Raw genomic sequence first — 56,177 nt, 5'->3', positions numbered from 1 at the left:
GACGCCCGCGACATCACCTACGCCCAACTCAAGGATGAGGTCAGCAAGGCTGCCAACGCCCTGACCGCCCTGGGCCTGGTCGCCGGCGACCGCGTCGCCATCTACATGCCGATGGTGCCCGAGGCCATCGTGGCGATGCTGGCCTGCGCCCGGCTCGGTGTCATGCACTCGGTCGTGTTCGCCGGGTTCTCCGCCACCGCCCTGGCGGCCCGCGTCGAGGACGCCCAGGCCAAGCTGGTCATCACCACCGACGGGCAGTACCGCCGCGGCCAGGCCGCCTCGCTCAAGTCCGCCGTCGACGAAGCCGTCACCGGCCAGCCGAGTGTCGAGCACGTCCTGGTGGTCAAGCGCACCGGCATCGACGTCGACTGGACCGAGGGCCGCGACGTCTGGTGGCACGAGATCGTCGACTCCCAGTCCACCGACCACACCCCCGAGGCGTTCGACGCCGAGCAGCCGCTGTTCCTGCTGTACACCTCCGGCACCACCGGCAAGCCCAAGGGCATCGTGCACACCAGCGGCGGCTACCTGACGCAGGCGTCCTACAGCCACCACAACGTCTTCGACATCAAGGCCGACGACGTCTACTGGTGCACCGCCGACATCGGCTGGGTCACCGGGCACACCTACATCGTCTACGGCCCGCTGTCCAACGGCGTCACGCAGGTGGTGTACGAGGGCACGCCGACCTCACCCAACGAACACCGGCACTTCGACATCATCGAAAAGTACGGCGTCACCATCTATTACACGGCGCCGACGCTGATCCGCACGTTCATGAAGCTGGGCCACCAGATCCCCGCGGCACACGACCTGTCGAGCCTGCGGGTGCTCGGCTCGGTCGGCGAGCCCATCAACCCCGAGGCCTGGCGCTGGTACCGCGAACACATCGGCGCGGGCACCACGCCCATCGTGGACACCTGGTGGCAGACCGAGACCGGCGCCATCATGATCTCCCCGCTGCCCGGCGTCACCGCCGCCAAGCCCGGCTCGGCCATGACCCCACTGCCCGGCATCAGCGCCAAGATCGTCGACGACGACGGCAACGAACTGGTCCCCGGCGCAGACGAGGAAGAACACGTCACCGGCTACCTCGTGCTCGACAAGCCGTGGCCGTCGATGCTGCGTGGCATCTGGGGCGACGACGAACGCTTCAAGGACACCTACTGGTCCCGCTTCGCCGAGCAGGGCTGGTACTTCGCCGGTGACGGCGCCCGCTACGACGCCGACGGCAACATCTGGGTCCTGGGCCGTATCGACGACGTCATGAACATCTCCGGGCACCGCATCTCCACCGCCGAGGTCGAGTCCGCACTCGTCGGGCACTCCGGCGTGGCCGAGGCCGCCGTCGTCGGCGCCACCGACGCCACCACCGGGCAGGCCATCTGCGCGTTCGTCATCCTCAAGGCCTCCGCACACGGCGGCTCGGAGAACATCGTCGAAGAACTGCGGGCCCAGGTCGCGACCGAGATCTCCCCCATCGCCAAGCCGCGCGAGATCCACATCGTGCCCGAGCTGCCCAAGACGCGCAGCGGCAAGATCATGCGCCGCCTGCTGCGCGACGTCGCCGAGGGCCGCGATCTCGGGGACACCTCCACCCTCGTCGACCCCAGCGTCTTCGAGGCCATCCGCGCCAGCAAGTAGGGCGCCAGCAGGGCCAGGCCGGCTCAGGCGATGGGCACGTAGCCCGCGCCGGGCCGGCTCTTGGCGTCGAGGTCGGCGATCACCGCGTTGATCGACACCGTCACGGCCGGGGTGTGCAGCGGCACGTACTTGACGACGCACGTCGGCAGGTCGTCACTGAAGGCGCCGTGGATCATGCCGACCAGTTTGTTGTTGACGGTGACGGGCGCGCCCGAGTCGCCGGGCTGGCCGCACACCTGGTCCACGATGGTGCCCGGGTCCTGCCCGGGGCCCCATGTGACACCACATGTGTAGCCCGTGGTGCGGCCCAGCTTGCACGCCACCTGACCGAAGGCCGGGTCCGGGCCGATGCCGTCGATCTGGAAGCCGTTGACGTTGTTGAGCGGCTGCACCTTGGCCGGGTCGAACTCGATGACGGCGTAGTCCAGCGGCTGGCTACCGGCCACCATGACGCCCAGGGTGCCCCGGTTCTCTGCGCCCTCGGCCGCCACCTCGTGGCCGGGGCCGCCGCAGTGCGCCGACGTGAAGCCAACCAGCTTGCCGCGATTGTCGTGACCGATCGTGGTCAGGGTGCAGAACGTGTCGCCGTCCACGACGATGCCCGAGCCACCGCCCAGCGGCACCGGTGCATCCGCGTGGGCCGGCACCCCGACCGATGTGCCAAGCAGAGCAATGGCCATCCCACACATCGAAGCAAACCCGGGTGCCAAACGCATCGGGGCAGTGTATCGCTGGGCCGGATCGTTAAGCGGCGCCCCACGTGGCAACATATGCCAGGACTACACCGACGCCGGGAGGACGTGTTCGTGAGCAATGGCGATCGCAAGAATGGCCCCGTTCCAGCCACGGTGACCTCGATCCCGCTGGTGGATCCGCATGCACCCAAGGCCGATCCGTCGATCGGCGATCTGGTCAAGGAAGCCACCGCGCAGATGTCGACGCTGGTGCGCGCCGAGGTCGAGCTGGCGCGCGCCGAGATCACCGCCGACGTCAAGAAGGGCCTGACCGGCAGCGTCCTGTTCATCGCCGCCCTCGTCGTGCTCTTCTACTCGACGTTCTTTTTCTTCTTCTTCCTCGGCTCGCTGCTGGAGCTGTGGCTGCCGAGCTGGGCGTCGTACCTCATCGTCTTCGCGCTGATGGTGCTGACGACGGGTGCGCTCGCCTTCCTGGGCTTCCTCAAGGTCCGCAAGATCCGCGGCCCGCGGGACACCATCGCCACGGTCAAGGAGGCCAAGGTGGCGCTGACGCCGGGCCACGACAAGCCGTCGAGCCAAGCCTCCATTCGCACGGCTTCTAGCGACACCTCAGGCTGGTAGTGCCGCCACCTGATCCGTCGGTCGTCCGGATCGACGGTCCGTGGCGACACCTCCAGGTGCACGCGAACGGGATCCGCTTCCACGTCGTCGAAGCCGAGGGCTCCGAGCCCGCGGACCGGAACGCGGACGGCTCCTCGAATGCCGAGCGCCCGCTGGTGATCCTGCTGCACGGGTTCGCCTCGTTCTGGTACTCGTGGCGGCATCAGTTGCGCGACCTGCGGGGCGCCCGCATCGTCGCGGTCGACCTGCGCGGCTACGGCGGCAGCGACAAACCACCGACCGGATACGACGGCTGGACGCTGGCCGGCGACACCGCGGGCCTGGTGCGCGCGCTGGGACACCACTCGGCCGTACTGGTGGGACACGCCGACGGCGGCCTCGTCTGCTGGGCGACGGCAATGCTGCATCCGCGGGTGGTGCGGGGCATCGCGCTGGTCAGTTCACCGCATCCCGTGGCGCTGCGGTCGTCGACGCTGACCGACAAGGGCCAGCGCGCGGCCCTGCTGCCGGCGATGCTGCGCAACCAGGTGCCGTGGTGGCCCGAGCATGTCCTGACCCGGCGGGGTGGTGCGGCCGTCGAGCAGCTGGTCCGCAGCCGCGCCGGCGCCGCCTGGCCGGCGACGGCCGACTTCGCCCAGACCGCCGCGCACCTGCGCACCGCGATCCAGATTCCGTCGGCCGCGCATTCGGCGCTCGAGTACCAGCGGTGGGCGGCGCGCAGTCAGCTCCGCGGTGAGGGCCGGCGCTTCATGCGCGCGATGAAACAGCGCACCGCGGTCCCGGTCCTGCACCTGCACGGCACCGCCGACCCGTACGTGCTCGACGACCCGGTCCGCCGGACGCAGCGTTACGCCCCGCAGACCCGCTTCGTATCCATCCCCGGCGCAGGACATTTCGCGCACGAGGAACAGCCGTCGACCGTCACCTCGGAGCTGTCGACGTTCCTGCACCAGCTACCCGGCTGAGATGCACTTCCCGGTCGGCACCGCTTCGGAGTTGTCGACCTTGGCCATCTGCTTGGCCACCTCGTCGGCCGTGAGGACGAAGCCGGTGTCGGCGTCGTCGACCGCGGCGCCGAACACGACACCGAGCACCTTGCCGCTGCCGTCGATCAGCGGTCCACCCGAATTGCCTTGGCGGACATTGCCTCTGATGGTGTAGACCTCACGCGTGACGGTCGTCGAGTGGTAGATGTCCGGACCGTTGAGCTTGATGACCTCGCGGATGCGCGCCGGCGTCGCGGCGAACTCGCCGCCGCCCGGATAGCCCATCACCACCGCGCCGGTACCGGTCGGGGCCTCCTGCATGTCGAACTTCAGGGGCGCCGCGGGCAGGTCGGGCGCGTCGAGGATCGAGATGTCGGCCTCGGGGTCGTATGACACGACCTTGGCGTCGTAGCTCTTGTCGTCGACCTGGACGGTGACGCTGTTGGACCCCGCCACCACGTGGGCGTTGGACATGACCCGGCCGGGCGCCACCACAAAGCCGGTGCCCTCGAGGACCTTCTGGCAGCTCTGCGCGACACCGCGGATCTTCACGACGCTGCCCTTGGCCGCGGCCACCGCCGGATCGGCGACGAGCGCGGGATCGGGCGCCGAGACGCTGACGATCGGGGTGCGGCCGAACGGCTGCAGCACCGACGGCAGACCCGAGGTGTTCAGCAGCGCCGAGAGCCGCGTGGGCACGCGCTTGAGCCAGGCCGGCGCGAGATCGTTGACCTCGGACAGCACGCGCGAACCGTTCACCGCCGCAGCCAGGTTCGGCTGGTCGGACGACGTCAGCGGGGTGGCCAGCAGCCAGGCGGCGACCAGCACCGCGACCAGTTGCAGGGCCATGCCGACGACCGAGTCGAAGCCGCGCACCACCTCGTTGCGCATCGCGCCACGGACGGCGCGACCCAGCACGACACCGGCGATCTCGCCCACCACGACGAGGCCGAGGATCAGGAACAGGGCGATGAAGAGCTTGCTGCGGGCGCCGTCGACGTGCGCCACCACGTGCGGTGCCAGCAGTACACCGGCCACCGCGCCGAGCACCACACCGAGAAAAGACAGCAGCGAGCCCAGCGCCCCGGACCGCCAGCCCGAGACGGCGGCGACGAAGGCGACGGACAGCACGGCCAGATCCAGCCATTGTGAAGGTGTCATGGTTGATCCACACGGTAGCCGCTGGACTCGCCCAGCAGCGCCATTGCCGCGTCCAGTTCCTCGACGACGTCGGTGTTCCAGGGCTTGGCCCAGCCTGCGACGTCGAGCATCGCGGAGATCACCTGAGCGGTGAAGCCCCACACCAGCATCTGGTTGAGCAGAAAGGCCGGGCCCGCGAACCGCCGCGTGTTCTCTTTGCGGTACACCATCAAGCGGTTCTCCGGATTGACGAAGGCGCGCACCGGAACCCGCGCGACGATCGCCGTCTCGGCCGGGTCGACGGCGCGGACGTGGCCCGGATCGGGCGAGTACGCGAGCACCGGGACCACGTGAAAACCCGAGGGCGGGATGAACATTCGGTCCAGCTCCGCCAGTATGTGCAGCCGGGAGGGGTCGATGCCGGTCTCCTCGTTCGCCTCCCGCAGGGCGGTGCCGATGGGGCCGTCGTCGCCCGGATCGGATGCGCCGCCGGGGAACGCCGCCTGCCCGGCGTGGTGGCGCAACGTCGACGCGCGGACGGTGACCAGCAGGTCGGCATCGGGCGGCAGGGCACCGGCCGGAGCGTCGGGTGCACCCGAGAACAACACCAGGACGGCGGCGTCGCGTTTGGTGCCGGCGAGTGTCGCGGTGGCACCGGCGGCGGTGATGGCCGCCAGCACGCTCTTCGGTACCCGGCGCCGGTAGGCCTGCGGCAGGTCCTGTGCGTTGTCGACCAGGGGTCGCAGCCAGGCCGGGGCGGCCTGCGGGTTGAGCACGGTCACCCCGACACTCCTAACTGTGGGTTCACTGCACTGGCGATCTCATCGGCGCTGGTGAACGGCCGGGGCAGGACCTGGGCAACGCTACCGTCCGCGCGCAGCAGCACGGTCGCAGGCATGACGTTGGGCACGCGCAGCGCGGCCGCGATCAGGCGCCGGCCGTCCTGCAGCATCGGCAGCTTGACGCCGAGGTCGGCCAGCCGCAGCAGCCCGGCGGTCTCGTTCTCGTCCTGGTGCACCGTCACCACGGTCACGCGGGCGCCCATGCGGCGCTGGTACTCCGCGAGCGCGGGCAGTTCGTCGGCGCAGGGGCCGCACCAGTAGGCCCACAGGTTCAGTACGACGGCCCGGCCGGCGAGGGCCTTCGCGACGTCGACGGGGGTGCCGTCGGCCGCACAGTCGACCGTGATGCCCTGCAGGGCTTGCGGTCCCGGCCCGCCCTGCGGCGCCGGGCAGGGCGGCAGGGCGGCCGTGGCCCGGGGCGCGGCCAGCGCCGCCGGGGTGTCGGCGTCGCGATGCACCCGGGCCGGGCCGGCCGGCATGCCGGATGACCCTGAACCCGACGGCTGCTCATCGAGTTGCCGCCACAGCGCCACTCCCAACACGACGAACACGGCCAGCACCACGACGGTCCAGCGGGCAGACCGACTCACTCGGTGATCCCGGCCAGCGCCAGCAGGTGTTCGGTTTCGGGTCCTCTGACCAGCGCCGCGGCGGTTGCCAGATCCGTCGGCCCCAGGCCGTAGGACGGGCAGTCGCGGGCCAGCACGCACACGCCGCAGGCCGGGGTCCGGGAATGGCAGACGCGGCGGCCGTGGAAGATCACGCGGTGCGACAGCAGGGTCCACTCCTTGCGCGGGATCAGCTCCCCGACGGCGTGTTCCACCTTGACCGGGTCCTCCTCGGCCGTCCAGCGCCAGCGTCGCACCAGCCGGCCGAAGTGGGTGTCCACCGTGATGCCCGGGATGTCGAAGGCGTTGCCGAGGATGACGTTGGCGGTCTTGCGCCCCACGCCGGGCAGCGTGACCAGCTCGTCCAGGGTGTTCGGCACCTCGCCGTCGAAGCGGGTGACCAGCGCCTGGCCCAGCCCGATGATCGACGTCGCCTTGTTGCGGTAGAAGCCGGTGGGCCGGATCAGCTCCTCGAGTTCGGTGCGGTTGGCCTGCGCATAGTCCAGCGCCGTCGGGTATTTGGCGAACAGCGCCGGCGTCGTGAGGTTCACCCTCTTATCCGTGCACTGCGCCGACAGGATGGTGGCCACCGCCAACTCGAGCGGGGTGGTGAAATCCAGCTCGCAGTAGACGTGCGGGAACGCCTGCGCCAGTTCACGATTCATTCGCCGAGCGCGACGCACCAGACCCAGGTGGGTTTCGTTGTCGAATTTTGCGGTGGATCGTCGCGCAGGCACGCCGGTAAGCGTACTGAGAGAAGTCGGTAAGGATACTTTGACCGGCGTCGTTTCGTGATCACCCTGAGACATTCGGCGTGTTTACTTCTGCGTGTGTCCTGGTTGCTCGTGGTGTGCATTCCTGGGTTGCTCATGCTGGCAACCTTCGGTTTGAGCCGCCTGGAAGCCATGCTCGATACGTCGAAGGAGACGTACACCGCGGCCGATGTCAAAGCCTTCGTCGACAAGGTCAAGACGGCGTGGTCGCAGCAGAGCGCAGCCGCGGGCACATTGCCGCACCGATCGGCGCCCCGATTCGAGGAACCCCGTGCGCTGGCGGCCCCGTCGCCGACGCGCGACAACCCGCTCGGAGCCTTCGGTGAACCCGAATTACCCAGCCGCGCGTATGCCCACTATGCGAGCAATCCGCAATTTCGCGAGACTCGCCATGCAAATCGTGTGTAGCGTGGCTGGTTGCGAAACGGCTTACCACTAGACTGACTTTGTTAACCAGTTCACTGGCTAGCTTGCGCGCGTTTTTTATCACTCACCAGCCTTAGGGAGCAACGTGGACGAGATCCTGGCGAGGGCCGGAATCTTCCAGGGTGTCGAGCCCACCGCGGTATCCGCACTGACCAAACAGCTGCAGCCTGTCGACTTTCCTCGCGGACACACCGTGTTCGCCGAAGGCGAGCCCGGCGACCGCCTCTACATCATCATCTCCGGCAAGGTGAAGATCGGCCGCCGGTCGCCGGACGGCCGGGAGAACCTGCTGACGATCATGGGTCCGTCGGACATGTTCGGTGAGCTGTCGATCTTCGACCCGGGCCCCCGGACGTCGAGCGCCATCACCATCACCGAGGTGCGCGCGGTCTCGATGGACCGTGAAGCGCTGCGGGCGTGGATCGCGGACCGCCCGGAGATCGCCGAGCAGCTGCTGCGCGTGCTCGCCCGCCGGTTGCGCCGCACCAACAACAACCTGGCCGACCTGATCTTCACCGACGTGCCCGGTCGCGTGGCCAAGCAGCTGCTGCAGCTGGCCCAGCGGTTCGGCACGCAGGAGGGCGGCGCCCTGCGCGTCACCCACGATCTGACGCAGGAAGAGATCGCCCAGCTGGTCGGCGCCTCCCGCGAAACCGTGAACAAGGCACTCGCCGACTTCGCGCACCGCGGCTGGATCCGCCTCGAGGGCAAGAGCGTTCTGATCTCCGACTCGGAGCGTCTGGCCCGCCGAGCTCGCTAGTTCTCACACACAGATGCCCCCGCACGCCGCGCGTGTCGGGGGCATCTCGCTTTCGGTGAGCCTAGGCCGTCCGCAGGTAATCCAGCTGGGCCTGGACGGATTTCTCGGCGGCATCCCACAGCTTCTGGTCGACGTCGGTGTAGACGTGCTCGACCACCTGCCGCGCCGACGCCTCGTCACCGAGCACCTTCAGAGCGCCGCGCACCTGGTCCAGCCGTTCCTCCCGGTGCGCGAGGTACATGGCGGCCACTTCCGACAGATCCGGCAGATCGGGACCGTGCCCCGGCAGGACGGTCCGTCCGCCCAGCCCCTGCAGTCGCCGCAGTGATTCCAGGTAGTCGCGCAGGCTGCCGTCCTCGTTGTCGATGACGGTGGTGCCGCGCCCCAGCACGGTGTCGGCGGTCAGGACTGGACCCTTCCCGTCGCTGCGCTCGCCCCTGACATCGTCGACCAGGAACGACAGTGAATCCGCGGTGTGGCCGGGCGTCGCCATGACCGTGATCCGCAGGCCCGCGGCGTCGATCACCTCACCATCGGTGAGCGGTCCGCCGAGCCCGCGCAGGAAACCGCTGCCGACCGAGCGCACCACTGCCCCGGTCAGGCCGACCAGCTTGTCGATGCCGCCGGTGTGGTCGTCGTGCTTGTGACTGATCAGCACCAGCGGGATCTTGCCCAGTGCCGCGATCCGCTCGAGGTGCGCATCGTCGTCGGGCCCCGGGTCGACGACGACCATCTCGTCACTACCGCGCCCGCGCAGCACCCAGGTGTTGGTGCCGTCGAGCGTCATGATCCCCGGGTTGTCGCACAGCAGTACCGAGGCCGATTCGGTCACCGGCCTCAGCACGCCATACGCGGGGTGCGTCATGCAACCTCGACGATCAACTCCACCTCGACCGGCGCATTCAGTGGCAACTCCGAGACGCCGACCGCCGAGCGGGCGTGCGCGCCGGCCGGGCCGAACACCTCGCCCAGCAATTCGGACGCACCGTTGATCACCGCGGGCTGGCCGTTGAAGCCCGGCGCCGAGGCGACGAAGCCGACGACCTTGACGATGCGCACCACCGAGTCGATGCCGACCAGCGCGTGCACGGCGGCCAGCGCGTTGAGGCCGCAGGCCCGGGCCAGGGCCTTGCCGTCTTCGGCACTGACCTCGCCGCCGACCTTGCCCTCGGCCAGCAGACTGCCGGCCTGCATCGGCAGCTGGCCCGAGGTGTAGACGAGGTTTCCGGTCCGGACCGCGGGCACGTAAGCAGCAAGGGGCGCAACGACTTCCGGCAGCTCGATGCCCAGCTCGGCGAGCCGGTCGGAGACGCTCACTTCGGCCGCTTCAGGTACGCGACGTGCTGCTCACCGCTGGGGTTGGCCAACACCGACACCAGCTCCCACCCGTCCTGGCCCCACTGGTCCAGGATCTGCTTGGTGGCGTGGATCAGCAACGGGACGGTGGCGTACTCCCACCGGGTCGGTTCGCTCATGTCGCCGAGCTTATCGGCCGAGGGGTACCGCATGGTTAACATGCTGGGGTGACCTCCGAATCGACGGGCCGAACCCATACCGGTTGGCCCGCGCGCCTGGATCAGGCGCGCCTCCATTTCGTCACCGGCAAGGGCGGTACCGGCAAAACCACCGTCGCCGCCGCGCTGGCGCTGGCGCTGGCCGCCGGCGGCCGCAGCGTCCTGCTGGTCGAGGTCGAGGGGCGGCAGGGCATCGCCCAGCTTTTCGACGTGCCACCGCTGCCGTACGGGGAGCAGAAGATCGCCACCGCCGAGGGCGGCGGGCTGGTCAACGCGCTGGCCATCGACACCGAGGCCGCGTTCCTGGAATACCTGGACATGTTCTACAACCTCGGCATCGCCGGCCGCGCCATGAAGCGCATCGGTGCGGTCGAGTTCGCCACCACGATCGCACCCGGCCTGCGTGACGTGCTGCTCACCGGCAAGATCAAAGAGGTCGTGGTCCGCAACGGCAAGACCGCCAAGGAGCTCAAGGGGCAGCGCCCCTACGACGCCGTCGTGGTCGACGCCCCGCCGACGGGCCGCATCTCGCGCTTCCTCGACGTCACCAAGGCCGTCTCCGATCTCGCCAAGGGCGGGCCCGTGCACTCCCAGGCCGACGGCGTCGTGAAACTGCTGCACTCGGAGCTCACCGCCATCCACCTGGTCACGCTGCTGGAGGCGCTGCCGGTGCAGGAGACGCTGGAGGCCATCGAGGAGTTGCGGGAGCTCGACCTCCCGATCGGCAGCGTCATCGTCAACCGCAACATCCCGGCGTACCTGTCGCAGGATGATCTGGCGAAGGCCGCCGAGGGCGTCATCGACGCCGACGCGGTCCGCGCCGGGTTGGCCGACGCCGGAATCACGTTGTCCGACACCGACTTCGCCGGACTCCTCACCGAAACCATCCAGCACGCGACGCGCATGATGGCGCGCGCCGAGAGCGCCGAGGCGCTGGACGCCCTCGAAGTGCCCCGCCTCGAACTGCCCGCCCTGCCCGACGGGGTCGACCTGGGCAGCCTGTACGAACTCGCCGAAGCACTCGAGCAGCAAGGGGTTGGCACCAAATGAGCGGCAAACCCTTGAAGCTGGACATGCACACGATCCTGTCGGACACCGCGAACCGCGTCGTGGTGTGCTGCGGCGCAGGCGGCGTCGGCAAGACCACGACGGCCGCCGCGATGGCCCTGCGGGCCGCCGAGTACGGCCGCACCGTCGTGGTGCTGACCATCGACCCCGCCAAGCGCCTGGCGCAGGCCCTCGGCATCAAGGACCTCGGCAACACCCCGCAGCGGGTGCCGCTGGCTCCTGAGGTACCGGGCGAGCTCTACGCGATGATGCTGGACATGCGCCGCACCTTCGACGAGATGGTGGTGCAGTACTCCGGCGAGGACCGCGCCGACGCGATCTTGGAGAACCAGTTCTACCAAACCGTCGCGACGTCGCTCTCCGGCACGCAGGAGTACATGGCGATGGAGAAGCTCGGCCAGCTGCTGGCCGAGGACAAGTGGGATCTGGTCGTCGTCGACACCCCGCCGTCGCGCAACGCGCTGGACTTCCTGGACGCCCCGAAGCGGCTGGGCAACTTCATGGACAGCCGCCTGTGGCGGCTGCTGCTGGGGCCCGGGCGCGGCATCGGCCGCCTGGTCACCGGGGCCATGGGCCTGGCGATGAAGGCGCTGTCCACCGTGCTGGGTTCGCAGATGCTCTCCGACGCCGCCGGTTTCGTGCAGTCCCTGGACGCGACGTTCGGCGGGTTCCGCGAGAAGGCCGACCGCACCTACGAACTGCTCAAGCGCCCCGGCACCCGGTTCGTCGTGGTCTCGGCCGCCGAGCCCGACGCGCTGCGCGAGGCGTCGTTCTTCGTCGATCGGTTGTCGCAGGAGCAGATGCCGCTGGCCGGCCTGATCCTCAACCGCACCCATCCGATGCTGTGCGACCTGACCGCCGACGCGGCGGACGAGGCCGCGGCCAAGCTGGAGCAGTCCGGTCAGGACGCCGATGCGCTGGCCGCTGCGACGCTGCGGATCCACGCGAATCGCACCGTCATCTCCAAACGTGAGGTGCGGCTGCTGTCGCGGTTCACCGGGGCCAACCCGCATGTGGCGCTGGTGGGCGTGCCGTCATTGCCGTTCGAGGTGTCAGACCTCGAGGCGCTGCGGGCCATCGCTGATCAGATCACGGGCGACATCGTCAAGGCGTAAGCCCGGCCCGAACAACGGAAGTCCGCAGAGAACTGCGGACTTCTGTTGTGCCAGAAGGAAATCAGACCGCGTTGCGGTGCTTGCGCTGGGTCGCGAAGAACTCGGCCCAGGACACCACCTCGGGGTGCTGCTTGAGAAGGGCGCGGCGCTGACGCTCGGTCATGCCGCCCCACACGCCGAACTCGACGCGGTTGTCGAGGGCGTCGGCGCCGCACTCGACGATCACCGGGCAATGCCGGCAGATGACTGCGGCCTTGCGCTGCGCGGCGCCCCGGACGAACAGCTCGTCGGGGTCGGCCTGCCGGCATCGGGCCTGCGAAACCCAGGCGATCCTGGCTTCGGCTTCAGGTTGGACCACACCCTGCATCGCGCCGTTTCCGGCCTTGGGAGCGATTGTCGCGCGAACTACTGGCTGTGTACCTGTCACCAGCGATCCCTTCGTCACACCGTCTCCCGACGGCCGAGTCCTCCCGAGTAGATCACTGATGCGATCTACGCCACATTGCGGCTAGTAGTGTTACCTAGATCGCATTGTGTGTTCAAGTTAGGTGGTCAGGGGCCTATTGCGCAATGGTTCTGGGGCCGCTTTTTTGGGACGTGTGTCCAAACGTTAATTTTTGCCCGTGTCGCAGCCCCCTAGATGCCCTGAGGACGTGGTAATCGACCAGCACTCAGCTGCTGGCCACCACGGTCGCTAGGCTGTACCCCATGTCCGAGCGACCGCAGAACCGTCCGCCGACCGCGGTCACCGTCATCAAGATGACGTGGTGCGTTCTGCTCGCCAGCGTCGTGCTCGCCGCGATGATGTTCCCGCTCATCGGGGGTGTCGGACTGATGTCCAACCGGGCATCCGACGTCGTGGCCAACGGTTCGGCCCAGTTGGTCGAAGGTGATGCGCCCGCCGTGTCCACGATGGTCGACGCCAAGGGCAACCCCATCGCGTGGCTGTATTCGCAGCGCCGCTTCGAGGTGCCGAGCGATCAGATCGCCAACACGATGAAGCTGGCCATCGTCTCGATCGAGGACAAACGGTTTGCCGAGCACAACGGGGTTGACTGGAAGGGCACCCTGACGGGCCTGTCTGGCTACATGTCGGGTTCGGCCGATACGCGCGGTGGATCCACCATCGAGCAGCAGTACGTGAAGAACTACCAGCTGCTCGTGGTCGCGCAGAGCGACGCCGAGCGACGGGCCGCCATCGAGACCACCCCGGCGCGCAAGCTGCGCGAGATCCGCATGGCGCTGACCCTGGACAAGACGTTCACGAAGTCCGAGATCCTGACGCGCTACCTGAACCTGGTGTCCTTCGGTAACGGCGCGTTCGGCATCCAGGACGCCGCGCAGACGTACTTCGGCATCAACGCCAACCAGCTGAACTGGCAGCAGGCGGCGCTGCTCGCCGGCATGGTGCAGTCGACCAGCGGACTGGATCCGTACGTCAACCCCGACGGCGCCCTGGCACGTCGAAACCTGGTGCTGGACACCATGATCCAGAACGTGCCCCAGGAAGCCGAGGCCCTGCGCGCCGCCAAGGCCGAGCCGCTCGGCATCCTGCCGCAGCCCAACCAGCTGCCCCGCGGCTGCATCGCCGCCGGCGACCGCGCCTTCTTCTGCGACTACGTGCTCGACTACCTGTCGAAGGCCGGCATCAGCAAGGACCAGGTGGCCAAGGGCGGCTACCTGATCCGCACGACCATCGACCCGGACATCCAGAACTCGGTCAAGTCGTCGATCGACGGCATCGCGTCCCCGTCCATCGACGGCATCGCCAGCGTCATGAGCGTCATCCGTCCCGGCAAGGACAACCACCAGGTGGTGGCGATGGCCAGCAACCGGACCTACGGCCTGAACACCGCGGCCGGGGAAACCATGCAGCCACAACCATTTTCATTGGTGGGTGACGGCGCCGGCTCCATCTTCAAGCTGTTCACCACGGCGGCCGCCATGGACATGGGCATGGGCATCAACGCGCAGCTCGACGTGCCCGGCCGGTTCGAGGCCAAGGGCCTCGGCAGCGGTGGCGCCAAGGGCTGCCCCAAGGACAAGTGGTGCGTCGAGAACGACGGCCGCTACCGGGGCAGCATGAACATCACCGACGCGCTGGCGTCGTCGCCCAACACCGGCTTCGCCAAGCTGATCTCACAGATCGGCGTCCCGCGGACCGTCGACATGGCGGTCAAGCTGGGACTGCGGTCCTACGCGGCGCCGGGCACCGCCCGCCCGTACGACCCGAACAGCAACGAGAGCCTGGCCGACTTCATCAAGCGGCAGAACATCGGCTCGTTCACCCTTGGGCCGTTCGAGGTCAACGCCCTCGAACTGTCGAACGTCGCGGCCACGCTGGCGTCGGGCGGCACCTGGTGCCCGCCCAACCCGGTGGACAAGGTGTTCGACCGGCACGGCAACGAGGTCTCGGTGACCACCCAGACCTGTGAGCAGGCGGTGCCCGAGGGCCTTGCCAACACGCTGGCCAACGCGATGAACAAGGACGCCGTCAGCGGTACCGGCGCGGGCGCCGCGCAGTCGGTCGGCTGGACGTTCCCGATGTCCGGAAAGACGGGCACCACCGAGGCCCACCGGTCGTCGGCGTTCCTCGGCTTCACCAGTGCCTACGCCGCCGCCAACTACATCTACGACGACTCCACCACGCCGTCGGACCTGTGTTCCTACCCGCTGCGCCAGTGCGGCCGCGGTGACCTCTACGGCGGCCACGAGCCGGCCCGCACGTGGTTCACCGCGATGAAGCAGTTCACGCCGCCCAACGTGGTGATGCCGCCGACCGACCCGCGCTACGTCGACGGTGGGCCGGGCTCCAAGGTGCCGAGCGTCGCGGGCATGGACCTCGACCTGGCGCAGAACCGCATCAAGGAAGCCGGCTTCCAGTTGTCCGCGCAGCCGTCGTGGGTCAACAGCACCGCGCCATCGGGTCAGGTCGTCGGCACCTCGCCGTCGGGTCAGACCATCCCCGGCTCGATCATCACGATCCAGGTCAGCAACGGCATCGCGCCGCCGCCTCCGCCACCACCGCCAGTGGGGATTCCGGGCATCGACGGCCTGCCGCCGGTGCAGATCGGGTCGACGGTCGTGGAGATTCCGGGCCTGCCGCCCATCACCGTGCCGGTCCTCGGTCCCCCGCCCCCATAGGCCGGGCCGAAACCTCAGAACGACCTAAGCCAACCCTGTGGGCTTTCTAACGATGACCAGCGACAACGGGCCAATCCCCGCGCTGAGCAAGTAGGCTGCCTGCATGTCTGCCATCGCCCGCAACGCAGCCGTCACCGTCGCCGGAACCCTGGCCGCGGGCCTCGCCTACGCCTCGCTCATCGAGCGCAACGCGTTCGTGGTCCGCGAGGTCACCATGCCGGTGCTGACACCCGGATCGTCGCCGCTGCGGGTGCTGCATCTGAGTGATCTGCACATGATGCCGGCGCAGCGCCGCAAGCAGGCATGGCTGCGCGAGCTGGCCCGCTGGGAGCCCGATCTGGTGGTCAACACCGGTGACAACCTCTCGCACCCGAAGTCGGTGCCGGCGGTGGTGCAGGCGATGGGCGATCTGCTGGCGGTGCCCGGGGTGTTCGTGTTCGGCAGCAACGACTACTTCGCGCCGAAGCCGAAGAACCCCGCCAACTACCTGTTCAGCAAGCACAAGCGGATCACCGGGCGGCCGCTGCCGTGGCAGGACCTGCGCGCGGCGTTCACCGAGCGCGGCTGGCTGGACATGACGCACACCCGCCGTGAGATCGAGGTCAACGGGCAGCTCATCGCCGTCGCCGGCGTCGACGATCCGCACCTGAACCGCGACCGCTACGACACCATCGCCGGCCGGCCCAACCCGGCCGCCAACCTGTCGCTGGGCGTCACCCATGCGCCGTACACCCGCGTGCTGGACCGCTTCGCCGAGGACGGCTACCAGCTGGTGCTGGCCGGCCACACGCACGGCGGGCAGCTGTGCGTGCCGTTCTACGGCGCGCTGGTGACCAACTGCGACATCGACACCTCCCGGGTAAAGGGCCCGTCCCGCTGGGGCGCCCACACGCAGCTGCACGTGTCGGCCGGCATGGGCACCTCGCCGTACACGCCGGTGCGCTTCTGCTGCCGGCCCGAGGTGACGCTGCTGACCCTGGTGGCCGCCCCGACAGGCGGCGGGCACGCCGGTATCGGCGCCGACATGACGCAGCCGGCCGTCTCGGCGCGGTGACCGCGCCGGTGGCGGCGCGCGGCGTCGACCGCGGCTGGGTCGACAACGCCGTCCGCCTCATCGAGGCCGACGCCCGGCGCAGCGCCGACACCCATCTCCTGCGTTATCCGCTGCCCGCCGCGTGGAGCGCGAGCGTCGACGTCCAGCTGTATCTCAAGGACGAGAGCACGCACATCACCGGCAGCCTCAAGCACCGGCTGGCCCGGTCGCTGTTCCTGTACGGGTTGTGCAACGGCTGGATCGGCCCGCGCACGACGGTCATCGAGGCGTCGTCCGGATCCACCGCGGTGTCCGAGGCGTATTTCGCGGCGCTGCTGGGGCTGGAGTTCATCGCGGTGATGCCGTCGTCGACGAGCGCGGCCAAGATCGAGCTCATCGAAAACCAGGGTGGCCGTTGCCATTTCGTCGAACAGTCGTCACAGGTGTACGACGAGGCGGAGCGTCTGGCGCGCGAGACGGGCGGCCACTACCTCGACCAGTTCACCAACGCCGAGCGCGCCACCGACTGGCGGGGCAACAACAACATCGCGGAGTCGATCTTCTCGCAGCTGCGTGAAGAGGCCCACCCGATCCCGGAGTGGATCGTGGTCGGGGCGGGCACCGGCGGTACGAGCGCCACGATCGGGCGGTTCCTGCGCTACCGGCGCCATGCCACGCGGCTGTGCGTGGTGGACCCGGAGAACTCGGCGTTCTATCCGTCGTGGGCCACGGGCGACCGAGAAGTGTTCACCGGGGCGTCGTCGCGTATCGAGGGCATCGGCCGGCCGCGGGTGGAGCCGTCGTTCCTGCCGGGCGTCGTGGACGCCATGGTGTGCGTGCCGGACGCGGCGTCGGTGGCCGCCGCGCGGCACGTGAGCAAGGTGCTGGGACGACGGGTGGGTCCGTCAACGGGGACGAACATCTGGGGCGCGTTCGGACTCCTGGCCGAGATGGTGGCGCAGGGCCGTAGCGGTTCGGTGGTGACGCTCCTGGCCGACAGCGGCGACCGCTACGCCGACACCTACTTCGACGACGCGTGGGTCAACAGTCGCGGGCTCGAGTCCGCCGACGCCGTGGCGGCACTGACGGAGTTCGAGCGCTCCGGCCGCTGGGCGTGATCCTGACGGCCCAGCCAGGCCGCCCGGTAGTCAGAAGTCGCGAACAGCCACAGCGCCGCGAGACCGAAGAATCCGCAGTAGAGCAAAGCTCCCAAGCCGGTCATGTTCGTTCCTCGCTTTCTGGCGTTCGGTTGCCGTTCATCAGAGTTACCCGTTTTAACGCACGTTGCGCAAAAATCCATCCCTCGAATGGACGTGATCTTCGCCGCTGACCCCGCCCACCAGCGGCTATCTCACCTGGCGAGGGCCGTTTGGCTTCTGAGGGCACCCGTGCGATAGGCTGTCGAAGCTTCACGCGGGGTGTGGCGCAGCTTGGTAGCGCGCTTCGTTCGGGACGAAGAGGTCGTGGGTTCGAATCCCGCCACCCCGACAAGTGAGCAAGGCCCTGACCAGGGAAATCTGGTCGGGGCCTTCTTCGTTTCTGGGGTCGGTGAGCCCCCACCTGCGACGTGATCACTCTCACCAGCCCCACATTGGGACATCAATGTCCCATTTTCGGCCAATCGTGCTATTTTTGACGCATGGCTGAGTTGAAATCGTTCGACACTGGCGTGCGGTCGCGCACCCGGAAGGCGATTCTCGATGCCGCCACCGCCGTCCTGGCGACCAACCCCGCGGCGTCCTTGACCGACATCGCCACCGCCGCGAACGTCGGCCGCAGCACTCTGCACCGGTACTTCCCCGAGCGCTCCGAGCTGATCCGCGCCGTCGCGCTGTACGTGCACGAGATGTGCAACACCGCCATCGACAAGGCCGAGCCGGCCTGTGGTCCCCCACTCGCCGCGCTGCGCCGGGTGGTCGAATCCCAGCTGGACCTCGGACCCATCGTGCCCTTCGTCTACAACGAGCCGACCATCGTGGCCGATCCGGAGTTGTCCGCGATCCTCGATACCGGCGACGAGGCGATAGCCGAAGTGCTGGCGCGGGTTTCGGCACGACCGCAGACCAGCCCACCGGAGTGGCCGCGCCTGGTTTTCTGGGCCCTGCTCGACGCCGGATATGAGGCACTGCGCCGGAACATCGCGCCGCGGGTCGAGATCGTCGACGCCATCATGGCCAGCCTGACGGCCGGCACCATCACCCCGGATCAGTCCTGATCCACCTGAATTTGTTTCACCGCAACGTATTTCATGCTGACTTCGGCTTGGACAGCCGCCGCATGAACAGTTAAGGAGCTCTCATGTCCACCAGTCTCGTCACCAAAGAGGTGACGAACCGGACCCCACAACGTCATTGGTGGGCGCTGGCAGTGCTGATGCTGCCCGTGCTGCTCGTCTCCATCGACAACACGGTGCTGGCCTTCGCGCTGCCCCGCATCGCCGAGGACTTCCGCCCGTCGGCCGCCACCCAGTTGTGGCTCGTCGACATCTATTCGCTCGTGCTGGCAACGCTTTTGGTGACCATGGGCAGCCTCGGTGACCGGTTCGGCCGGCGCCGGCTGTTGCTCATCGGCGCCGTCGGGTTCGCCGTCATCTCGGCTGCCGCGGCGTTCGCGCCCAGCGCCGGCTTCCTGGTCGCCGCGCGTGCCGCACTCGCCGTGTTCGGCGCCATGCTGATGCCGTCGACGCTGTCGCTGATCCGCAACATCTTCACCGAGGCCACATCGCGCCGCCTCGCGATCGCCATCTGGGCGTCGTGCTTCGCGGCCGGCTCGGCCCTCGGCCCGATCGTCGGCGGCCTGCTGCTGCAGCACTTCCACTGGGGCGCGGTCTTCATGATCGCCGTGCCGATCCTGCTGCCGCTGCTCGTGTTGGCGCCCAAGCTGGTGCCGGAATCGCGGGACCCGAACCCGGGCCCGGTCGACGCGCTGAGCGTGCTGCTGTCACTGGTGGCCATGCTGCCGATCGTGTGGGCGATCAAGACCTCCGCACACGACGGCATCTCGGCGGTGACGCTGGCGGCCGTCGCCCTGGGCGTCGCTGCGGGCGTCTGGTTCGTGCGTCGGCAGAACAGCAGTGCCACACCGATTCTCGACATGCGGTTGTTCCGGAACGGCCCGTTCACGGCGTCGATCCTGGCCAACTTCCTGTCGATGGTGGGCCTCATCGGGTTCCTGTTCTTCGTGTCGCAGCACCTGCAGCTGGTACTCGGACTGGCCCCGCTGACCGCCGCGCTGGTCATGTTGCCGGGAGCGGCGGCCTCGACCATCGCGGGCATCGCCGTGGTGCGGCTGACCAAGCGGTTCGCGCCGCAGACGCTGATGGTCACCGGTCTGCTGCTGGTGGCCGCCGGCTTCCTGCTCATCGTGCTGTTCCGTCACGACCTGACGATGGTCGGCGTCATCGCGTCGTTCACCGTGCTGGAGCTGGGTGTCGGTGTGTCGCAGACGATCTCGAACGACACCATCGTGGCGTCGGTGCCGTCGGAGAAGGCCGGCGCGGCGTCCGCGGTGTCAGAGACCGCCTACGAGCTGGGCGCGGTGATCGGCACTGCCGGACTGGGCACCATGTTCACCGCGTTCTACCGCGCGAACGTCGAACTGCCGGGCGCCCTGTCGCCCGCCCAGTCGGCCGACGCCGGCGAGAGCATCGGCGGCGCCATCTCGGTGGCTCGGACCCTGCCGACCGAGCTCGGCAACCACCTGATGGAGTCGGCGCGCGTCGCCTTCGATTCGGGGATCGGCGCCACTGCGGCGACAGCCGCGACGCTGGTTCTGATCGCCGCGGCAATCGTGGCCGCCGCCTTCCGCGGCCGGCAGTAGACGCTGAATGCACTGTGGCCCCATCGCCTTTCGGCGGTGGGGCCACAGTCGCGTAGTGAGTTACTTGCTACCGGAATCGCCCTTGGACGCCTTGGGCGCCTTCGGGGCCTTCGGTGCCTTGGTGGCACCCTTGATGGCGCCTGCGATCGACTTCGCGACCTTGGACACGGGGTTCTGCGCCTTCTTGGTCTTGGGCGCGGTGTCCTTGGGCGTCGTCACGGTGTCGGCATCCGTGGTGGCACCCTTGGTGTCCGTCGCCTTGGTGTCGGCATCCTTGGTCGCACCCTTGGCGTCGGCGTCCTTCGCGTCGGCGGCCTTGGTGTCAGCGGCCTTGGTGTCAGCGGCCTTGGTATCGGCAGCCTTGGTATCCGCGGCCTTGACGTCGGCGTCCTTCGCCGCGTCGGTCGCCGGGGCGGTCTCGGTCGAAGTTGCCGCCGCCGCCTTCTTCGTCGTCGTCGCCGTGTCAGCCGCTCCCGCGGCGGAGGACTCCGTGGCCGTCTTCGAGGTCTCGGCTGCCGGCGCCGCCGCCAGGGCGGCAGTTGTCGTTGCGGCAACGGGGACGGTGACGCCGCCCGGTGCGTTCGGGTTGACGTTCAGCGCCGTGATGATCCGGTTGACGATGTACGGGACGGTGCCGGTCTCAAAATCGGTGACATTCTTCTGAATGTTCTGCACGAGGCTCACCACATTGTTGAGCACGCCGTTGTAGATGGTGCCCGGATTGAGGGTCAGCACCGACTGCAGAATGCCCGTCACGCTCTTGACCACCTGCTGCACCACCGGCGTGGTTCCGAGGCACGAGCCGCAGCCGATGCCGACGGTCGAGATGGCCAGGCCGGCGACCAGAGCGGTGACCGAATCCAGCACCGCGGGCACCATGGCCTCCGCCACGGCCAACGGTTGCTGCAGGATGTTCTGCACCGGCCCGTTGATGCCCGTGATCAACTGCAGACCGCCGGGAAGCAGCCCGCCCACCAGCGAGTCGATGGCGCCGTTGACGTTGAGCGTGCCGAGGTTCCCCAGCACGTTGGCGAGGGTTCCCGGCAACGCGCCACCGAGGGTGAACGTCGCGCCGGTGATGTTGCCGATCAACTGCATGCCCTGCTGCACGCCGTAGTTCGCATCGAGCACCACCTGGCGCACCAGCGGGTTCACGCTGGTCTCCACCATGTAGCTGGTTTGCCCGACGGTCTCGGCGAGCGCGTTGTAGATGTTGCCCAGCGCCACGATCGGGTTGACCAATGCCGTCAGATGCACATCGGAAACCTGCACGTGCGAAACCGCAGGCAAGTGAGTTTCGGTCTGCGGCACCACCGGCGCCACAGCAATCACGCTCGCTCCTGCGAGGGCAATGCCCGCAGTGACATACGGCTTCATTGTGAGCTGCATTTGAGTCCTCCCAGTTATCGCGACACCCGTGTGGCGCAGAAATTTACCCCTAGTAGATAGGCATTTTTAACGAACCTACACATTTCCCAGCTAACCAAAATCGACCCGTCAGGAAATTGTCAATTCCGTTAGATTGCTGCCCTGACGAGCAAGTTAGCTGCGCTACCGAAACAGCAAATTGGTCGGGGTGAACCGCCCAAATCGCGACTCGGGCTGTTCATCGCATGACGAGACCCACGTCACACCACGGATTGAGTGGCTTACAAAACACACTGCAAATGGAAAGCGTCGAAAAATTGCAGTTTCAGCAAATTACGCTACGCATAACTTGCGCGCGCGTCAGTCGTAGCCGCGGACGGCGCACGCGGAGCGCACTCCACCGGCCGCGCGTCCACATGGTGAGACGGTGCGTCGGGCCGGACGCGACTGCGGAATTCACGCCGTCGCAGTTTGCCGACGCCGGGCGATCCCGCCGGCCACGGACGTCGCCACGACGGTCAGCAGCGCGCCGAGAATCAGCGCCGACGGCTCGCCCGGACTCAGCAGCTGCTGTTGCGTGCCCAGCGTGGCGGCGGCCACCGGCACGCCCAATTGCGCAGCCGCCAGCACCCCGAGCGACAGCGGCTGGCCGAGGAGCCGGCCGCTGAGGTGCGCGAGCACCGCTCCCACGCCCAGTGCCACACCCAACCCGATCAAGACCGGATGCTCACCCAGCTCCCGTACCTGCAAAGAGGCGCCGAGCCAGACGAAGAACAACGGCGCGAAGAACCCCTCGGTGATGCCGAACAGCTGGCGCGCCAGTCGACGTGGCTCGCCGATCGCCGAAAGGCAAAGGCCCAGCGCAAAACCCGCGAGCATGATCGACACGTGCGTCGACTTCGCCAGCGTCGCCAACCCGAACAGCACGATCAGGCTGATCCGCAGCTCGAGCGCCAGGTGCCGACTGTGCGAGTACTTGTGCATCCGCTTGAGCCACCCACGCTTGGCCTCATACCGCAGGAAGAAGTACAGGAGGACCGTGCATGCGGCGATCGCCAGGACTCCGACCGCCGCGCGCGGGGCGCCCGCCGGATTGATGACCAACGGCAACAGGACGATCGACGCGGCGTCGGCAATCGCGATCTGGGCGGTGACCGACAGCACCGGCGGTCCCGTCAGCCCCAGCGACTGGATGACCGGCAGCGCGAGCGCCGCCGAGGACGACGCCATGAGGACTGCGTACAACGGGGCGTGGCCCGTGCCGAACAGTTGCGTGACGACCACGCCCAACACCGCGGCGAACGCGCCCACCACGACCGCCCGCAAGAGCGCTCTGGGCAGGTCGCCCCGTAATGATCTGTCGCGCACCGGCACATGGGTCCCGACGATGAACATCACCAGTGCAAAGCCGATGTCCGCCAGCAGCATGAACGTCGGGTTGTCCGCGTCGACGATGCCGAAACCGGTGCGCCCCACGACGATTCCGGCAGCGAGTTCGCCGACGATCAAGGGCACCCGCAGCTTCGGCACCGCCGCCAGCAAGGGCCCCACGAGGCCGATGACGGCCACCAACGCGAGGGCATGAAATCCGAAGTCGCCCGCCATCGCCACACCCTAAACGCGGAGGCTCCGGTCGGCGCGTGACGCAGCCAACTCTCAGCAGACTGTTGCGCACCGATAGTTTCCGATATATCGTTAATGCATCGGAGGCGCATCGAGCGCCTCCCGCCGAAAGAGAGAACACATCTATGGAAACCCCATTCACCCCACCCGGCCGCCCGTTCGACGGCGGCCCCTTCAATCGCCCCTCCCACGGAGGTGGCTTCGGCTTCACCCCCGGCGACCGCGCACCGTTCATCGGCCCCGCCGACCGGCGCGCTCGGCATGACGAACGCCGCGCAGCCCGTCGCGAGATGCGCGAACAGTTCCGCGACCACGTGCGGGATCACCGCGGCGAAGGCGGCTTCGGCTTCGGGCCGGGCTTCGGCCCTGGTTTCGGTTTCGGACCTGGCTTCGGCCCCGGCTTCGGCGCCGGCCCGTTCGGACCGGGCGGCCCCCGCGGGCGCCGTCACGGTGGCCGCGGACGTGCCAGTGGTCGCAGCCGGCGCGGCGATGTCCGGGCCGCGATCCTCAAGCTGCTCACCGAGCGGCCGATGCACGGCTACGAGATGACGCAGGAGATCGCCGCGCGCAGCGACGGTCTGTGGAAGCCCAGCCCGGGCTCGATCTACCCGACCCTGCAACTGCTGGAGGACGAGGGTCTGATCAAGCCCGCCGAAAGTCATGGCAGCAAAAAGACTTTCGAGCTGACCGAGGACGGCCGCACCGCCGCCGACGCCATCGAGACCGCCCCGTGGGAAGAGATCGCCGAAGGCGCCGACCCGGCCGCCTTGAACCTGCGCAACGCGCTCGGGCAGTTGTTCGGCGCCGTCGCACAGTCGGTGCACTCGGCGAATGCCGAACAGCAGCAACGCATCCTGGACATCGTGAACAACGCCCGCCGCGAGATCTACCAGATTCTCGGCGAGTCCGACTAGCGTTAGCCTGGCTGCATGACGACGTACGCGCTCGGTCGGTACCAGGTCCACCGGATCGGATTCGGGGCCATGCAGCTGCCCGGGCCCGGCGTTTTCGGCCCACCACGTGACCACGACCAGGCGCTCGCCGTATTGCGACGCGCGGTCGAACTCGGCGTCAACCACATCGACACCGCGCAGTTCTACGGCCCGGACGTGGCCAACCAGCTGATCCGCGAGGCCCTGCATCCCTATCCGCAGGGCCTCGCGCTGGTCAGCAAGGTCGGTGCCCGCCGCGACGAGACCGGCGGCTGGCTGCCGGCACAGCAGCCCGATGAACTGCGGGCCGCGATCGAGCAGAACCTGGAAACCCTCGGCACCGACCGGCTCGCGGCGGTGAACCTGCGGGTGATGGGCGCCGACGGCGATCCCAGTGCGCCCGGCGATGTCGACCGGGACCTGTTCGACCGCCAGCTCACGGCCATGATCGCCGCCCGCGACGAGGGCCTGATCGACGGCATCGGCCTCAGCAGCATCTCCCTCGAGCATCTCGAGATCGCGCTGCAGCGCACCGACATCGCGTGCGTGCAGAACGCCTACAACCTCCTCGATCGAGCCTCGCAGCCGGTGCTGGACGCCTGCACCGCACGCGGCATCGCGTTCGTCCCGTTCTTCCCGCTGGGATCGGCGTTCAATCCGGAGAACCCGGTGCTCGGCCACCCCGAAATCCGCAAGACGGCAAGCAAACTCGGCCGGACGCCCGCGCAGGTCGCGTTGGCCTGGACCCTGGCCGCGGCACCCAACATGCTGCTCATCCCCGGCACGTCGTCGGTCGCGCATCTCGAGGAGAACCTCGCGGTGGCCGACATCGAGGTACCCGCCACGTTGACCGAGGCCCTCGGATGAGCGCCGACATCGATCGCATGCCGCGCGGCGGCCCGCAGGCGTCATGCCTCGATCGCGCGCTGCAGACCGATCAGCCCGAATACCTCGACCGCGACGACATCGATCCCGCGATCAAGCGCAGCGTGGTGCGCGCGCTGGAGCTCACCGGCAACTGGTTCGGTCTCCACGAACGCTTCGCCTACATCGTCATGGACGAAGTCGCCGAGGTTCCCGATCCGCGCATCCTCGAGCTGGGGGCCGGCCATGGGGGTCTGTCGAAGAAGGTGCTGGAGATGCATCCCACGGCAACCCTCACGGTCACCGACCTCGAGCCGGACTCGGTCGCGGCCATCACCGCCGGTGACCTGGGTTCCGATCCGCGGGTGACGGTGCGCGCCATGGACGCGACGGCCATCGACGCGGCCGACAGTGCTTATGCCCTGGCTGTTTTCGCGTTGTCGTTCCACCATCTACCGCCGTCTGCCGCCGTCCGGGTGCTCGCCGAGGGCACCCGGGTGGCGGACAAGTTGCTCATCATCGACCTGCCCCGGCCACCGTCGCCATTGCACCTGATGCGGCTGGCGGCCATGCTGCCGCTGGCCCCGTTCGTGCCGTTCGTGCACGACGGCGTCATCAGCTCGCTGCGGGCCTACAGTCCGTCCGCACTGCGGGCATTGGCCGACGCAGCAGGCGTCGACATCGAACTGCGCAGCGGCCTGTACTCGCCGCAAATTGCCGTCGCCACCCGGCGGCCGCCCGCGTAGGTTGGACGCATGACCGACTCGTCGAACGAAGTGATGGATTGGGACAGCGTCTACCGGCAGGAGGGCGGTTTCGACGGTCCGCCGCCGTGGAACATCGGCGAGCCGCAGCCTGAACTGGCTGCGCTGATCGACGCCGGTCAGGTCACCGGTGACGTCCTCGACGCGGGCTGTGGCCACGCGGAGCTGGCCCTCGCGCTGGCCGCCGCGGGTCACAACGTGGTGGGCATCGAACTCTCCCCCACCGCGGTTGCCGCCGCGAAACAGGCTGCCGCGGAACGGAATCTGACCAACGCGACATTCGTCGAAGACGACATCACCTCGTTCACCGGATTCGACGGACGATTCGACACCATCATGGACTCGACGTTGTTCCACTCGATTCCGGTCGAGGCCCGCGACGCCTACCAGCAGGCGGTGTTCCGCGCTGCCGCGCCGGGCGCCAAGTACTACATCCTGGTGTTCGCCAAGGGCGCGTTCCCGGCCGAGGCCGAGATGAAGCCCAACGAGGTCACCGAGGACGAGCTGCGTGAAGCCGTCGGCAAGTACTGGGCCATCGACGAAATCCGGCCGGCCTTCATCCACGCCGGTATGGTCGCGCCGCCATCGGTGCCGGGGCAGCCGCCGCTCGAGATGCCGCCGCACGCGCTCGACGAGAAGGGCCGGCTGAAGATGCCGGCGTTCCTGCTCACGGCACACAAGGCCTGACGGTCAGGTCGACGCGGCAGTCAGCGCACCGGCGAAGGACTCCAGTTCGTCGCCGGTGACGTCGACATGCGGCGAGACCCGCAGCACCGGGATCTTCATCTCGAAGGGCGCCCGCTCGATACCGGCCACGGTCGTGACGACATGGTGCTCGGTAATCAGCTTGGTGCGCACCGAGTTCGGGTCGGCGCCGCGCGTCGGCTCCAGCGTGGTGATGGCCGTCGGCTCGTCGACGTCCTCGACCACGCGCCACCCGGGCAGTCCGGCCAGCGCGGTGCGGGTCAGACGGCCCACCTCGGCCAGTCGGGCCCGGACCAGCTCGGGCCCGGCCACCAGATGCTCTTCGAGGGCCTTCGAAAAGGCCACGCGGGCAGCCACATTGGCCTCACCGAGGTCGAGCCGTTTCAGCACCGGTAGCGGTGTCCCCCATTCCGGCAGCGGGATGCGCGGCCGAAGCCGGTGCGACACAGATGAACTGATCGCCAGCACGCCGACGCCGCGCGGCCCGGCCAGCCATTTGCGCGACGACGCGTAGATGACGTCGGGAGCCACCGCGCAGTCCAGATGGCCCAGCGCCTGTGCGGCGTCCACCGCCACCGGCACCCCGATCGCATGGCACGCCGCGACGAACTCCGACAGCGGCTGGGCCACCCCGCGGTGACTGCCGAGTGCCGTCAGATGGGCCAGCGCGGGCGGGTCACCCTGCATCAGCGCGACCGCCACTTCGACGTCGAGCCGCCCCTGGCCGTCGACCGGCAGCTCCCGGACGGTGAATCCGTTGGCTTCCATCACCACCAGATTGGGGCCGTATTCGCCTGGCAGGCAGGCGATGGTCTTGTCGCCGTCCCAACTGCTGAGCAGGAGGTTGAGCGCGTTGTTGGAACCCGTGGTGAACACCACGTCGCCGGCGGCCATCCCGGTCAGCGCGGCCACGGCCGCCCGTCCGCCCTCCAACACGGGTTCCGCGGATTCTGCGGCGACATAGCCGCCGACCTGAGCTTCCAGCCGGGCATGCTGGGCCGCGGCGTCGATGACGGCGAAGCTCTGCCGCGAGCAAGCGGCGTTGTCGAGATGCAGGCCCGCCGGTGTGGGCCGGGCTGCGCGCCACAGGCGCGCGACGGCGGAATCGGCCCCGGTCACGTCCGCAGGTCCGGCTTGACCGCCAGCGACAGCCCGAAATCCCCGGCGGGGTCGGTCCACCAGTCGGTCTGCCGGAGTCCGGCGGCCGCCAACTCGGCCGCGACGCCCTCGGGGCGGAACTTGCACGACACCTCGGTCAACATCTCCTCACCCGCCTCGAACTCCACCGACAGATCCAGCTCGCGTATCTGAACCTGTTGCGCGGCAACAGACCTCAGCCACATCTCGATACGCTCGTGCTCGGTGTTCCATCGTGCCACATGTTCGAAGCGGTCGAGATCGAAATCCGCATCCAGCTCCCGGTTCACCACCGCCAGGACGTTGCGGTTGAACCGCGCGGTGACCCCGGCGCTGTCGTCGTAGGCGGCCACCAACCGGGCGGTGTCCTTCACCAGGTCGGTGCCGAGCAGCAGCGTGTCGCCCGGCCGCATCGCCGCGGCCAGGCTCTCGAGGAACTCCGCCCGCGGGCCGGCCGTCAGGTTGCCGATCGTCGACCCGAGGAACACGATGAGCCGACGGCCCACCACGGGCAGTTCGCCCAGATGCTGCTCGAAATCACCTCGCACGCCGCTGATCTCGACACCCTCGTACTCGTCGGACAACTGCGTGAGCGCGGCGCTGAGTACGTTCTCGTCGACGTCGAACGCCACGAACCGGCGCAGCGCCGCGGCGTCCCGGAACGCGTCGAGCAAGATGCGCGTCTTCTCCGACGTGCCGCTGCCGAGCTCGACGAGGGTGTCCGCGCCGGAGGCCGCCACGATGGCGGCCGCCGCCTCATGCAGGATGTGCGCCTCGGTGCGTGTCGGGTAGTACTCGGGCAGGCGGGTGATCTGATCGAACAGGTCACTGCCGACGGCATCGTAGAACCACTTGGGCGGCAACGATTTCGGCGACTGCGACAGGCCATCCCGGACATCACGCCGCAATGCACGGGGCGCCCAGTCGGCGGCGAGATGGTTGGTCAGCAGCGGTGCCGTCTTGCTCGGTGTCATCGTGGGTCCTCTTCCTCAGGTCAACGGCGTCATCGCGACGCCGGCGGCCGTCACCTCGACGAGGTGACGGTCTGGGATGTCCTGCCAGTCGGGGTGGTCGTCGTAGGGCTCGCTGGCCAGCACGACCCCGTCGGGCCGGCGCAGTATCGACACCGTCTCGCCCCACACGGTGGCCAGCATCCGGGAACCGTTGGCCGCCAGGATGTTCAGCCGCGCCGACGGATCGGACTCCCCGACCCGGCGCACGGTGTCGCCCAGGCTGTCCAGTCCCTCGGCGAAGATGTGCGCGGCCAGGATCGCGCTGTCGACCGTCGATTCCGCGGTTCGCGACACCGGCAGCACCGCCCGGTCGACGATGCCGTTGTGCGACAACAGCCACTCGCCGTCGGTGAACGGCGCCGATGCCGACGGCTCGATGGGCATTCCGACGGTGGCCGAGCGGACGGCGGCCACCACACACGCACTGCGCAGCGCCGGCGCCACCGATGCCAGCGACGCATCGCCCCACAACGGCGCGGCGCTGCGCCAGCGCCGCGGTGTCGCGCCGTCGAAGAAGCCGACACCCCAGCCGTCGGCATTGAGCAACCCGTGCTTCTGCCGTCGGGGTGAATAGGACTGCACCAGAAGCCCGTTCGCCGGTTCCAGGATCAGTGACGACACCGAGACGGGGTTGCCGAGCCAGCCCAGATGACGACACATCAGCCGCGCACCTCGTCAACCGACCAGGCCAGCCGCACGCCGGAGAAGATCTGACGACGGATCGGGTGGTCCCAGTTGCGGAAGCTGGGCCGCAGGATGTCGCCGGCCACGGCCCAGGAACCGCCGCGCAGCACCCGGTAGTCACCGCTGCCGGTGCCCTCGAAGAACGGCTGCGAATAGCGGTCGTAGATCATCGGCGTGAAACCCGGCCACGGGCGCAGCGGTGACGTGGTCCACTCCCAGACATCGCCGAGCAGCTGCTCGGCACCGTAGGCCGAGGCGCCCTCCGGGTAGGCCCCCGCGGGCGCGGGACGCAGCGCGTCGCCGCCGAGATTGGCGAGGTGCGCATCGGGTTCGGCGGCGCCCCAAGGGAATCGGCGCCGTTGTCCGGTCGTGGGATCCCACGCGCAGGCCTTCTCCCACTCCACCTCGGTGGGTAGCCGCGCCCCGGCCCAGGCGGCGTAGGCCTCGGCTTCGTAGAAGCTGACGTGCTGCACGGGCTCGTCGGGCGGCAGCTCCTCGACATGCCCGAACCGGACCCGCGTGGTGCCGTCGGCGTTCCAGAACTGTGGCGCCACCAGACCCGCCTGCTGCCGATGCGCCCAGCCGGCCGCCGACCACCACCGGGGCTGCCGGTAGCCACCGTCGGCGATGAACTCGCGCCATTCGGCGTTGGTGACCGGCACCCGGCCGATCCGGAACGACGGCACGTCGACGACGTGCGCCGGGCCCTCGTTGTCGAGCGCGAAAGGTTCGTCGGCCGCGTCGACACCGAGTACGAACGGTCCGCCGGGTACCAGCACCGAGGTGCCGGCGACCCCGTGACGCCCCCGCGGCAGGACGGCGCCCGGCCCCAACAATGGCGGGCCGCTGCGCAGGTTCAGGGCCTGCAGCATGGTCTCGTCGTGCTGGTTCTCGTGGCTGATCACCAGGGCGAACGGGAACTGGGCAGCGGCCTCGTCCGGCGCCCGGTCAAGGGCGTCAAAGGCTTTCGACCGGATGGTGCGGCAGAAGGCGCGCGCATCGGTCGGCGGCAATAGCGGCAACGACACCCGGCTGGCGCGCGAATGCACGAACGCGTCATACAGACCGTCCACGTCGGGCGGCAGCAGGCCGGGACGGTTCAGGTCGCCGCCGCGCAGCAGCCACAGTTCTTCCTGCTGACCGATGTGCGCGAGGTCCCACACCAGCGGACTCATCAGCGGGTCGTACTGACGCAGCAGTTCGGCGTCGTCGAACTCGACAAGGGCCAGAGTCCGGTCCCGGGCCCTGGTCAGCCCTCGGGCCAACAGCTCGCGCGTACTCACACCCCACCTTTCAGCCGGTCATCACATGCCAACCCGGTGATGGCCGAATCGATTCCGTGAGCGACGACCCGGTCCGCGAAGTCATCGGCCGCGCTGCGCCCTTGCCGTACCTGCCGCAGCAGCCGGTCCATCGAGTCCGCCACATCGGCCGGCGCGGCCTCGGCGGCCGCTTCCACACATCGCACCGCGGCCGCCTGCAGCCGCGGATCGGCCAGGCCCACCCGCGCCGCCTGATCCCATGCGGTGGCAACCGATTCCGTTGCCTCCCAAGCGATCTGCGACAGCCGAGCGTCGTCCAGCAGCGTCACCAGGGTGAACACGACAGCCGGCCACAGGTCGTCGGACACGGCGTCTAGGTAGCGGATCTCCAGCCAGCGCCGCGGCCGGACCGGCGGGAACAGCGTCGTCAGGTGGTAGTCGAGGTCGGCCTCGGTCGGCCGGCGCCCACCGAGCAGCGTGCGCCCGTCCGCCCAGTCGGCGAACGGCACCCATTCGGTGACCGGCTCAGCCTCCGGCGTGTGCACGAGCATCACCGGCGCCTTGAGGGCGTAGCGCGCCCAGTCGTTGGCCGGATCGTCGCCGCTGGCACCGAGAACGGGCCCGCAGCGGGCGGTGTCCAGCTGGCCCCAGATGCGCTGCCGCGTGCTCTGCCATCCGGTGAATTCGCCGCCCAGCATCGGCGAACTCGCCGACACCGCGGTCATGGTGGGGCCGAGCGCGTGGGCAAGCCGGACGCGGTCGGCCCAGCCCTCGCGCGGGCCGGCGTCGACATTGATCTGCAGCGAGGCGGTCGACGTCATCATCGCGGCCCCCGCGGCACCCGTCCCGCCGGCCGCGAAGAACGCCTCCATGGCCCGGTACCGGCCGCCGGGGTTCACCCGGGCCTGTGGCCGGAGCGGGTCCACGCCGACCTGCAGCAGGCCCAGACCACGGCGCCGCAACGACTCCCGGAGCACGGCCTGATCGGCCTGCATCGCCGCGATGGCGGCCCCGGCGCCGTCCATCGGCGGACCCGACAGTTCGATGGCGCCGCCGGGCTCCATGGTGATCGTGCTGCCACCGGGTAGCTGCGGAACGGCCTCGACGGCCTGCGTGAGCTCATCCCAGCCGGGACGCCGCGTCAGGTCGGACAGGTCGAAGCAGTGCGCCTCCAGTTCGAGGCCGACGCGGCCCACCGGTCCGTCCCGCAGGCACCCGCCGCCGGCCAACAGCGCGGCGCTGTACGCGCTCGACAACTCGGGGTATTCGGCGTGCGGACGACACATGGCGGTAGCGGTGCCCATCTGAACATCCCCTTCCGGGACCGGGGGCCTGGCCCCGCATCCGTTGGTTGGTGTTCCCGGACCAAGTCTGCGTTACACAGTCAGACGCGTCCCGAGCATTACCTGTTCGTCCGACGATGCCATGAGGCACCGACAAAAATCTGCGCAATATATGTGCGATGCCTGACTCACCCCGGACATGGTCATTGCCCCAACGCGTTCTGCATGGCTCCGGCCAGCACGTTGACCGCGAGGCCGGCGTTGCCGGATTGGCAGACTTTCGCCTGCAGCAGAACGTTCTCCCGCAGCCGGGTCTGCGCGAAACAGCGGCGATCGGTGCCCGCTTCCTGCTTGACCCACGCCTCGTCCGCCGGGCCGGCCTGCGCGCCCGCGAAGCTCCACACCTCGGTCCGGCCGTCCTCGAGGTGCATCGCGGTGGTCTGGCCCGAGCAGCCGGCGGTCCGGTCGACGACCCGGTGGAACGCCCGTGACGCGGCCTCGGCGGTCGCGAATACACCCACCACCTGCTTGGCCGCGTGGCTGTCATCGGTGGCCGCCGTCTGCGCCACGGCGCCGTTGAACGACGCCAGGTCCGGGTCGCCGTACACCTCGGGCAGTCCGATGTCGGCCCAGTTGTTGCACGCCGGGAGATCGACGAAGAAGCCCTGGAACGGCGCGGTGAAGGTGGACTCCCAGCCCATCGGTGCGCCGACCACATTGCCCACGGATCCCTTGCCCAGTACGGCGTACGACACCACACCCGGATCCGAAGGCCTGGCGGCAGCGGCCGGCGCCAGGGCCAGGGCCGCGGTGACGCAGGCTGTGAACCAGATCGGGCGCGCAGTCATGGCTTCGATGATGCCAGTTGCGGCCCTCTTGTCAGCCGGTCAACCGGGCGGTGGCCCCGGCATCGACCGGCAGGACCGTGCCGGTGATGTGGGTGCTGTCCGGGTGTGCCAGGAACATGACCGCGCGCGTGATCTCCGCGGGCTTCAGGAAGGGCACCGGCTGCAGGTGCAACGACGCGAACACCGATTCCACGTCGGCGAGCGTCGGCTGATCCAGATCGGGGCGCATGGCGCCGAACAACGCGTCGTTGAAGGTCATCGGGGTTTCGACGTTGCCGGGCGCCACCGCGTTGACGGTGATTCCGTGTCCGGCCAGGTCGTGCGCGGCGACCTTGGTCAATCCGATGACGCCCCACTTCGAGGCGGCATACGCGGCCTGCGCGAAATTTCCGCTGCGGCCCAGCATCGAGGACACCGTGACGATCCGGCCGAATCCGCGCGCGATCATCCCCGGCGCCACCGCGGCGATCGTGTTGAACGTGCCGGTGAGGTTGGACCCGATCACTTCATCCCACTGTGCCGACGGGACGTCGGGCAGCATCGCGATCGCACTGACGCCGGCATTGGTGACGGCGATGTCCAGGCGCCCCAACTCCGATTCGACGCGAGCGACGAACTGCTCCAGCGCACCACGGTCGGCCGTCGAGAGTTTCGCTGTGATACAACGTCTTCCGGTTGCCTCGACCAGCTCGGCGGTGGTGGCCAGATCCGCTTCGGTCGCCAACGGATAGGCGATCTGGTCGTTGTTCTCGCAGCGGTCGCAGATGGCGATATCCGCACCCGCCTCGGCAAGTGCCACCGCGTGCGATCGGCCCATTCCCCTTGCCCCGCCGGTGATCAGCGCAACGAGGCCGTCAAAGTCACCCATAAAGCTCCTATCTCAGTTCGGTTTGCCGGTGACCACGCAGTGGGTCCGGGTGTAGATGGTGGGCATGCACAGATTGCAGTGTGTGCAGCCTGATTTCGTGGTGTTGTCGGCCTGGATGCGGCCCAGCAGGTCCGGTTCGGCCAGCAGGGCCCGGCCCATCGCCACGAACTCGAACCCTTCGGCCATGGCCAAATCCATGGTGTCGCGGTTGGTGATGCCGCCCAGCAGGATCAGCGGCATCGACAGTTCGGCCCGGAACTGGCGGGCCTGCTCGAGCAGGAACGCCTCCCGGTACGGGTATTCGCGGAAGAACTTGTGTCCGCTCATCCGGATGCCCCACCGCAGCGGCGGTTTGAAGTTCGCGGCGAACTCTTTGACCGGGGCATCCCCGCGGAACAGGTACATCGGGTTCACGAGCGAGCTGCCCGCGGTCAACTCCAGGGCATCGAGGTTGCCGTCTTCTTGCAGCCACTTCGCGGTCTGCAGCGACTCCTCGAGCGGGATGCCGCCGCGCACGCCGTCGGTCATGGTGAGTTTGGCGATCACCGCGATCTGATTCCCCACGGCCTCGCGTACGGCGGCCACGGTGCCGCGGGCCACCTTGGCCCGGTTGGCCAGCGAGCCGCCGAACTCGTCGCGGCGCTTATTGATCAACGGGCTCAAAAAGGAGCTGGCGAAGTAGTTGTGGCCCAAATGGACTTCCACGGCGTCGAACCCGGCTTCGATCGCGAGTGTGGCGGCGTTCGCGTGCGCGGCCATCACCGCGTCGATGTCGGCGCGGGTGGCTTTCTTGGCGAAGCGCATCGACAGCGGGTTGAAGAACCGCACCGGGGCCAGCGCTGTGGCTTTGTTGGTGCGGGGGTTGGCGACCGGGCCGGCGTGCCCGATCTGCGCGCTGATCGCCGCCCCCTCGCCGTGCACCGCATCAGTGAGTCTGCGCAGCCCGGGCACGGCCTCGGGACGCATCCACAACTGCCACCCATCGGTACGCCCACCCGGGGACACCGCGCAATAGGCGACCGTGGTCATCCCCACCCCACCGGCGGCCGGCAGCCGGTGATACCGGATCAGATCATCGGTGACCAGCGCATCCGGGGTCGCCGCCTCGAACGTCGCGGCCTTGATCACCCGATTCCGCAACGTGATCGGACCGAGCTTGGCCGGCTGGAATGGGTCGGGTGTCATGCTTTCGGTAATCCTCTCGGCAAATCTCGATGCGACAACATCTTTCACGGCTTCGCTCCGTGCTGCGTGGCGGTTCCCGGTGGAATCTGGAACGGGTCGGCGGCTTGCCCCGACAGGTTGGAGAGTGCGCCCATCAGGAAATCCGGTGGATCGACGATCTCGGACAAGCGCGGCATGTTGGGGTCGAGTCGCGATGTGGTGAGCAGGTTTTCGCCGAGCCGCCGGAGGGTGAGGTCGAACGTCGAGTAGACGTTGAGATAGTCGCCGCGAACGGCGTTGCGCAGGTACTTCTGGGCGAACGGGAACGTGGGCAGGATTTCCAGATCGTGGATGAAGTCGTCGGCGTTGTCGTTGAGGGCTTTGATGAGTGGGTAGGTGTCCCTGAGGTCGGCGGCGAGGTCTACTTTTGTCTGCGACACAACGCGTTCGGCGGTCGAGGCGAGTCTGCGCAGTGCCTCGAACGCCGCGACGATGTTGGTGCGATTTCGGTTCAGCACGTCGAGTGCGGCGGGCAGCGTCTGCAGCGTCCGCCCCAGTGCGTCGGCGCCCCGCGCCAATGCGGCCGCCGTGCGGTCGATACCTTCCGCCACCGAGATGATGGTGGACGTCTGCGCATCGAGGAACCTGGTCAGTTCGGCCAGCTTCGCCACCAATCCGGGGAACGTCGCCGCGTGTCCAACCACTGCGGCATACGCCGCGTCTGTAATGTCCTGCAGGGAGCCGAGATTGCCGTTGTTAACGATGACGCCGAGCGCGCCCAGGACCTCTTCGGTGGTGGGAAAGTGACCCGTCCGACCGAGTCGGATGTGGGCGCCATCCGCCAGTCTGGCGGGCGCCGGCCGGTCAGTCGGACGTATCAGTTCGACGTGCTGGGAACCCAGCAGCGACGTTTGTCCCACTGCCGCCGAGACGTTCGCGGGTAGTTCCACCTGGCGGTCCAGCGAAAGACGAACGGCCGCATACACCGTGCTGCCGGCCCGTTGCATGACGGCGACCCCGGAGACGCTTCCCACGGTGACGTCCCCGACCTTGACCGGCGAATTCTGCGGTAGGCCGACGACGTTGTCCAGCTCGACGGTCACCTCGAACGACCCGGGGCCGTGCCCGGCCGTGCCCGGCAACGCAAGCGAATTCAGACCGTCGAACTGACAGCCCGATACGACAACGGCAAGGCAGGCCAGGATCGCGACGCCGCGCAACCCAAGGCGTCGGTCACCCATTCTCCGAGCACCGCCCCTTCGATGGATCGGGCGCTCCGCCGATGGGAATGATGATGTCGCTGCCGGCCGGGCCGCTGAGCTTGATCTTGCTGGAGCAGAAGAAGATGTTGAAGAACGCACCATATGCGCCAAGTGAATTGAGCCGCAGGTAGCTGTCGGCGAGAGGCTCGATGGCGGCGTTGACTTCGGCCTTGCGCTCGTAGACCCGCTGCGCGAAGGGACGCACATTTTCGATGACACCCTGGACCGGTCGCCGCGAACGGTCGAGCATCTGGGTCAATTCGTCCGATGATGCGGCGAGCGGCGCGATGGCGCCGGCAAGGGTGTCGCGGTCCTGCGCCAGACCCGTCAGCAGGTTCTGCAGCGTGTCGACACTGGTGCTGAACTGCCGGCTCTTCGAATCCACGGTGCCGAGAACGGTGTCGAGGTTGCCGACGACATCACCGATGAGCTGATCACGCCCGGAGACGTTCTGCGTGAAGTTGCCTGTCGTCGAAAGCAGTTGCGACACAGTACCACCCTGGCCCTGCAGCAGATCGATGACGGCGGCGGTAATGGCGTTGATCTTTTCTCCGTCGAGGCCCTTGAGCACGGGGCGCAGTCCGCCGAGGAGCGCGTCGAGGTCGACCGCGGGCTGGGTATTGCTCAGCGGGATGGTCGCCCCGGCCGCCAGCACATGCAATTCCCCTGCGGCAAAGGCCAATTCGAGATAACGGTCGCCCGTCAGGTTCAGGTAGCGGATGACGGCCCTGGTCGACGTGTACAGGCGGTAGCGCGAATCAACGCTGAACAGGACGTCGACGGTGTTGTCGGGGCGCAGCGACACCCGGTCGACCTTGCCCACCGGCAACCCGGCCATCCGCACGTCCTGCCCGGCTTTCAGGCGTGAGGCATCGGCGAATTGGGCGTGATACCGCTCGCCCGCCCCGAACCGGAACTGGCCGAACACCACCACGAGCGCGGCGGCGACCAACAGCATCACCACGGTGAACGCAGTCGCCTTCGCCCCGGCAGTCATCGCAACTCCTTAATTAGTGATCCAGTGGTACACTAATTACCGGGATCGCGTCAATGACATCGCCGAGGATCGGGTGCTGTGATGATGGACCCGTGAGCAGTCAGTCAGGTCCGGGTCGGCCGCGGGACGCGAGTATCGACGACCGCGTACTCACCGCGACCCGGGAGCTCCTGTCGGAGGTCGGGTTTCAGGAATTGAGCATGCGGCTCGTCGCGCAGCGCTCCGGCGTCACGCGCGCCAGCCTGGCGCGACGCTGGCCGTCGAAGGCCGCGTTGGTCATCGACGCAGTGATGGGCGTGGCACCCGACCTGACGCCGTTTGATGGAACCGATGTCTACGGCTGGATAGATTTCGTCGTCCGGGGCAGCCGTGCCCTGTTCAACCGCCCCGATATGAAGGCTGCGGCACCCGACCTGACCCAGGCTCTGGTCGAAGACAAACAGCTGGGGCGATCGCTGTGGAATCGGTTCACGGGACCGGCGGTCGAACTGTTCGCCGACGACGTCGGAGCACAGACCGCCGAGGAGCGGCGCAGTGCGGAACTGGACGCGCGCGCCGTCCTGATCATGGCGGCGGGTGCCGCCATGTACGTGTCGACCATCGCCGCCGACGACGACTCCACCGAGCTCGAGGAACGGATCGTCGAACTGCTGACCACGGGCTATCGAGCAGTGGCCGCGAACCGCCTGGCGCCCGACGGACAGGCCTAGCGCAGACGACAGGCCGCACCCTGAGCGGGCGCGGCCTGTCGTGTGATGCGGGACTGGTTGGGTCAGCGACCCGGCTGGGTGGGGCCAGGCTGGCCCGGCGCTTGCGGTCCGGAACCACCGGGGCCCTGACCACCGGGGCCACCTGGGCCCTGCCAGCCGGGACCGTTGGGTCCCTGCCAGCCCGGACCACCCGGGAACATCGGGTGCCACATGCCGCCGCCGCGCGGTCCGTGACCCTCGCGGAACTCGGCGGTGTCCTGCCCGCGGTGGTGCTTGTGCCAGCCGTGGTGACCGCCGCCGGAATGCGCGCCGAGGACGAAGCCCGAGAAGAAGATCGTCGTGACGATGAAGACGATGCCCGCGACGATGCCGACCCAGGCCAGCACCTTGTTCAGCGTGCTGGGCTTGCGCTCGGCGGGCGGCGCAGCCACTGCGGTGGCCGTTGCTACGGGCGGGAACGAGTCCGTCGGGGTGTCCGGCGTCTCTGGCGTTTGGTTAGGGGTTTCCTCACTCATGTCATCGATGATCCGTCCATCAACCACTGCGGTGGCTAGGTTGCGCATAAGAATCAGCTATGAGGCGCGCGGCGCGGTAGCGTGGCCTGTGTAGCGGAGCATCGGCCGGGCTTTGGGGGCCGGCCGACGCTCCGATATCAGAACGCGGCAGAAAAGGTGAGATGTCCAGAACCACCCTGCGCGCCGCGGTCCTCGCGTGCGGCACCGCGTTGCTCCTGACCCTCACCCCGGCGTGCGCGAAGCAGACCGCCGTGCTGACGGGCCCGGCTCCGACGGCGTCGCCCACGGCTGCCTCCCACACCCAAGCGCCGGCACCGACGACCAAGAGCAAGTCCGGGCTGCCCGTCTGCCAGCTGTCGTCGCTGCCACCCGAGACCACCACCACGGTCGACCTGATCCACCGCGGCGGGCCGTTCCCCTATTCACGCGACGGCATCGTGTTCGGCAACTTCGAGCGCCGGCTGCCGAACCAGCAGCGCGGCTACTACCACGAGTACACGGTGCCCACGCCGGGCGCGAAGACGCGCGGCACCCGACGGGTCATCACCGGCGGCGAGCCGCCGACCAACCCACCGGAGTTCTACTACACCGGCGACCACTACGAGACGTTCTGCCAGATCGGAGGAGCGTGAAGACGTTCACCGTGCGGGGTACGCGGATCCATTCCCGCGCAGACCTTTTCACCGAGCTGGGGCACGCCGTCAACGGCAGCGGCGGCTACTTCGGCAGCAATCTGGACGCGCTGGCCGACTGCCTCGGCGGCGGCTTCGGCACGCCGGACGACGAGCCGTTCCGCTTCGTGCTGACCGACAGTTCAAAAGCCAAGAAGGCGTTGGATTCTCACACCTGGAGCGGACTGCTCGAGGTGTTCGACAGCGCCGGCGTCGACCTGGTGCTGCGCTGACAACAGCGCCTAGGGCTTGACCGGATTCACCGCGAACTGGATGACGCGGTAGGGCGCGGTATCGCGCGGCGTGGTGTTCCACTGGCTGACCAGGATGCGCAGTTCATCGAGCGTCGAGCCCGGCGAGATGTAGCCGCCGTACGGCTGTGCCAGCTGATTGTCTTGCGGCTCAGGCAGTTCGTCGGCCTGCTCGGGCCAGCCGCCGGCCACGACGACCGTCGTCACCGGCGCGGTGCCGAGTTCCGTCGGCGTGTTCGCGACGCGGACCTCCATGTTGCCGGTGCTGCTGTTGAAGTACGACAGCACGGTCTTGCCGTCGACCTGCTTCATGCTCATCTCGCCGATCAGGTCGCGCCACAACGGAGTTGGCGGTTTGCCCCAGCCCGCTGCGGCAGACCAGCCCTGCCAGCTGGATCGGTCCGTGAACGCCTGCGGCGTGGCCCGGTAGAGGTAGGCCGGGCTGCTGCGGTCGAAGTTGTTGGCGACCAGGTAGACCCAGCCGCGCGGTGAGTCCGCGGTGGGCACCGGGTCGTAGTAGCCCGTGATCTGACTCTGCGCTCCCCCGGCATAGCCGGCCGGTCGCACCGAACCCGGCACGGTCGGCCATGCGCCGCGCGCCGGGTCGGCCTTGACCAGTCGCGAACTCGCCGGTCTGAGGTCGCGCGTGGTGGTGATCAGCAGGTAGTTCTCCCGGTTGATGTTCACCACACCGGCCGGAAGTTGCGAGGTGCCAGGAACTTTGGCGTCGGCGAGCAGCGGCTTGTCGATGCCCATGACGCCGCGGTACCGCAGGCCGTCCGGTGAGTTGATGGAGTCGGTCTCGACATGCAGTGCGACGGGCGCATACCAGCCGCCGAATCCGACGCCCTGCCCCGCGAAGCTGTCGCCACAGATCTGCAGGATGCCGCTCGGGAACTCCATGAATTCACAGAGATCCGTCGCACCGATGCCGTAATCGGCTGTCGGCGTGCCGGTTCCGGCCACCGGACCGATGCGTGTCACCTGCCCGACGGCCAGCGGTTTGAGCACCGGAGTCGGTACCGGCGCAGGCGGATCCGCCTGCGCCGCCGGCACCCCCATGCCGAACCCGAGCACCAGCGCCCCGACCGACGCTGCCCCCGCCCGCAAGATCAGCGCGTGGCGAGCAGCTCGGCGATCTGAACAGTGTTGAGCGCCGCGCCCTTTCGCAGGTTGTCGCCCGAGACGAACAGTGCGAGGCCACGACCGTCGGGCACGCCCGGGTCCTGGCGGATGCGGCCGACCAGCGAGTCGTCGGCGCCGGCGGCGGCCAGCGGCGTCGGCACGTCGACCAGCGAGACGCCGGCCGCGTCGGCCAGCAGCTCACGGGCCCGCTCAACCGAGAGCGGCTGCGCGAATTCGGCATTGATCGACAGCGAGTGTCCGGTGAAGACCGGCACGCGCACGCAGGTGCCACTCACAGCCAGCTCCGGGATACCGAGAATCTTGCGGCTCTCGTTGCGCAGCTTCTGGTCCTCGTCGGTCTCGCCCGAGCCGTCGTCGACGAGCGAGCCGGCCAGCGGGATGACGTTGAAGGCAATGGGCGCAACGTATTTCACCGGTGCCGGGTATTCCAGCGCCGAGCCGTCGTGCACCAGCTGCTCGGCACCGCCGATGACGGCGCGGGCCTGGGATGCCAGTTCGTCGACGCCGGCGAGCCCGGATCCGGATACGGCCTGGTAGCTCGACACGATGAGGCGGGTCAGGCCGGCCTCGTCGTGCAGAGGCTTGAGCACCGGCATGGCGGCCATCGTGGTGCAGTTCGGGTTGGCGATGATGCCCTTGGCGAGCTGCTTGCCGCGGACGTCGCGTTCGAAGTTGACCTCCGAAACCACCAGCGGCACATCGGGATCCTTGCGCCACGCCGACGAGTTGTCGATCACCGTCACGCCGGCGGCGGCAAAGCGCGGGGCCTGCACGCGCGACATGGTCGCGCCGGCGGAGAACAGGGCGATGTCCAGACCCGACGGGTCGGCGGTCTCGCTGTTCTCGACCTCGATCTCCTGGCCGCGGAACGTCAGCTTCTTGCCCTCGGACCGCGCCGAGGCGAAGAACCGCACCGAGGTCGCCGGAAAGTCGCGCTCTTCGAGAAGCTTGCGCATGACCTGGCCGACCTGACCGGTCGCACCCACCACACCGATGTTCACCATGACTAGCGCCCCGTTCCGCCGTACACCACGGCGGCCTCTTCGCTGGCGAAGCCGAAGGCCTCGTGCAGCGCCGAGACGGCGGTGTCCAGCTCGGTGTCCTTGACCAGCACCGAGATTCGAATCTCGGAGGTCGAGATCAGGTCGATGTTGACGCCGACCTCGGCCAGCGTCTCGCAGAACTTGGCGGTGACGCCGGGGTGGCTGCGCATACCGGCGCCGACCAGCGACACCTTGCCAATGTGATCGTCGTACAGGACCTGCGAGAAACCGATCTCGTCCTTGAGTGACGTCAGCTTCTCGACGGCGCCCGGGCCGTTCTCGCGCGAACAGGTGAAGGTGATGTCGGTCTTGCCGTCCTCCACCTTCGAGATGTTCTGCAGCACCATGTCGATGTTGACATCGGCGTCGGCGACCGCGCGGAACACCTTGGCGGCATAGCCCGGTACGTCGGGCACGCCGACGACGGTGACCTTCGCCTCGCTGCGGTCGTGCGCGACTCCGGTGAGGATGGCGTCTTCCATGGGGATGTCCTCGATCGATCCTTTGACGATGGTGCCGGTCTTGTTGGAGTACGAGGACCGGACGTGAATCGGAACGTTGTAGCGACGGGCGTATTCCACGCAGCGCAGCATCAACACTTTGGCTCCGCAGGCCGCCATCTCCAGCATCTCCTCGAAGGAGACGGTGTCCAGATGACGGGCATTGGGGACGATGCGCGGATCAGCGGTGAAGATGCCGTCCACGTCGGTGTAAATCTCGCAGACGTCGGCGTTCAGCGCGGCGGCCAGCGCCACGGCGGTGGTGTCCGAACCACCACGGCCCAGCGTGGTGACGTCCTTGCTGTCCTGGCTGACCCCCTGGAAGCCGGCGACCAGCACGATCAGGCCCTCGTCGAGGGCGTCGCGCAGACGGCCCGGGGTGACGTCGATGATCTTGGCGTTGCCGTGCGTGCCGGTGGTGATCACGCCGGCCTGCGAGCCGGTGAACGACCGGGCCTGCGCGCCGAGGGACTCGATGGCCATGGCGACCAGCGCGTTCGAGATGCGCTCACCCGCGGTGAGCAGCATGTCCATCTCCCGGGCCGGTGGCGCCGGGGAGACCTGGCGGGCCAGATCCAGCAGATCATCGGTGGTGTCGCCCATGGCAGAGACCACGACGACGACGTCATTGCCGGCCTTCTTGGTTTCGACGATTCGCTCGGCGACTCGACGGATTCGCTCGGCGTCCGACACCGAGGATCCGCCGTACTTCTGGACGACGAGCGCCACTGTTCGCGTTTCCTTCTCTGAATTGGCAGCAAGCATTCGCATCAATGCTGCTCCAAGGATAAGGGAGGGGTGAACCCGATTTTGTTGCCCGGTCACCTGCCGGACCTGCAAGGCGGGAGACGTTCGTCACTCCCGCCCGATCAGAAGATGTCGGTGAGCTTCCGCTGTGCCGGGCAGGCGTCGGTCAGCGCCTTCATCTGTTCGGTGATCTGCGCGTTGATCGCCGACAGCTGGTAGGCCTCGGTCGGCGCGGGGGCGCCGGGCGCCCGGCCCTGGGCGGCGATCCGGTAGGCGTCCAGCGCCGAGGCGAACTGCGAGGCCAGCGTCGCCAATTGCACGGCGTTGGCGGCAACCTTGTCGCCGGTGACCTTCTGCGCCCGCTCGGCCATACCGTCGGCCCAGGCCCGGTAGGCCGTCTCCTCGGCGATGGTCGGGACGCCATTGTTGTTCTTGTCGATCTTCGACTCGATCTGCACGGCCTGCGCCTTGTTGTAGTCGAGCATGTCGCGCACCGGTTTGCACTCCGGCGTCGGCCCACGGAACTCGGTCTGCCACACCACGAGGCCGATGACGACGGCGAGCGCGACCGCGATGCCGATCTTCCAGCTGCGGTCCAGGCTCAACAACCATCTCGTCAACACGGTCGAACTGTATCGGCACAGCTGGCACCACGCCCATTACACCTGGCCAGGACGTTGTCACCCGACAGCCCGACCTCGTTTTGGCGATCTACCGGACCGGAGTAAACTCGCCAGTGATGTATAGCGCGCGGGTGCTCCTCCTCGGACGCCGCGACGGGGTCTGATCCGACCGGCCTCCCGTCGCGGGGGTTTGAGATGCGCCGGTCCTGACCTTCTTCTAGGTCCCATCAAGACAGACCGGAGCAAAAAACCGTGACCACCTACTCTCCCGATTCTTCTGCCGACTCCTTCTCGTCGGTACGCGCCATCACCACCCCGTCCGGCCCACGCCGTGAGGGCCAGCCGTCCTGGAACACCCAGCGCAATTCCGCGATGCCGGTCAACCGGTACCGCAGCTTCGCCGACGAGGTCGAGAAGATCTCCCTGCCCGACCGCACGTGGCCCGACAAGGTCGCCACGGTGGCGCCCGGCTGGTGTGCGGTCGACCTGCGCGACGGCAACCAGGCCCTGATCGATCCGATGAGCCCGGAGCGCAAGCGCCGGATGTTCGACCTGCTGGTCCGCATGGGCTACAAGGAGATCGAGGTCGGCTTCCCGTCGGCCAGCCAGACCGACTTCGACTTCGTCCGCGAGATCATCGAGCAGGGCGCGATCCCCGACGACGTCACCATCCAGGTGCTGACGCAGTGCCGGCCGGAGCTGATCGAGCGCACCTTCGAGGCCTGCAACGGCGCGCCGCGCGTGATCGTGCACTTCTACAACTCGACGTCGATCCTGCAGCGCCGCGTGGTGTTCCGCGCCGACCGCGAGGCCGTCAAAAAGATCGCCACCGACGGCGCGAAGCTGTGCGTCGAAGAGGCCAAGAAGTACCCCGGCACGCTGTGGCGCTTCGAGTACTCTCCCGAGTCCTACACCGGCACCGAGCTGGAGTACGCCGTCGAGGTGTGCAACGCGGTCGCCGAGGTCGTACAGCCCACGCCGGACTGGCCGCTGATCGTGAACCTGCCGGCGACCGTCGAGATGGCGACGCCGAACGTCTACGCCGACTCGATCGAGTGGATGAACCGGCACCTGACGCCGCGCGACTCGATCATCCTGAGCCTGCACCCGCACAACGACCGCGGCGAGGGCGTCGCAGCCGCCGAGCTGGGCTACCTGGCCGGCGCCGACCGCATCGAGGGCTGCCTGTTCGGCAACGGTGAGCGCACCGGCAACGTCTGCCTGGTGACGCTGGGCCTGAACCTGTTCAGCCGCGGTGTCGACCCGCAGATCGACTTCTCCAACATCGACGAGATCCGTCGCACCGTCGAGTACTGCAACCAGCTGCCCGTCGCCGAGCGCCACCCCTACGGCGGCGACCTGGTCTACACGGCGTTCTCCGGCAGCCACCAGGACGCCATCAACAAGGGCCTGGACCAGATGAAGGTCGACGCAGATGCCGCCGACGCCGACGTCGACGACATCCTGTGGCAGGTGCCGTACCTGCCCATCGATCCGAAGGACGTCGGCCGCACGTACGAGGCCGTCATCCGCGTGAACTCGCAGTCCGGCAAGGGCGGCGTCGCCTACATCATGAAGGCCGATCACGGCTTGGTGCTGCCGCGCCGACTGCAGATGGAGTTCAGCCAGGCCATCCAGAAGATCACCGACGGTGAAGGCGGCGAGGTCTCCCCGAAGGAGATGTGGGACGTCTTCAATGAGGAGTACCTGGCGCCCATCACCCCGCTGGAGCGCATGCGGCAGCGCGTCGACGCGTCCGAAGAGGACGGCGGCACCGACACCATCACCGCCATCGTGAAGATCGACGGCGAGGAGCGCGAGATCGTCGGCGCCGGCAACGGCCCGCTGGCGGCCTTCACCGACGCACTGGGTGCCGTCGGCTTCCACGTCAACGTCCTGGACTACTCCGAGCACGCCATGTCGGCCGGTGAAGAGGCGCAGGCCGCGGCCTACGTCGAGGCGTCGATCGGCGGCAAGACGGTGTGGGGCGTCGGCATCGCGCCGTCGATCACCACGGCGTCGCTGCGGGCCGTCGTCTCGGCGGTGAACCGGGCCGCGCGCGGCTAGCCGCAGCCCGTCAGCTCGGCGCGCCGGGTTCGCCGGACACCCGGAGCACCCGGGCGCACCAGCTGACGGCCTGTTCCGCAAAGTCTTGTGCGGTAACGGTTTTGGTCTCGTCGAGCAGCCGTTCGTTGACCAGCGTGGCGACGCCGCCGACACAGAACAGCGCCGCGTCGAAGCTCTCTCGATCGGCGTCGCGGTCGGGCTGCAGCAACTCCAGGATGGCGGCAGCCACCCGGTGTTGCGCCATCCGGATGTGCTCGGAGACCGATTCGATGTGCCGGGCGTCGGTCAGGAAGATCCGAACGGCCAGCGGGTCGCTCTCGGCATGCTCGATGAACCCGGCCAGACCCAGCGTCAGTCGCGTCTGGACCGTCGCCGACTCGGGCGCACTGCCCCCGGCCAGCATCGCGGCGAAAGGCCCCTCCAACACGTCGTCGATGACGGCGCCGATCAGCGCACCGAGGCCGGCAAACTGCTCGTAGAAGTAGCGGTCCGTGAGCTTGGCGCGGGCCGAGACCGCCCGGACGCTCAGTGCCGACAGCCCACCTTCACGCCACAACGACTCGGCCGCGTCCAGTAGCAACCGCCGTCGATCGGCCCGTCGCTCCTCCGCTGACCTGCCGGAGTACCTGCGCTGCGGCGCGGCGCCTGAACCGGTGCCCGATCCGTCGTCAGCCATCTGGCGCAACCTCCCCCTCCGACTGCCACATGATGTCAAAATCCGAAGAAGAAGACGGACTCCCGTTTGAAACGCGGTCTTCTGGCAATATTACCGACGAGTAAGGTTCAGGGTTCATCTACATAGTGGGGTGGAACATGGCAGCACAGCTCGCCGAGCAGGTCACCGTGGTGGCCGCGGCCGGAACCGAAGGCGGAGGCGCTGCCCTCGACCAGGTTCTCGGGATGTCCATCGCAACCGGCATCATCACGGCCGGTCTGTTGTGGATCGGCTATCTGCACCGGCAACGCCGCATCACCTGGCTGAAAGACCTGGCCGACAAGGTCGGCAACAAGATGAACCGGCCCGGCTGGGTGGCGCTGCCCTCGCTGCTGTTCACCTCGACCATCATCTGCGCGATGTTCGGCTTCATCTGGGACGTCAGCCTGCACATCGGCAAGGGCCGCGACGCCGGCCCGCTGGCCAACCCGGCCCACTACTTCATCCTCGTCGGTCTGTTCCTGCTGTTCATCGCGGGCTCGCTGTCGATCATCCTGCCGTACGACAAGCCCGGCCCGGCCGCCATCAAGATCACCAAAACCTGGTACGCGCCGGTCGGCGGCGTGCTGATGGCCGGTTGCGGTCTGTACGCGCTCATCGGTTTTCCGCTCGACGACATCTGGCACCGCATCTTCGGCCAGGACGTCACGCTCTGGGGCCCAACACATTTGATGCTCATCGGCGGCGCCGGACTTTCCCTGGTCGCCACGCTGCTGCTCGAGCGCGAGGGCGATATCGCGATGGGCGCCGACGCCCCGGCCGCCCGCAGCAAGGTGCTGCCGTACCTGGCCTTCGGCGGTCTGGTGATCGGCCTGTCGGTGTTCCCGGTCGAATACGACTTCGGCGTCGAACAGTTCCGGCTGGTGCTGCACCCCATGCTGATCGCCGCCGCCGCGGCCATGTCGCTGGTGGCAACCCGGCTGACGCTCGGACGGTTCGCCACCTTCGGCGCCATCGCATTCTCCTGGTTCATCCGGGGCCTCGTCATCCTGGCGGTCGGGCCGATTCTCGGCTCTCCGTACAGCTGGTTCGCGCTCTACCTCGGCTCGGCCGTCGTCGTGGAACTGATCGGGCTGACGCCCCTCGCCAACCGCCCGATCCTGTTCGGTGCGGTGGCCGGCCTGGGCGTGGGCACTGTCGGCATGTGGCTGGAATCGTTCTGGATCGACGCCATGTACCGCACCCCGTGGCCGAGCAGCATGTGGGGTGAGGCGCTGACGATGTCGACGCCCGTCGCCATCGGTATGGGCATGTGCGGCGCGTTGCTTGCTCTGGTACTCACCGGCCAGCGCCTGCCCGCACGTCCCGTCGGCATCGGCATCGTGACCGCGACGGTCCTGGTCATCGGCGTGGCCGTGGCCAACGGCCTCAACGTCACCGTGCCGGAGCACGCCCGCGCACAGATCACCCTCACCGATGCACCGAGCCCGGCCGGTGAGCGCCTCGTGAACGCCGACATCCAGATCACGCCGACCAACCTCGTCAGCGACGACCCGGAGTGGGTGACGCTGATGGCGTGGCAGGGCAAGCTCGCCAATGAGCGCGGCCTGGTCGTCGACCACCTGCAGCAGGTGGGTCCGGGCCACTACCGGTCCACCCGGCCGATCCCGGTCTGGGGCACGTGGAAGACGGTGCTGCGCGTGCAGGATGGCCGGACGATGGCCGCGGTCCCGGTGTATCTGCCGGCCGACCCCGGTATCGGTGCCGAGGAAACGCCCGCGATCTCGACGACCCGCGACTTCATGGAGGAGATCAAGGTCCTGCAGCGGGAACGCAACCTCGACGTGCCGTCGTGGCTGTACCCCGCGGCGTCGCTGATCGTGCTGGTCTGCTCGCTGATCCTGATCGCCCTGCTGAGTTGGGGTGCGGGACGGATCAATTCGCGCGAACAGTTCAGCGCCACCGAGACCAGGGAACCCGTCGGACAGCCGTGACCTATCTTGCCGATCACTCGCTATTGTTGGCACTGCCGGCGTTCGCTCCCGCTTTCGTCGTGGCCGGGGTCGTGGCCTGGGTGGCCATGAAAGACCGGCGCGCCGGCTCCGACGGTGACGAAACCGATTCGGAGACAACAGGTTCAACCGATGAGGACGGTTCCGCGTGACCTTTGTGAAGACCTTCGCCGTGGCCGGCGCTGTTGCCGTGGCACTCGCGGGCTGCGGTGGCAACGACAAGTCGACCGGCAACTCACCGAGTTCCACCGCAAGTGCCACACCGCAGTTCAGCAACCAGCAGGCCCCGCCGGCGCGCGTCTACATCGACGTGACCATCGCCGGCGGCACCGCCACGCCACTCAACCAGCAGGTGCAGGCCAAACTCGGCGAGCCGATCATCCTGCGGGTCAACAGTGACGCCGCCGACCAGCTGCATGTGCACTCGAGTCCCGAGCACACCTTCGACATCAAGCCGGCGAAGGATCAGCAGTTCCAGTTCACGGTGAGCGTGCCGGGCAAGGTCGATGTCGAGCTGCACCACCTGGACAAGACGGTCGCCACGATCACGGTGCAGTGACCTCTTCGGTCCTCGCGCACGGGCTGGGCGGATCGACTGATCTGCCCATCCCCGTGACGTACGCCCTGATCGGCGCGGCATGGGCGTTGACCTTCACCTTCGCGGTGGTGGCACTGGCGTGGCGCAAGCCGCGGTTCGATCCGCAGACGCCGGGACGCCCGTTGCCGCGCTGGGTGACGACGGCCGTCGACGCGCCCGCCACGCGCTGGACGGTCGGGCTGCTGGCTCTGGCGTTCGCGGTGTGGGTCGCGGTGGCGTCCATCGTCGCGCCTGCCGAATCCGGCAACCCGCTGCCGGGCGTGTTCTACGTACTGCTGTGGGTCGGAATCGTCGCGCTGTCAGTGCTTTTGGGCCCAGTGTGGCGGGTGTTGTCGCCGGTGCGGACCATCGCCCGACTGCTGCGGCTGAGCCGGGACGCGTATCCCGCGCGGCTCGGCTATTGGCCGGCGGCGGCCGGGCTCTTCGCGTTCGTCTGGCTCGAGCTGGCCAGCCCTGACCCGGGTTCGGTTGGCGCCGTGCGTATCTGGCTGCTGGTCTATCTCTGTGTGACGCTGACCGGGGCGGTCGTGTGCGGCACCCGGTGGTGCTCGCATGCCGACCCGTTCGAGGTGTACAGCGTGGTGGCGTCACGGTGTGCGCCGGTGCGGCGCAACGCCGATGGGCAGATCGCCATCGGCAATCCGTTCAATCACCTACCCACACTGCCGGTCCGGCCGGCCACGGTGACGGTGCTCGCGGTGCTGCTGGGCTCGACGGCCTTCGACAGTTTCTCGGCGACGCCGACATGGCGGGGGTTCGTCGAAGCGCACGCGCACGGCGGCTGGCAGGTCACCGCGATGAAAACCCTTGGGCTGGCGGTGTTTGTCACGACGGTCGCGCTGTCGTTCAGCCTCGCTGCCCGCGCCACCGGCGGCGTGGACCGCGCGCGGCGCCGGGAGCTGCCCGGTTTGATGGCGCACTCCCTCATCCCGATCGTCATCGGCTACGTGTTCGCGCATTACCTGACCTATCTCGTCGAGAAGGGTCAGCAGACCGTCTTCCAGCTCCTGGGCCTGCACGATGCGCAGGTGTATTACGTGCTGTCCATGCACCCGTCGGTGCTGGCCACGACGAAGGTGTTGTTCGTGGTGGCGGGGCACATCGCGGGCGTCGTCGCCGCACACGACTGCGCGCTGCGCGTACTGCCCAAGCGCCATCAGCTCACCGGGCAGCTCGCGATGATGCTGGTGATGGTCGGCTACACGTTCACGGGGCTGTACCTGCTCTTCGGCGGTTGACGCCTGAAACCTTGACATCGCCGGGGCGCGGCACAAAACTGAGGACACACGTCATCAGATGGAGGTGGCATGACAGCCACAGTGCCCGCGGAACCCACGCTCAAGCAGTTGCACGGCCGCGCCTTCGCGTCGCTGTACGACGAAATGGACTACCAGGTCGCACGCATCGACGGCACCCTGCCACCCGAGCTGACCGGCACGCTGTTCCGCATCGGCCCCGGCAAGTTCGAGGTCGGCGACACCGTGCTCAAGACCATGTTCGACGCCGACGGCATGGTGTCCCGTTTCGTCCTCGACGGGAAGTCCGTGCGTTTCACCAACCGCTATGTGCGCACCAAGCAGTACCGCAGCGGCGATGTGATGAGCCAGCGCGGCATCACCACCAACGCCCCGACCCTGCGCGGCAACCTGCTGCCGCCGGCCAACACCGGCAACACCAACATGGCCACGATCTGCGGCGAACTCCTGGCCATGTGGGAGGGCGGCCCGCCGTACCAGATCGATCCGGACTCACTGGACACGTTGGGCTACAAGCGCTTCGACGGTGACCGCCTCGGCTATCTCGGCTCCTTCTCCGCCCACCCGAAATGGGATCCGCACACCGGCGACGTCTACAACTTCGGCCTCGACCTGCTGCCCACGCCGCGACTGCGGTGCTTCAAGGTGGACCGCGCCGGCCGGAGCCACCAGATCAGCTCACTGAAGTTGTGGGACATGGTGTGGAACCACGACTTCGCCCTCACCGAGAACCACATGGTGTTCGTGCTGGATCCGTTGCGCCCCAACATTCCGACGCTGCTGCGAACCCGATCGCTCGCGAAGGCCCTCGAATACCAGACCCGCAACGGCTCGACGCGGTTCGCCCTGGTGCCGCGGGACGGGTCCAAGCCCCGCATCATCGAGCACGAGGCACTGACGCACATCCACGTCACCAACGCCTTCGAGGACGGCTCCGACACCGTCGTGGAGTTCTTCCGGTTCGAGGACTCGGACATCTTCGGCAAGCTCGGTAAGGCGTGGCAGGACCCGGCCGATCCGACCGATCCCCGTGCGCACCTGACCATCGATGAGTGGCCCCGCGGACACCTCTCGCGCTTCCGCATCAGCAAGTCGGGACGAATCAGCGAGACGGTGCTATCAGCAACGGCGCCAATGGAATTCCCGCAGTACGACTGGCGCCGTTCGACGCTGCAGCACAACGTCACCTACGCCTGCAAGGCCACCGAGGACGTGGGCCACTACAACGCGGTGACGCGCATCGACCACCGAACCGGCGTACAGACCACGTTCGATTTCGGTCTGGCCCAGACGGGTGAACCGTTGTTCGTACCCCGCTCCCGCACGGCCGCCGAGGACGACGGTTGGCTGCTGGTGCTCAATCACGATCTGCGGAGCCATCGTTCGCAACTCGTGATCTTCGATGCCCGCACCATCGAGGACGGGCCGCTGGCCACTGCGCATTTGGAGCACCACTTGCCGATCGGGTTCCACGGCACATTCAGCCGGCGCATCGCGGGCTGAACACCCGCTTTCGGCACCGGCCCAAGCCCTGGGCAGCCTCGTGCCACGCCGCACCCGATCGGTGGTGGCGGTGACTCACCTTGCAGGACTGTCACTTTCGCCATCGGCGTCCTCACCTTCGGTCGGGTAGAGCGTGGGGTGGTGGTAGTGGTTGGTTCGGGGTTGGCCGACGTCCAGTAGTGGTGGTGGGGTCCAGTGGGTTCTGCCGTGGGGGCCCATGGTGGTGGTCCAGCCGCCGGTGTCGGCCAGGCGGTTGTCGCGGCCGCAGGCCAGGGTCATGGTGTCGATGTTGGTCAGTCCGTCGTCGCGCCAGTTGGTGATGTGATGAGCCTGCGAGCGGGAGGCGGGGGCGGTGCAGTTGGGTCGGGTGCAGCCGTGGTCGCGGGCGAACAACGCAAACCGTTGTGCTGTGCTGGCGGTTCTGGCTGCTCGGCCCAGATAGAGGGGTTGGCCGGTGTGGTTATCGAAGATGGCGAGGTAGTTGTCCGAGCCTTGCGCGGCCATCCGCACCAGATCCTTGACCGGCAGCTTGGTACCGGTGTGGGTGAGCGCCATCCCGACGCGCTTTTCCAGGTCGGTGACGGTGCAGGTGGCGACCACCGCGACCGGGAACCCGTTGTGCACCCCGGAGGTTCCGGTGGCCAGCATCATCCGGCCCACGAATTTGAACGCGTCGTACTGCCGCTGCGCCACAGTCCTTGTGTCGTTGTCGATCTGTTCCTGGGTCGGGGTCCCGGAGTAGCAGGGCTGCGGATCGGCCGGGTTGCACATACCCGGGGCGGCGTACTTCTCGAACAACACGTCCCAGTAAGCCCGCCCTTCGGGGTCGAGTTCGGCGGTGACGTCGGTGCGTCCGTCAGGCCGCTGCTTGCCCATGACGAACGACCGCTTCGGGTCCGGCTCGTCGTCGTCGGGTTCGGGGCCGTCCTGATCCAGCTTGTACAACAGGTCCGCCGCGACCTTGCGGAGGTCTTCGGGGGTTTTGACCCGGGCGTCGGCCACCAGATCGGTTTCGCACTGCAACAACGTGACCGGGTCGGCCGCCCACAACGGGACCTTGCCGAAGAACCAGGTGATCACCTGCACGTGCTCACTGTTGATCGCACCCTCGGCCAGCGCGGCGGCCACCAGTTCCCACACCGGACCCAACGGCTCCCCGGTGATCGCCGAGCGCGGGCCCAGGTGGTCGCAGTCCCGCACCCTCCGGCGGGCCTCCTCCCGGCTGATCCGCAACCGCACATGCAACACCTCAGGCCAATCCTTGGCCCCGATGTCTTTGGCCGTGGCCTGGGTCTGTGCGGCCGCCAGGATCTGGTGATCGACCGCTTCGGCGGCGCACTTCAACCTCTCGCGGCGGGACTTCAACGCCAACAATGTCGCCACATCCAGACCGCTGTAATCCAAGGCCGCGAGCCGCGCATGCGCCGCTTCGTAGGCGGCGTACGCCTCCTCGACAGCAGCCGGATCACCCAATCCCATACATCGAACACTAGTTCGAACCACCGACAAGAAACCGCCGGAAATGTGACGCTAGTTACCTACCGTGACCAGCGCAATCAAAGTGACCAAAGTTTTTAGCAGAGACTGCTAGAACAGCATGAACTGGTCGCCGGCCGGGGTCCGGTCGACGAATTCCTCGACATCCGAGCCGCCGACCACATGGCCCAGCAGCGTCATGAATTCGGCGTCGGAAACCAGCGGCACGCCGAGCTCGCGAGCCTGATAGCCCTTGCCCTGCACGGGCGCCGGCTCGTTGCAGATGACGAGCGAGGTCTGGGCGTCGACGCTGTCGGAGTAGGACAGCCCGACGTGCACGATGCGCTCGATGATCTCTTCGTGCGTGCGGACCATCTCGGCCGACAGCGCCACCCGCATGCCCTGCACCAAGGGCTGTCCCGGTACGAACCGGCCCGGGTTGGCGTAATCACATGGCAGCCGGGACGCCAGCACCTTCAGCGGCCGGAGTTCGTCGTGCGTGATGGCGCCACTGGGCCAGCGCTTGCGACCCACATTCCGAATGGGCAGCCAGCGCCGGTGCTCACGCGCCGCGGCCAGCGCCGGTTTGAGGATCTGGGCCAGCACCATGGCGTCGTCGAGGGCGTCGTGCGGGCGAATCTGCGTCGCGCCGTAGTGCGTCGCGAGCGTCTCGAGGCGCAGGTTTTCGGTGCCCAGGTTGAGCCGGCGGGTCAGCTCGACGGTGCACATGACGCTGTCGACGGGCAGCACCGCGCCGACGCGCTCGCACTCGGCGGCCAGGAAGGCGTAGTCGAAACCGGCGTTGTGGGCGACCAGCGTGCGCCCGGACAGCACGGCAGCGAGGTCACCGACGACCTCACCGAACGTCGGCTGTCCCGCCAGCATCTCGGAGGTCAGGCCGTGCACGTGCGTGGGGCCGGGATCGACGCCCGGATTGAGCAGACTGCTGAACGAATGCTCGACGTTGCCGTCGTCGCCGAGGGCCAGCGCCGCGACGCTGATGACGCGGGCATGGCCGGGATCGAAACCTGACGTCTCGACGTCGACGACGGCCCAACCCGCACCGGCATCGGTGGCCGGTCGGCCCCAGCCGAGGTTGGTTTCGCCCACGTGGCAAGGATGGCACGGACCCCTGACAAGATTCGGCGGGCACCACAGCGTGTCGCCGTCCGAATCAGGCGATGACCGCCCTCGACGAGGTGCTCGACGCTATCGTCACGGGCATGACCACGATCGACCCCGACGCGCCCGTCCTCGTCACGGGCGCCAGCGGGTATATCGGCAGCTGGATCGTCCGTTACCTGCTCGAAGCGGGGCACACCGTGCACGGGACGGTGCGCAATCCGCAGAAGCCGACCGGCCTGGAGCACCTCCACAAACTGTCGGCCGACCACCCGGGCAAGCTCAAACTCTTCAAGGCCGACCTGCTCGACGTCGGCAGCTTCGACGAGGCCATGGCCGGCTGTGAGCTCGTCATGCACACTGCCTCGCCGTTCCTGCTCCAAGGCGTCACCGACGCGCAGGAATCGCTGGTGCGCCCCGCGCTGGAAGGCACCCGCAACGTGCTGGATTCGGTCAATCGCACCGAGAGCGTCAAGCGCGTGGTGCTGACCAGCAGCGTGGTGGCCATCTATGGCGACGCGCGGGAATCGCGCGACGTCCCCGGCGGCGTGTTCACCGAGGACCAGTGGAACACCACCAGCAGCGTCGACCACCAGCCCTATTCGTATTCGAAGACCGTGGCCGAGCAGGAGGCCTGGCGCTACCAGAAGGCGCAGAACCGCTGGGACCTGGTCACCATCCACCCGGGCCTGGTGCTCGGCCCGTCCCTGACGAGCGCCAGCGACTCGGCCAGCCTGGCCACCATGAAGCAGTTCGCCGACGGCACCATGCTGACCGGTGCCCCCGAGCTGACCTCGGGCATCGTCGATGTGCGCGACGTCGCCGACGCACACGTGCGCGCCGGCTACACGCCCGACGCACACGACCGCTACCTGGTCAACGCCGCCTCGCTGAGCCTGCTGGAGATCGGCCAGATCCTGCGCGCCAAGTTCGGCGTGCTGTACCCGTTCCCGTGGCTCAACGTCCCCAAGGTCGCCGTGAAGGCCGTCGCGCCGGTTATCGGGCTGACGCGCGAGTTCGTCGACACCAACGTGGGCTATCCGCTGGTCTTCGACGCCAGCCGCAGCCAGAGCGAACTCGGATTGGTATATCGGCCCATCGAGCAGACCGTCACCGACCACTTCCAGCAGATGCTCGACGACGGCATCGTGCGCAAGCGGCCGAGCATCCGGCTGCCGTAAGTGGGCGCCCTCACACGTGTCGTCACATTTGCGGCGGTCCTCTTAGACTTCCGGGGATGATCACCGCACGAGGACGCGTCGCGCTCGGCGCGGGCGCTGCCGCCCGCTGGGCGTCGCGCGTGACGGGCCGCGGTGCCGGCGCCATGATCGGCGGGCTCGTCGCCATGAAGCTGGACCCGTCGATCCTGGGTCAGCTGGGCTCCGGACGACGTTCCGTCGTCGTCACCGGAACCAACGGCAAGTCCACGACGACGCGGATGACGGCAGCGGCGCTCGCGACCCTCGGGCCGGTGGCCTCCAACAGCGAGGGCGCCAACATGGACGCCGGGCTGATCGCCGCATTGGCCGGGTCCCGCAAGGCGACGCTGGCCGCGCTCGAGGTCGACGAGATGCATGTGCCGCACGTCTCCGACGCGGTGGACCCCTCGGTGATCGTGTTGCTCAACCTGTCCCGCGACCAGCTGGACCGCGTCGGCGAGATCAACCACATCGAGCGGACGCTGCGGGCCGGGCTGGCCCGCCACCCCAAGGCCGTCGTGGTGGCCAACTGCGACGACGTCCTGGTGACCTCGGCGGCGTACGACAGCCCCAACGTGGTCTGGGTCGCCGCCGGCGGCGGCTGGGCCGGCGACTCGGTGAGCTGTCCGCGCAGCGGTGAGGTCATCGTCCGCGAGAACGGGCACTGGCATTCGACCGGCACCGACTTCTCGCGCCCGGAGCCGCAGTGGTGGTACGACGAGACGAACATCTATGGGCCGGAAGGCTTCACCGCACCCATGACGCTGGCCCTGCCCGGCACGGTGAACCGCGGCAACGCGACACAGGCCGTGGCCGCCGCGGTCTCGCTGGGCGCGTCGCCTGCCGCCGCGGTGGCCGCGGTGTCGACGGTCGACGAGGTCGCCGGCCGGTACCGGACGCTGCAGGTCGGCGAGCACACCGTCCGCATGCTGCTGGCCAAGAATCCCGCCGGGTGGCAGGAGGCGCTGTCGATGGTCTCCAGTGATGTTGCGGGAGCGGTTATTTCGGTCAACGGCCAAGTGCCCGACGGCGAAGACCTGTCGTGGCTGTGGGACGTGAACTTCGAGCATTTCGTGGACTTCCCGGCACCTATCGTGTCGGCCGGCGAGCGCGGTACCGAT

The 56,177-nt window shown here is 68.0% G+C and carries 56 protein-coding genes and 1 tRNA gene (2 of these 57 cut by a window edge); 28 read left to right on the top strand and 29 right to left on the bottom strand.

Annotation, left to right across the window (positions count from 1 at the left end; genetic code table 11):
- Window positions 1–1,644 carry the 3' portion of an acetate--CoA ligase gene (acs, locus tag ACJH6I_RS09850; RefSeq protein WP_318985380.1) on the top strand. Its footprint begins 303 nt before the window's first position, so 1,644 of the gene's 1,947 nt are visible here — the last part of the coding sequence; the start codon falls outside the window, past its left edge; its stop codon occupies window positions 1,642–1,644.
- A 23-nt stretch (window positions 1,645–1,667) separates the two neighbouring features.
- Here acs and ACJH6I_RS09845 read toward each other — a convergent pair whose 3' ends face one another.
- A complete protein-coding gene (locus ACJH6I_RS09845) occupies window positions 1,668–2,324 on the bottom strand; it encodes a S1 family peptidase (RefSeq protein ID WP_318985379.1) in 657 nt (218 codons plus the stop codon).
- A gap of 126 nt (window positions 2,325–2,450) precedes the next feature.
- Here ACJH6I_RS09845 and ACJH6I_RS09840 point away from each other — a divergent pair, with 126 nt between their 5' ends.
- Together ACJH6I_RS09840 and ACJH6I_RS09835 are read left to right on the top strand one after the other, a co-directional pair.
- Window positions 2,451–2,960 (top strand): phage holin family protein, encoded by a 510-nt coding sequence (locus ACJH6I_RS09840; RefSeq protein WP_212807330.1) that lies wholly within the window; start codon window positions 2,451–2,453, stop codon window positions 2,958–2,960.
- Window positions 2,960–3,925 carry an alpha/beta hydrolase gene (locus ACJH6I_RS09835; RefSeq protein ID WP_318985378.1) on the top strand — a complete coding sequence of 322 codons (966 nt, stop codon included), beginning with the start codon at window positions 2,960–2,962 and terminating at the stop codon, window positions 3,923–3,925. The genes ACJH6I_RS09840 and ACJH6I_RS09835 overlap by 1 nt, the downstream gene beginning before the upstream one ends.
- Here the strand turns inward: ACJH6I_RS09835 and marP are convergent.
- From marP to nth, 4 genes are read right to left on the bottom strand one after another with little or no spacing between them, the layout of a single operon-like run.
- Window positions 3,914–5,107 (bottom strand): MarP family serine protease, encoded by a 1,194-nt coding sequence (gene marP / locus ACJH6I_RS09830; RefSeq protein ID WP_212807332.1) that lies wholly within the window; start codon window positions 5,105–5,107, stop codon window positions 3,914–3,916. The genes ACJH6I_RS09835 and marP overlap by 12 nt on opposite strands.
- Window positions 5,104–5,868: a CoA pyrophosphatase gene (locus tag ACJH6I_RS09825; RefSeq protein ID WP_318985377.1), complete on the bottom strand. Its 765-nt coding sequence runs from the start codon at window positions 5,866–5,868 to the stop codon at window positions 5,104–5,106. Before ACJH6I_RS09825 ends, marP begins: the two co-directional genes overlap by 4 nt.
- Window positions 5,865–6,518: a TlpA disulfide reductase family protein gene (locus ACJH6I_RS09820; protein WP_318985376.1), complete on the bottom strand. Its 654-nt coding sequence runs from the start codon at window positions 6,516–6,518 to the stop codon at window positions 5,865–5,867. Before ACJH6I_RS09820 ends, ACJH6I_RS09825 begins: the two co-directional genes overlap by 4 nt.
- Window positions 6,515–7,201 carry an endonuclease III gene (gene nth, locus ACJH6I_RS09815; protein ID WP_406784045.1) on the bottom strand — a complete coding sequence of 229 codons (687 nt, stop codon included), beginning with the start codon at window positions 7,199–7,201 and terminating at the stop codon, window positions 6,515–6,517. The genes ACJH6I_RS09820 and nth overlap by 4 nt, the downstream gene beginning before the upstream one ends.
- 165 nt (window positions 7,202–7,366) lie before the next feature.
- On the opposite strand from nth, the gene ACJH6I_RS09810 reads away from it, so the two are divergent.
- Both ACJH6I_RS09810 and crp read left to right on the top strand, forming a co-directional pair.
- Entirely contained in the window at window positions 7,367–7,717 is a 351-nt protein-coding gene (locus ACJH6I_RS09810) for a hypothetical protein (protein ID WP_212807335.1), read from the top strand.
- Window positions 7,718–7,820: 103 nt separating this feature from the next.
- On the top strand, window positions 7,821–8,495 hold the full coding sequence (crp, locus tag ACJH6I_RS09805) for a cAMP-activated global transcriptional regulator CRP (RefSeq protein ID WP_020100982.1): 675 nt from the start codon (window positions 7,821–7,823) through the stop codon (window positions 8,493–8,495).
- 61 nt (window positions 8,496–8,556) lie between these two features.
- Here crp and ACJH6I_RS09800 read toward each other — a convergent pair whose 3' ends face one another.
- Genes ACJH6I_RS09800 through ACJH6I_RS09790 form a run of 3 tightly spaced genes read right to left on the bottom strand, consistent with a single transcriptional unit; the run spans window position 8,557 to window position 9,970 of the window.
- Window positions 8,557–9,360 (bottom strand): MBL fold metallo-hydrolase, encoded by an 804-nt coding sequence (locus tag ACJH6I_RS09800; RefSeq protein WP_406784029.1) that lies wholly within the window; start codon window positions 9,358–9,360, stop codon window positions 8,557–8,559.
- Window positions 9,357–9,812, bottom strand: a complete 456-nt coding sequence (locus ACJH6I_RS09795; RefSeq protein ID WP_212807337.1) for a RidA family protein — start codon at window positions 9,810–9,812, stop codon at window positions 9,357–9,359. Before ACJH6I_RS09795 ends, ACJH6I_RS09800 begins: the two co-directional genes overlap by 4 nt.
- Window positions 9,809–9,970 (bottom strand): DUF4177 domain-containing protein, encoded by a 162-nt coding sequence (locus tag ACJH6I_RS09790; protein ID WP_090562576.1) that lies wholly within the window; start codon window positions 9,968–9,970, stop codon window positions 9,809–9,811. Before ACJH6I_RS09790 ends, ACJH6I_RS09795 begins: the two co-directional genes overlap by 4 nt.
- Window positions 9,971–10,018: 48 nt before the next feature.
- On the opposite strand from ACJH6I_RS09790, the gene ACJH6I_RS09785 reads away from it, so the two are divergent.
- Entirely contained in the window at window positions 10,019–11,059 is a 1,041-nt protein-coding gene (locus ACJH6I_RS09785) for an ArsA-related P-loop ATPase (RefSeq protein WP_212807338.1), read from the top strand.
- The gene (locus tag ACJH6I_RS09780) at window positions 11,056–12,192 is read left to right on the top strand and encodes an ArsA family ATPase (protein WP_212807339.1); all 1,137 of its coding nucleotides are present in this window, start codon (window positions 11,056–11,058) and stop codon (window positions 12,190–12,192) included. Before ACJH6I_RS09785 ends, ACJH6I_RS09780 begins: the two co-directional genes overlap by 4 nt.
- A gap of 61 nt (window positions 12,193–12,253) precedes the next feature.
- Here the strand turns inward: ACJH6I_RS09780 and ACJH6I_RS09775 are convergent, their stop codons facing one another.
- Window positions 12,254–12,559: a WhiB family transcriptional regulator gene (locus ACJH6I_RS09775; protein WP_020100988.1), complete on the bottom strand. Its 306-nt coding sequence runs from the start codon at window positions 12,557–12,559 to the stop codon at window positions 12,254–12,256.
- A 341-nt stretch (window positions 12,560–12,900) separates the two neighbouring features.
- Here ACJH6I_RS09775 and ponA2 point away from each other — a divergent pair, with 341 nt between their 5' ends.
- From ponA2 to lfrA, 6 genes are all read left to right on the top strand, one after another.
- Window positions 12,901–15,336 carry a transglycosylase domain-containing protein gene (gene ponA2, locus ACJH6I_RS09770; RefSeq protein ID WP_212807340.1) on the top strand — a complete coding sequence of 812 codons (2,436 nt, stop codon included), beginning with the start codon at window positions 12,901–12,903 and terminating at the stop codon, window positions 15,334–15,336.
- A 103-nt stretch (window positions 15,337–15,439) separates the two neighbouring features.
- A complete protein-coding gene (locus tag ACJH6I_RS09765) occupies window positions 15,440–16,390 on the top strand; it encodes a metallophosphoesterase (RefSeq protein WP_212807341.1) in 951 nt (316 codons plus the stop codon).
- Window positions 16,387–17,487, top strand: a complete 1,101-nt coding sequence (locus tag ACJH6I_RS09760) for a PLP-dependent cysteine synthase family protein (RefSeq protein ID WP_318985372.1) — start codon at window positions 16,387–16,389, stop codon at window positions 17,485–17,487. The genes ACJH6I_RS09765 and ACJH6I_RS09760 overlap by 4 nt, the downstream gene beginning before the upstream one ends.
- A gap of 296 nt (window positions 17,488–17,783) precedes the next feature.
- Window positions 17,784–17,857 (top strand) — tRNA-Pro (locus ACJH6I_RS09755).
- A 151-nt stretch (window positions 17,858–18,008) separates the two neighbouring features.
- On the top strand, window positions 18,009–18,584 hold the full coding sequence (locus ACJH6I_RS09750; RefSeq protein WP_406774061.1) for a TetR/AcrR family transcriptional regulator: 576 nt from the start codon (window positions 18,009–18,011) through the stop codon (window positions 18,582–18,584).
- 83 nt (window positions 18,585–18,667) lie between these two features.
- Window positions 18,668–20,188 (top strand): efflux MFS transporter LfrA, encoded by a 1,521-nt coding sequence (gene lfrA / locus ACJH6I_RS09745; RefSeq protein ID WP_346415095.1) that lies wholly within the window; start codon window positions 18,668–18,670, stop codon window positions 20,186–20,188.
- Between the two features lie 60 nt (window positions 20,189–20,248).
- Here lfrA and ACJH6I_RS09740 read toward each other — a convergent pair whose 3' ends face one another.
- Together ACJH6I_RS09740 and ACJH6I_RS09735 are read right to left on the bottom strand one after the other, a co-directional pair.
- Window positions 20,249–21,520, bottom strand: coding sequence for a hypothetical protein (locus ACJH6I_RS09740; RefSeq protein WP_346415096.1), 1,272 nt, complete (start codon window positions 21,518–21,520; stop codon window positions 20,249–20,251).
- A 492-nt stretch (window positions 21,521–22,012) separates the two neighbouring features.
- A complete protein-coding gene (locus ACJH6I_RS09735) occupies window positions 22,013–23,161 on the bottom strand; it encodes a cation:proton antiporter (RefSeq protein WP_346415097.1) in 1,149 nt (382 codons plus the stop codon).
- Window positions 23,162–23,304: 143 nt separating this feature from the next.
- On the opposite strand from ACJH6I_RS09735, the gene ACJH6I_RS09730 reads away from it, so the two are divergent.
- The 4 genes from ACJH6I_RS09730 to ACJH6I_RS09715 are packed head-to-tail and all read left to right on the top strand — an operon-like array spanning window position 23,305 to window position 26,426.
- Window positions 23,305–24,093, top strand: a complete 789-nt coding sequence (locus ACJH6I_RS09730) for a PadR family transcriptional regulator (RefSeq protein ID WP_212807347.1) — start codon at window positions 23,305–23,307, stop codon at window positions 24,091–24,093.
- Window positions 24,094–24,108: 15 nt separating this feature from the next.
- On the top strand, window positions 24,109–24,978 hold the full coding sequence (locus tag ACJH6I_RS09725) for an oxidoreductase (protein WP_212807348.1): 870 nt from the start codon (window positions 24,109–24,111) through the stop codon (window positions 24,976–24,978).
- Window positions 24,975–25,721 carry a class I SAM-dependent methyltransferase gene (locus ACJH6I_RS09720; protein WP_318985367.1) on the top strand — a complete coding sequence of 249 codons (747 nt, stop codon included), beginning with the start codon at window positions 24,975–24,977 and terminating at the stop codon, window positions 25,719–25,721. Before ACJH6I_RS09725 ends, ACJH6I_RS09720 begins: the two co-directional genes overlap by 4 nt.
- Window positions 25,722–25,730: 9 nt before the next feature.
- Window positions 25,731–26,426 carry a methyltransferase domain-containing protein gene (locus tag ACJH6I_RS09715; RefSeq protein WP_212807349.1) on the top strand — a complete coding sequence of 232 codons (696 nt, stop codon included), beginning with the start codon at window positions 25,731–25,733 and terminating at the stop codon, window positions 26,424–26,426.
- A gap of 3 nt (window positions 26,427–26,429) precedes the next feature.
- Here the strand turns inward: ACJH6I_RS09715 and egtE are convergent, their stop codons facing one another.
- The 10 genes from egtE to ACJH6I_RS09665 form a co-directional block, all read right to left on the bottom strand.
- Window positions 26,430–27,563: an ergothioneine biosynthesis PLP-dependent enzyme EgtE gene (gene egtE, locus ACJH6I_RS09710; RefSeq protein ID WP_212807350.1), complete on the bottom strand. Its 1,134-nt coding sequence runs from the start codon at window positions 27,561–27,563 to the stop codon at window positions 26,430–26,432.
- Window positions 27,560–28,555, bottom strand: a complete 996-nt coding sequence (gene egtD / locus ACJH6I_RS09705) for an L-histidine N(alpha)-methyltransferase (RefSeq protein ID WP_212807351.1) — start codon at window positions 28,553–28,555, stop codon at window positions 27,560–27,562. The genes egtE and egtD overlap by 4 nt, the downstream gene beginning before the upstream one ends.
- 15 nt (window positions 28,556–28,570) lie before the next feature.
- On the bottom strand, window positions 28,571–29,254 hold the full coding sequence (gene egtC, locus ACJH6I_RS09700) for an ergothioneine biosynthesis protein EgtC (RefSeq protein ID WP_346415098.1): 684 nt from the start codon (window positions 29,252–29,254) through the stop codon (window positions 28,571–28,573).
- Window positions 29,254–30,561 carry an ergothioneine biosynthesis protein EgtB gene (gene egtB / locus ACJH6I_RS09695; protein WP_346415099.1) on the bottom strand — a complete coding sequence of 436 codons (1,308 nt, stop codon included), beginning with the start codon at window positions 30,559–30,561 and terminating at the stop codon, window positions 29,254–29,256. Before egtB ends, egtC begins: the two co-directional genes overlap by 1 nt.
- Complete coding sequence (egtA, locus tag ACJH6I_RS09690) at window positions 30,558–31,844, bottom strand: ergothioneine biosynthesis glutamate--cysteine ligase EgtA (protein WP_346415100.1); 1,287 nt, start codon at window positions 31,842–31,844, stop codon at window positions 30,558–30,560. Before egtA ends, egtB begins: the two co-directional genes overlap by 4 nt.
- A gap of 182 nt (window positions 31,845–32,026) precedes the next feature.
- On the bottom strand, window positions 32,027–32,671 hold the full coding sequence (locus ACJH6I_RS09685) for a sensor domain-containing protein (protein ID WP_346415101.1): 645 nt from the start codon (window positions 32,669–32,671) through the stop codon (window positions 32,027–32,029).
- Between the two features lie 31 nt (window positions 32,672–32,702).
- On the bottom strand, window positions 32,703–33,539 hold the full coding sequence (locus ACJH6I_RS09680) for a mycofactocin-coupled SDR family oxidoreductase (RefSeq protein WP_406784028.1): 837 nt from the start codon (window positions 33,537–33,539) through the stop codon (window positions 32,703–32,705).
- A 12-nt stretch (window positions 33,540–33,551) separates the two neighbouring features.
- A complete protein-coding gene (locus tag ACJH6I_RS09675; RefSeq protein WP_406784027.1) occupies window positions 33,552–34,724 on the bottom strand; it encodes an NADH:flavin oxidoreductase in 1,173 nt (390 codons plus the stop codon).
- A gap of 44 nt (window positions 34,725–34,768) precedes the next feature.
- On the bottom strand, window positions 34,769–35,944 hold the full coding sequence (locus tag ACJH6I_RS09670; RefSeq protein ID WP_406784026.1) for an MCE family protein: 1,176 nt from the start codon (window positions 35,942–35,944) through the stop codon (window positions 34,769–34,771).
- Window positions 35,937–36,962: an MCE family protein gene (locus tag ACJH6I_RS09665; RefSeq protein WP_406784025.1), complete on the bottom strand. Its 1,026-nt coding sequence runs from the start codon at window positions 36,960–36,962 to the stop codon at window positions 35,937–35,939. The genes ACJH6I_RS09670 and ACJH6I_RS09665 overlap by 8 nt, the downstream gene beginning before the upstream one ends.
- Window positions 36,963–37,054: 92 nt before the next feature.
- On the opposite strand from ACJH6I_RS09665, the gene ACJH6I_RS09660 reads away from it, so the two are divergent.
- Window positions 37,055–37,672, top strand: coding sequence for a TetR/AcrR family transcriptional regulator (locus ACJH6I_RS09660; protein WP_267324275.1), 618 nt, complete (start codon window positions 37,055–37,057; stop codon window positions 37,670–37,672).
- 62 nt (window positions 37,673–37,734) lie between these two features.
- Here the strand turns inward: ACJH6I_RS09660 and ACJH6I_RS09655 are convergent, their stop codons facing one another.
- Window positions 37,735–38,187: a hypothetical protein gene (locus ACJH6I_RS09655; protein WP_061001440.1), complete on the bottom strand. Its 453-nt coding sequence runs from the start codon at window positions 38,185–38,187 to the stop codon at window positions 37,735–37,737.
- Between the two features lie 161 nt (window positions 38,188–38,348).
- Here ACJH6I_RS09655 and ACJH6I_RS09650 point away from each other — a divergent pair, with 161 nt between their 5' ends.
- Window positions 38,349–38,819: a ribonuclease domain-containing protein gene (locus ACJH6I_RS09650; RefSeq protein WP_406784024.1), complete on the top strand. Its 471-nt coding sequence runs from the start codon at window positions 38,349–38,351 to the stop codon at window positions 38,817–38,819.
- Window positions 38,816–39,091, top strand: a complete 276-nt coding sequence (locus ACJH6I_RS09645; RefSeq protein ID WP_406784023.1) for a barstar family protein — start codon at window positions 38,816–38,818, stop codon at window positions 39,089–39,091. The genes ACJH6I_RS09650 and ACJH6I_RS09645 overlap by 4 nt, the downstream gene beginning before the upstream one ends.
- A 9-nt stretch (window positions 39,092–39,100) precedes the next feature.
- Here the strand turns inward: ACJH6I_RS09645 and ACJH6I_RS09640 are convergent, their stop codons facing one another.
- From ACJH6I_RS09640 to ACJH6I_RS09625, 4 genes are all read right to left on the bottom strand, one after another.
- Window positions 39,101–40,171, bottom strand: coding sequence for a DUF4185 domain-containing protein (locus ACJH6I_RS09640; RefSeq protein ID WP_406784044.1), 1,071 nt, complete (start codon window positions 40,169–40,171; stop codon window positions 39,101–39,103).
- 50 nt (window positions 40,172–40,221) lie between these two features.
- The gene (locus ACJH6I_RS09635) at window positions 40,222–41,259 is read right to left on the bottom strand and encodes an aspartate-semialdehyde dehydrogenase (RefSeq protein WP_212807363.1); all 1,038 of its coding nucleotides are present in this window, start codon (window positions 41,257–41,259) and stop codon (window positions 40,222–40,224) included.
- Between the two features lie 2 nt (window positions 41,260–41,261).
- A complete protein-coding gene (locus ACJH6I_RS09630) occupies window positions 41,262–42,527 on the bottom strand; it encodes an aspartate kinase (protein ID WP_061001435.1) in 1,266 nt (421 codons plus the stop codon).
- A gap of 140 nt (window positions 42,528–42,667) precedes the next feature.
- Window positions 42,668–43,168 (bottom strand): hypothetical protein, encoded by a 501-nt coding sequence (locus ACJH6I_RS09625; RefSeq protein ID WP_225433761.1) that lies wholly within the window; start codon window positions 43,166–43,168, stop codon window positions 42,668–42,670.
- 252 nt (window positions 43,169–43,420) lie between these two features.
- Between ACJH6I_RS09625 and leuA the strand changes: the two genes are divergently transcribed.
- Window positions 43,421–45,235: a 2-isopropylmalate synthase gene (gene leuA, locus ACJH6I_RS09620; protein ID WP_406784022.1), complete on the top strand. Its 1,815-nt coding sequence runs from the start codon at window positions 43,421–43,423 to the stop codon at window positions 45,233–45,235.
- 10 nt (window positions 45,236–45,245) lie between these two features.
- Here leuA and ACJH6I_RS09615 read toward each other — a convergent pair whose 3' ends face one another.
- Window positions 45,246–45,911, bottom strand: a complete 666-nt coding sequence (locus ACJH6I_RS09615; RefSeq protein WP_406784021.1) for a TetR/AcrR family transcriptional regulator — start codon at window positions 45,909–45,911, stop codon at window positions 45,246–45,248.
- Between the two features lie 137 nt (window positions 45,912–46,048).
- On the opposite strand from ACJH6I_RS09615, the gene ACJH6I_RS09610 reads away from it, so the two are divergent.
- From ACJH6I_RS09610 to ACJH6I_RS09590, 5 genes are all read left to right on the top strand, one after another.
- Complete coding sequence (locus tag ACJH6I_RS09610; RefSeq protein ID WP_406784020.1) at window positions 46,049–47,884, top strand: hypothetical protein; 1,836 nt, start codon at window positions 46,049–46,051, stop codon at window positions 47,882–47,884.
- Window positions 47,881–48,054, top strand: coding sequence for a hypothetical protein (locus tag ACJH6I_RS09605; protein ID WP_212807367.1), 174 nt, complete (start codon window positions 47,881–47,883; stop codon window positions 48,052–48,054). Before ACJH6I_RS09610 ends, ACJH6I_RS09605 begins: the two co-directional genes overlap by 4 nt.
- Window positions 48,051–48,461: a hypothetical protein gene (locus ACJH6I_RS09600; protein WP_406784019.1), complete on the top strand. Its 411-nt coding sequence runs from the start codon at window positions 48,051–48,053 to the stop codon at window positions 48,459–48,461. Before ACJH6I_RS09605 ends, ACJH6I_RS09600 begins: the two co-directional genes overlap by 4 nt.
- The gene (locus ACJH6I_RS09595; RefSeq protein ID WP_212807369.1) at window positions 48,458–49,738 is read left to right on the top strand and encodes a hypothetical protein; all 1,281 of its coding nucleotides are present in this window, start codon (window positions 48,458–48,460) and stop codon (window positions 49,736–49,738) included. Before ACJH6I_RS09600 ends, ACJH6I_RS09595 begins: the two co-directional genes overlap by 4 nt.
- 69 nt (window positions 49,739–49,807) lie before the next feature.
- Window positions 49,808–51,259 carry a carotenoid oxygenase family protein gene (locus tag ACJH6I_RS09590; protein ID WP_244872743.1) on the top strand — a complete coding sequence of 484 codons (1,452 nt, stop codon included), beginning with the start codon at window positions 49,808–49,810 and terminating at the stop codon, window positions 51,257–51,259.
- Window positions 51,260–51,334: 75 nt separating this feature from the next.
- Here the strand turns inward: ACJH6I_RS09590 and ACJH6I_RS09585 are convergent, their stop codons facing one another.
- Window positions 51,335–52,738: a DUF222 domain-containing protein gene (locus ACJH6I_RS09585; protein ID WP_406784018.1), complete on the bottom strand. Its 1,404-nt coding sequence runs from the start codon at window positions 52,736–52,738 to the stop codon at window positions 51,335–51,337.
- Between the two features lie 108 nt (window positions 52,739–52,846).
- Complete coding sequence (locus ACJH6I_RS09580; protein ID WP_406784017.1) at window positions 52,847–53,845, bottom strand: DEDDh family exonuclease; 999 nt, start codon at window positions 53,843–53,845, stop codon at window positions 52,847–52,849.
- A 71-nt stretch (window positions 53,846–53,916) separates the two neighbouring features.
- Between ACJH6I_RS09580 and ACJH6I_RS09575 the strand changes: the two genes are divergently transcribed.
- Both ACJH6I_RS09575 and ACJH6I_RS09570 read left to right on the top strand, forming a co-directional pair.
- Window positions 53,917–55,038 carry an aldehyde reductase gene (locus ACJH6I_RS09575; protein ID WP_318985347.1) on the top strand — a complete coding sequence of 374 codons (1,122 nt, stop codon included), beginning with the start codon at window positions 53,917–53,919 and terminating at the stop codon, window positions 55,036–55,038.
- A gap of 56 nt (window positions 55,039–55,094) precedes the next feature.
- Window positions 55,095–56,177, top strand: partial view of a Mur ligase family protein gene (locus ACJH6I_RS09570; protein ID WP_226519958.1) — the 5' portion only. 144 nt of this gene lie beyond the right edge of the window; the window shows 1,083 of its 1,227 coding nt (coding positions 1–1,083); the start codon lies at window positions 55,095–55,097; its stop codon lies off the right edge, out of view.

It is taken from the genome of Mycobacterium sp. SMC-13, from assembly GCF_045311035.1.
Lineage (GTDB): Bacteria > Actinomycetota > Actinomycetes > Mycobacteriales > Mycobacteriaceae > Mycobacterium.
This window is presented reverse-complemented; position numbering and strand designations above follow the sequence as displayed.

Coding starts and splice junctions, on each gene's coding strand:
- ACJH6I_RS09845 (WP_318985379.1), bottom strand. CDS start 2,324: ATGGCCATTGCTCTGCTTGGCACATCGGTCGGGGTGCCGGCCCACGCG.
- marP (WP_212807332.1), bottom strand. CDS start 5,107: ATGACACCTTCACAATGGCTGGATCTGGCCGTGCTGTCCGTCGCCTTC.
- nth (WP_406784045.1), bottom strand. CDS start 7,201: ATGAATCGTGAACTGGCGCAGGCGTTCCCGCACGTCTACTGCGAGCTG.
- ACJH6I_RS09800 (WP_406784029.1), bottom strand. CDS start 9,360: ATGACGCACCCCGCGTATGGCGTGCTGAGGCCGGTGACCGAATCGGCC.
- ACJH6I_RS09790 (WP_090562576.1), bottom strand. CDS start 9,970: ATGAGCGAACCGACCCGGTGGGAGTACGCCACCGTCCCGTTGCTGATC.
- ACJH6I_RS09780 (WP_212807339.1), top strand. CDS start 11,056: ATGAGCGGCAAACCCTTGAAGCTGGACATGCACACGATCCTGTCGGAC.
- ACJH6I_RS09775 (WP_020100988.1), bottom strand. CDS start 12,559: ATGCAGGGTGTGGTCCAACCTGAAGCCGAAGCCAGGATCGCCTGGGTT.
- ponA2 (WP_212807340.1), top strand. CDS start 12,901: ATGTCCGAGCGACCGCAGAACCGTCCGCCGACCGCGGTCACCGTCATC.
- ACJH6I_RS09765 (WP_212807341.1), top strand. CDS start 15,440: ATGTCTGCCATCGCCCGCAACGCAGCCGTCACCGTCGCCGGAACCCTG.
- ACJH6I_RS09750 (WP_406774061.1), top strand. CDS start 18,009: ATGGCTGAGTTGAAATCGTTCGACACTGGCGTGCGGTCGCGCACCCGG.
- lfrA (WP_346415095.1), top strand. CDS start 18,668: ATGTCCACCAGTCTCGTCACCAAAGAGGTGACGAACCGGACCCCACAA.
- ACJH6I_RS09735 (WP_346415097.1), bottom strand. CDS start 23,161: ATGGCGGGCGACTTCGGATTTCATGCCCTCGCGTTGGTGGCCGTCATC.
- ACJH6I_RS09730 (WP_212807347.1), top strand. CDS start 23,305: ATGGAAACCCCATTCACCCCACCCGGCCGCCCGTTCGACGGCGGCCCC.
- ACJH6I_RS09725 (WP_212807348.1), top strand. CDS start 24,109: ATGACGACGTACGCGCTCGGTCGGTACCAGGTCCACCGGATCGGATTC.
- ACJH6I_RS09720 (WP_318985367.1), top strand. CDS start 24,975: ATGAGCGCCGACATCGATCGCATGCCGCGCGGCGGCCCGCAGGCGTCA.
- ACJH6I_RS09715 (WP_212807349.1), top strand. CDS start 25,731: ATGACCGACTCGTCGAACGAAGTGATGGATTGGGACAGCGTCTACCGG.
- egtD (WP_212807351.1), bottom strand. CDS start 28,555: ATGACACCGAGCAAGACGGCACCGCTGCTGACCAACCATCTCGCCGCC.
- egtC (WP_346415098.1), bottom strand. CDS start 29,254: ATGTGTCGTCATCTGGGCTGGCTCGGCAACCCCGTCTCGGTGTCGTCA.
- egtA (WP_346415100.1), bottom strand. CDS start 31,844: ATGGGCACCGCTACCGCCATGTGTCGTCCGCACGCCGAATACCCCGAG.
- ACJH6I_RS09685 (WP_346415101.1), bottom strand. CDS start 32,671: ATGACTGCGCGCCCGATCTGGTTCACAGCCTGCGTCACCGCGGCCCTG.
- ACJH6I_RS09680 (WP_406784028.1), bottom strand. CDS start 33,539: ATGGGTGACTTTGACGGCCTCGTTGCGCTGATCACCGGCGGGGCAAGG.
- ACJH6I_RS09675 (WP_406784027.1), bottom strand. CDS start 34,724: ATGACACCCGACCCATTCCAGCCGGCCAAGCTCGGTCCGATCACGTTG.
- ACJH6I_RS09670 (WP_406784026.1), bottom strand. CDS start 35,944: ATGGGTGACCGACGCCTTGGGTTGCGCGGCGTCGCGATCCTGGCCTGC.
- ACJH6I_RS09665 (WP_406784025.1), bottom strand. CDS start 36,962: ATGACTGCCGGGGCGAAGGCGACTGCGTTCACCGTGGTGATGCTGTTG.
- ACJH6I_RS09655 (WP_061001440.1), bottom strand. CDS start 38,187: ATGAGTGAGGAAACCCCTAACCAAACGCCAGAGACGCCGGACACCCCG.
- ACJH6I_RS09650 (WP_406784024.1), top strand. CDS start 38,349: ATGTCCAGAACCACCCTGCGCGCCGCGGTCCTCGCGTGCGGCACCGCG.
- ACJH6I_RS09640 (WP_406784044.1), bottom strand. CDS start 40,171: ATGGGGGTGCCGGCGGCGCAGGCGGATCCGCCTGCGCCGGTACCGACT.
- ACJH6I_RS09635 (WP_212807363.1), bottom strand. CDS start 41,259: ATGGTGAACATCGGTGTGGTGGGTGCGACCGGTCAGGTCGGCCAGGTC.
- ACJH6I_RS09615 (WP_406784021.1), bottom strand. CDS start 45,911: ATGGCTGACGACGGATCGGGCACCGGTTCAGGCGCCGCGCCGCAGCGC.
- ACJH6I_RS09610 (WP_406784020.1), top strand. CDS start 46,049: ATGGCAGCACAGCTCGCCGAGCAGGTCACCGTGGTGGCCGCGGCCGGA.
- ACJH6I_RS09590 (WP_244872743.1), top strand. CDS start 49,808: ATGACAGCCACAGTGCCCGCGGAACCCACGCTCAAGCAGTTGCACGGC.
- ACJH6I_RS09585 (WP_406784018.1), bottom strand. CDS start 52,738: ATGGGATTGGGTGATCCGGCTGCTGTCGAGGAGGCGTACGCCGCCTAC.
- ACJH6I_RS09575 (WP_318985347.1), top strand. CDS start 53,917: ATGACCGCCCTCGACGAGGTGCTCGACGCTATCGTCACGGGCATGACC.